The 56,865-nt window shown below is 65.6% G+C and carries 51 protein-coding genes and 3 pseudogenes (2 of these 54 only partly in view); 29 read left to right on the top strand and 25 right to left on the bottom strand.

The features are described 5' to 3' along the window. The 3 genes from BST28156_RS05660 to BST28156_RS05650 all read right to left on the bottom strand — a co-directional run. Window positions 1-316: the 5' portion of an RES family NAD+ phosphorylase gene (locus BST28156_RS05660; protein ID WP_012217785.1), read on the bottom strand. 161 nt of this gene lie to the left of the window's left edge; the window shows 316 of its 477 coding nt (coding positions 1-316); it begins with the start codon at window positions 314-316; the stop codon falls past the left edge of the window. After that, the gene (locus BST28156_RS05655) at window positions 313-768 is read right to left on the bottom strand and encodes an Xre family toxin-antitoxin system antitoxin (RefSeq protein ID WP_006399363.1); all 456 of its coding nucleotides are present in this window, start codon (window positions 766-768) and stop codon (window positions 313-315) included. The genes BST28156_RS05660 and BST28156_RS05655 overlap by 4 nt, the downstream gene beginning before the upstream one ends. A 523-nt stretch (window positions 769-1,291) precedes the next feature. Continuing rightward, window positions 1,292-1,861 carry an HD domain-containing protein gene (locus tag BST28156_RS05650; RefSeq protein ID WP_012217784.1) on the bottom strand — a complete coding sequence of 190 codons (570 nt, stop codon included), beginning with the start codon at window positions 1,859-1,861 and terminating at the stop codon, window positions 1,292-1,294. 212 nt (window positions 1,862-2,073) lie between these two features. On the opposite strand from BST28156_RS05650, the gene BST28156_RS05645 reads away from it, so the two are divergent. The 3 genes from BST28156_RS05645 to BST28156_RS05635 all read left to right on the top strand — a co-directional run bounded on the left by BST28156_RS05645 (window position 2,074) and on the right by BST28156_RS05635 (window position 4,847). After that, on the top strand, window positions 2,074-3,039 hold the full coding sequence (locus BST28156_RS05645) for a GlxA family transcriptional regulator (RefSeq protein WP_012464963.1): 966 nt from the start codon (window positions 2,074-2,076) through the stop codon (window positions 3,037-3,039). A 439-nt stretch (window positions 3,040-3,478) separates the two neighbouring features. Next, window positions 3,479-3,790: a DUF4148 domain-containing protein gene (locus BST28156_RS05640; protein ID WP_006399359.1), complete on the top strand. Its 312-nt coding sequence runs from the start codon at window positions 3,479-3,481 to the stop codon at window positions 3,788-3,790. A gap of 343 nt (window positions 3,791-4,133) precedes the next feature. Next, window positions 4,134-4,847 (top strand): dienelactone hydrolase family protein, encoded by a 714-nt coding sequence (locus BST28156_RS05635; RefSeq protein WP_012217782.1) that lies wholly within the window; start codon window positions 4,134-4,136, stop codon window positions 4,845-4,847. A 236-nt stretch (window positions 4,848-5,083) separates the two neighbouring features. Here BST28156_RS05635 and BST28156_RS05630 read toward each other — a convergent pair. Continuing rightward, window positions 5,084-6,036, bottom strand: a pseudogene (locus BST28156_RS05630) (LysR family transcriptional regulator). A gap of 258 nt (window positions 6,037-6,294) precedes the next feature. Beyond that, on the bottom strand, window positions 6,295-7,593 hold the full coding sequence (locus BST28156_RS05625; RefSeq protein ID WP_012217780.1) for an adenylosuccinate synthase: 1,299 nt from the start codon (window positions 7,591-7,593) through the stop codon (window positions 6,295-6,297). Window positions 7,594-7,736: 143 nt separating this feature from the next. On the opposite strand from BST28156_RS05625, the gene gcvA reads away from it, so the two are divergent. Next, window positions 7,737-8,642, top strand: coding sequence for a transcriptional regulator GcvA (gcvA, locus tag BST28156_RS05620; protein ID WP_060097115.1), 906 nt, complete (start codon window positions 7,737-7,739; stop codon window positions 8,640-8,642). Window positions 8,643-8,810: 168 nt separating this feature from the next. On the opposite strand, the gene BST28156_RS05615 is transcribed toward gcvA, so the two are convergent. Further along, a complete protein-coding gene (locus BST28156_RS05615; RefSeq protein ID WP_006399352.1) occupies window positions 8,811-9,119 on the bottom strand; it encodes a hypothetical protein in 309 nt (102 codons plus the stop codon). A 1,653-nt stretch (window positions 9,120-10,772) separates the two neighbouring features. Between BST28156_RS05615 and BST28156_RS05610 the strand changes: the two genes are divergently transcribed. Continuing rightward, window positions 10,773-12,089: a replication initiation protein gene (locus BST28156_RS05610; RefSeq protein ID WP_006405519.1), complete on the top strand. Its 1,317-nt coding sequence runs from the start codon at window positions 10,773-10,775 to the stop codon at window positions 12,087-12,089. A gap of 86 nt (window positions 12,090-12,175) precedes the next feature. On the opposite strand, the gene BST28156_RS05605 is transcribed toward BST28156_RS05610, so the two are convergent. The 3 genes from BST28156_RS05605 to BST28156_RS05595 form a co-directional block, all read right to left on the bottom strand. Then, a complete protein-coding gene (locus BST28156_RS05605; protein WP_012218460.1) occupies window positions 12,176-13,201 on the bottom strand; it encodes a ParB/RepB/Spo0J family partition protein in 1,026 nt (341 codons plus the stop codon). Continuing rightward, on the bottom strand, window positions 13,194-13,889 hold the full coding sequence (locus tag BST28156_RS05600) for an AAA family ATPase (RefSeq protein ID WP_006399349.1): 696 nt from the start codon (window positions 13,887-13,889) through the stop codon (window positions 13,194-13,196). Before BST28156_RS05600 ends, BST28156_RS05605 begins: the two co-directional genes overlap by 8 nt. A 1,257-nt stretch (window positions 13,890-15,146) precedes the next feature. Beyond that, window positions 15,147-16,271 carry an MBL fold metallo-hydrolase gene (locus BST28156_RS05595; RefSeq protein ID WP_012218459.1) on the bottom strand — a complete coding sequence of 375 codons (1,125 nt, stop codon included), beginning with the start codon at window positions 16,269-16,271 and terminating at the stop codon, window positions 15,147-15,149. Between the two features lie 81 nt (window positions 16,272-16,352). Between BST28156_RS05595 and BST28156_RS05590 the strand changes: the two genes are divergently transcribed. Next, entirely contained in the window at window positions 16,353-16,991 is a 639-nt protein-coding gene (locus BST28156_RS05590; RefSeq protein WP_012218458.1) for a TetR/AcrR family transcriptional regulator, read from the top strand. A gap of 125 nt (window positions 16,992-17,116) precedes the next feature. Then, entirely contained in the window at window positions 17,117-17,608 is a 492-nt protein-coding gene (locus BST28156_RS05585) for a flavodoxin family protein (protein WP_012464824.1), read from the top strand. Window positions 17,609-17,639: 31 nt separating this feature from the next. On the opposite strand, the gene BST28156_RS05580 is transcribed toward BST28156_RS05585, so the two are convergent. Beyond that, complete coding sequence (locus BST28156_RS05580) at window positions 17,640-18,224, bottom strand: DUF2889 domain-containing protein (protein WP_012218456.1); 585 nt, start codon at window positions 18,222-18,224, stop codon at window positions 17,640-17,642. Window positions 18,225-18,912: 688 nt separating this feature from the next. Between BST28156_RS05580 and BST28156_RS05575 the strand changes: the two genes are divergently transcribed. After that, window positions 18,913-19,569 (top strand): ProQ/FinO family protein, encoded by a 657-nt coding sequence (locus BST28156_RS05575; protein WP_012464825.1) that lies wholly within the window; start codon window positions 18,913-18,915, stop codon window positions 19,567-19,569. Window positions 19,570-20,126: 557 nt separating this feature from the next. Here BST28156_RS05575 and BST28156_RS05570 read toward each other — a convergent pair. From BST28156_RS05570 to BST28156_RS05535, 8 genes are all read right to left on the bottom strand, one after another. After that, window positions 20,127-20,498, bottom strand: coding sequence for a bleomycin resistance protein (locus tag BST28156_RS05570; protein ID WP_012218454.1), 372 nt, complete (start codon window positions 20,496-20,498; stop codon window positions 20,127-20,129). A gap of 66 nt (window positions 20,499-20,564) precedes the next feature. After that, window positions 20,565-21,173, bottom strand: a complete 609-nt coding sequence (locus BST28156_RS05565) for a nitrogen fixation protein NifQ (protein ID WP_012218453.1) — start codon at window positions 21,171-21,173, stop codon at window positions 20,565-20,567. Then, window positions 21,170-21,595, bottom strand: coding sequence for a TOBE domain-containing protein (locus BST28156_RS05560; RefSeq protein WP_012218452.1), 426 nt, complete (start codon window positions 21,593-21,595; stop codon window positions 21,170-21,172). The genes BST28156_RS05565 and BST28156_RS05560 overlap by 4 nt, the downstream gene beginning before the upstream one ends. A gap of 109 nt (window positions 21,596-21,704) precedes the next feature. Then, window positions 21,705-23,213, bottom strand: coding sequence for an efflux transporter outer membrane subunit (locus BST28156_RS05555; RefSeq protein ID WP_012218451.1), 1,509 nt, complete (start codon window positions 23,211-23,213; stop codon window positions 21,705-21,707). Next, on the bottom strand, window positions 23,210-24,175 hold the full coding sequence (locus tag BST28156_RS05550) for an efflux RND transporter periplasmic adaptor subunit (RefSeq protein WP_012464826.1): 966 nt from the start codon (window positions 24,173-24,175) through the stop codon (window positions 23,210-23,212). The genes BST28156_RS05555 and BST28156_RS05550 overlap by 4 nt, the downstream gene beginning before the upstream one ends. A gap of 7 nt (window positions 24,176-24,182) precedes the next feature. Beyond that, entirely contained in the window at window positions 24,183-24,395 is a 213-nt protein-coding gene (locus BST28156_RS05545; protein WP_006399335.1) for a DUF1656 domain-containing protein, read from the bottom strand. Between the two features lie 34 nt (window positions 24,396-24,429). Then, window positions 24,430-26,562, bottom strand: a complete 2,133-nt coding sequence (locus BST28156_RS05540; RefSeq protein WP_012218449.1) for an FUSC family protein — start codon at window positions 26,560-26,562, stop codon at window positions 24,430-24,432. Further along, entirely contained in the window at window positions 26,559-27,038 is a 480-nt protein-coding gene (locus tag BST28156_RS05535; RefSeq protein ID WP_006399333.1) for a MarR family winged helix-turn-helix transcriptional regulator, read from the bottom strand. Before BST28156_RS05535 ends, BST28156_RS05540 begins: the two co-directional genes overlap by 4 nt. A 403-nt stretch (window positions 27,039-27,441) precedes the next feature. Here BST28156_RS05535 and ehuR point away from each other — a divergent pair, with 403 nt between their 5' ends. The 11 genes and pseudogenes from ehuR (at window position 27,442) to BST28156_RS05485 (ending at window position 37,854) form a co-directional block, all read left to right on the top strand. Beyond that, window positions 27,442-28,854 (top strand): MocR-like ectoine utilization transcription factor EhuR, encoded by a 1,413-nt coding sequence (ehuR, locus tag BST28156_RS05530; RefSeq protein ID WP_012218448.1) that lies wholly within the window; start codon window positions 27,442-27,444, stop codon window positions 28,852-28,854. Between the two features lie 117 nt (window positions 28,855-28,971). Beyond that, window positions 28,972-29,943: a hydroxyectoine utilization dehydratase EutB gene (eutB, locus tag BST28156_RS05525; RefSeq protein ID WP_012218447.1), complete on the top strand. Its 972-nt coding sequence runs from the start codon at window positions 28,972-28,974 to the stop codon at window positions 29,941-29,943. 1 nt (window position 29,944) lies between these two features. Then, on the top strand, window positions 29,945-30,949 hold the full coding sequence (locus BST28156_RS05520) for a cyclodeaminase (protein WP_012218446.1): 1,005 nt from the start codon (window positions 29,945-29,947) through the stop codon (window positions 30,947-30,949). Between the two features lie 10 nt (window positions 30,950-30,959). Further along, the gene (doeA, locus tag BST28156_RS05515; RefSeq protein ID WP_012218445.1) at window positions 30,960-32,168 is read left to right on the top strand and encodes an ectoine hydrolase DoeA; all 1,209 of its coding nucleotides are present in this window, start codon (window positions 30,960-30,962) and stop codon (window positions 32,166-32,168) included. A gap of 4 nt (window positions 32,169-32,172) precedes the next feature. After that, window positions 32,173-33,213, top strand: coding sequence for a N(2)-acetyl-L-2,4-diaminobutanoate deacetylase DoeB (doeB, locus tag BST28156_RS05510; protein WP_012218444.1), 1,041 nt, complete (start codon window positions 32,173-32,175; stop codon window positions 33,211-33,213). Window positions 33,214-33,225: 12 nt separating this feature from the next. Beyond that, the gene (locus BST28156_RS05505; RefSeq protein WP_012464827.1) at window positions 33,226-33,696 is read left to right on the top strand and encodes an Lrp/AsnC family transcriptional regulator; all 471 of its coding nucleotides are present in this window, start codon (window positions 33,226-33,228) and stop codon (window positions 33,694-33,696) included. A gap of 123 nt (window positions 33,697-33,819) precedes the next feature. Beyond that, a complete protein-coding gene (locus BST28156_RS05500) occupies window positions 33,820-35,298 on the top strand; it encodes an NAD-dependent succinate-semialdehyde dehydrogenase (protein WP_060097117.1) in 1,479 nt (492 codons plus the stop codon). A 20-nt stretch (window positions 35,299-35,318) separates the two neighbouring features. Beyond that, window positions 35,319-36,713 (top strand): aspartate aminotransferase family protein, encoded by a 1,395-nt coding sequence (locus BST28156_RS05495; RefSeq protein ID WP_012218442.1) that lies wholly within the window; start codon window positions 35,319-35,321, stop codon window positions 36,711-36,713. A gap of 312 nt (window positions 36,714-37,025) precedes the next feature. Continuing rightward, window positions 37,026-37,136: pseudogene (locus BST28156_RS34650) on the top strand (VapC toxin family PIN domain ribonuclease); the annotation flags it as partial. A gap of 136 nt (window positions 37,137-37,272) precedes the next feature. Next, on the top strand, window positions 37,273-37,557 hold the full coding sequence (locus BST28156_RS05490) for a hypothetical protein (RefSeq protein ID WP_123876435.1): 285 nt from the start codon (window positions 37,273-37,275) through the stop codon (window positions 37,555-37,557). Between the two features lie 6 nt (window positions 37,558-37,563). Further along, entirely contained in the window at window positions 37,564-37,854 is a 291-nt protein-coding gene (locus BST28156_RS05485; RefSeq protein ID WP_105758761.1) for a hypothetical protein, read from the top strand. 502 nt (window positions 37,855-38,356) lie between these two features. On the opposite strand, the pseudogene BST28156_RS05480 reads toward BST28156_RS05485, so the two are convergent. The 4 genes and pseudogenes from BST28156_RS05480 to BST28156_RS05465 form a co-directional block, all read right to left on the bottom strand. Beyond that, a pseudogene (locus BST28156_RS05480) lies at window positions 38,357-39,739 on the bottom strand (MFS transporter). A gap of 170 nt (window positions 39,740-39,909) precedes the next feature. Beyond that, window positions 39,910-41,610 carry a dihydroxyacetone kinase family protein gene (locus BST28156_RS05475; protein WP_012464828.1) on the bottom strand — a complete coding sequence of 567 codons (1,701 nt, stop codon included), beginning with the start codon at window positions 41,608-41,610 and terminating at the stop codon, window positions 39,910-39,912. 243 nt (window positions 41,611-41,853) lie between these two features. After that, window positions 41,854-42,981 carry a sigma-54 interaction domain-containing protein gene (locus BST28156_RS05470; protein ID WP_012464829.1) on the bottom strand — a complete coding sequence of 376 codons (1,128 nt, stop codon included), beginning with the start codon at window positions 42,979-42,981 and terminating at the stop codon, window positions 41,854-41,856. After that, entirely contained in the window at window positions 42,978-43,187 is a 210-nt protein-coding gene (locus BST28156_RS05465) for a hypothetical protein (RefSeq protein WP_038442378.1), read from the bottom strand. Before BST28156_RS05465 ends, BST28156_RS05470 begins: the two co-directional genes overlap by 4 nt. Before the next feature lie 88 nt (window positions 43,188-43,275). Between BST28156_RS05465 and BST28156_RS05460 the strand changes: the two genes are divergently transcribed. The 10 genes from BST28156_RS05460 (at window position 43,276) to BST28156_RS05415 (ending at window position 53,441) form a co-directional block, all read left to right on the top strand. Further along, on the top strand, window positions 43,276-44,229 hold the full coding sequence (locus BST28156_RS05460; protein WP_006405482.1) for a LysR family transcriptional regulator: 954 nt from the start codon (window positions 43,276-43,278) through the stop codon (window positions 44,227-44,229). Between the two features lie 63 nt (window positions 44,230-44,292). Next, complete coding sequence (gene tcuA / locus BST28156_RS05455) at window positions 44,293-45,702, top strand: FAD-dependent tricarballylate dehydrogenase TcuA (protein ID WP_012218439.1); 1,410 nt, start codon at window positions 44,293-44,295, stop codon at window positions 45,700-45,702. Further along, window positions 45,689-46,903 carry a tricarballylate utilization 4Fe-4S protein TcuB gene (tcuB, locus tag BST28156_RS05450; RefSeq protein WP_012464830.1) on the top strand — a complete coding sequence of 405 codons (1,215 nt, stop codon included), beginning with the start codon at window positions 45,689-45,691 and terminating at the stop codon, window positions 46,901-46,903. The genes tcuA and tcuB overlap by 14 nt, the downstream gene beginning before the upstream one ends. A gap of 54 nt (window positions 46,904-46,957) precedes the next feature. Further along, on the top strand, window positions 46,958-48,280 hold the full coding sequence (locus BST28156_RS05445; protein ID WP_006399305.1) for an MFS transporter: 1,323 nt from the start codon (window positions 46,958-46,960) through the stop codon (window positions 48,278-48,280). A 230-nt stretch (window positions 48,281-48,510) separates the two neighbouring features. Then, the gene (locus tag BST28156_RS05440; RefSeq protein WP_006399301.1) at window positions 48,511-49,461 is read left to right on the top strand and encodes a ketopantoate reductase family protein; all 951 of its coding nucleotides are present in this window, start codon (window positions 48,511-48,513) and stop codon (window positions 49,459-49,461) included. Next, window positions 49,458-49,850 (top strand): VOC family protein, encoded by a 393-nt coding sequence (locus BST28156_RS05435; protein WP_006399300.1) that lies wholly within the window; start codon window positions 49,458-49,460, stop codon window positions 49,848-49,850. The genes BST28156_RS05440 and BST28156_RS05435 overlap by 4 nt, the downstream gene beginning before the upstream one ends. 2 nt (window positions 49,851-49,852) lie before the next feature. Further along, entirely contained in the window at window positions 49,853-50,314 is a 462-nt protein-coding gene (locus BST28156_RS05430) for a MaoC family dehydratase (protein ID WP_012218436.1), read from the top strand. Further along, entirely contained in the window at window positions 50,314-51,534 is a 1,221-nt protein-coding gene (locus BST28156_RS05425) for a CaiB/BaiF CoA transferase family protein (protein ID WP_012218435.1), read from the top strand. Before BST28156_RS05430 ends, BST28156_RS05425 begins: the two co-directional genes overlap by 1 nt. After that, window positions 51,534-52,394 carry a shikimate dehydrogenase gene (gene aroE, locus BST28156_RS05420; protein ID WP_012218434.1) on the top strand — a complete coding sequence of 287 codons (861 nt, stop codon included), beginning with the start codon at window positions 51,534-51,536 and terminating at the stop codon, window positions 52,392-52,394. Before BST28156_RS05425 ends, aroE begins: the two co-directional genes overlap by 1 nt. 141 nt (window positions 52,395-52,535) lie before the next feature. Further along, window positions 52,536-53,441, top strand: a complete 906-nt coding sequence (locus BST28156_RS05415; protein ID WP_006405472.1) for a LysR family transcriptional regulator — start codon at window positions 52,536-52,538, stop codon at window positions 53,439-53,441. Window positions 53,442-53,717: 276 nt separating this feature from the next. Here BST28156_RS05415 and BST28156_RS05410 read toward each other — a convergent pair whose 3' ends face one another. The 3 genes from BST28156_RS05410 to BST28156_RS05400 form a co-directional block, all read right to left on the bottom strand. Beyond that, window positions 53,718-54,107, bottom strand: coding sequence for a carboxymuconolactone decarboxylase family protein (locus BST28156_RS05410; protein ID WP_006399295.1), 390 nt, complete (start codon window positions 54,105-54,107; stop codon window positions 53,718-53,720). Between the two features lie 15 nt (window positions 54,108-54,122). Further along, the gene (locus BST28156_RS05405; protein ID WP_006414465.1) at window positions 54,123-55,535 is read right to left on the bottom strand and encodes a purine-cytosine permease family protein; all 1,413 of its coding nucleotides are present in this window, start codon (window positions 55,533-55,535) and stop codon (window positions 54,123-54,125) included. Window positions 55,536-55,633: 98 nt separating this feature from the next. Continuing rightward, window positions 55,634-56,865 carry the 3' portion of an aldehyde dehydrogenase gene (locus BST28156_RS05400; protein ID WP_012218433.1) on the bottom strand. Its footprint extends 238 nt past the window's final position, so 1,232 of the gene's 1,470 nt are visible here — the last part of the coding sequence; its start codon lies beyond the right edge, outside the window; the stop codon is at window positions 55,634-55,636.

Here is a 56,865-nt window from a genome sequence, read left to right as displayed (position 1 = left end):
GCCGCGTATGCAGCCATTCGGTGCCGGCGCTGCGCGTCCAGTCGACGTTCGTCTGCCAGTCGGCCGGCGCATCGGCCTCCACGATTTCGGCGATGTCGACCGATTCGGCCGCCTCGACGCGAAGCAGCTGGTATCCGCTCGGCAACTGCGCGACTGTCGCGATTTCGAAATGAACGAGCGTCTCGAGCAAGGCGAGCGCCGGATGTTCGGCGAGATAGACGACCGGTTGCCCGGCGAAGTGCCAGCGCCCGCCGGCACGCAATCCGCCGATCCCTCTCAGGTCGGCGTAATTGCTGATTCGCCACAGCGTCGTCAAGCGAAATACCCTTCGTCGATTTGCGTCAGCGCCTCTTCGACCAGCCGCGCGCCGTGTTCGGTGCTCGCCATGTCGAGCGATGTGCGCCCGCCGAAGCGTTGCAGGCCGCGGCGCAGCCATGCCATCGCCTTGTCCTGATCGCCGAAGGTGGCCGTCGCCTGCGCGACAATCCGCGCGAGCCGGATCGCCTTGTCGGATTCCTCCGGCGACAGGCGCTCGTGCGCCTGCCGGCGATGGCTCAGCGTGCGCCGCGGAATGATGAACGCCAGTTCGTCCGACTTCAGGCCGCGCTCGGACAGACGGTCGATCACCGAGACATCGACGCGCGCGCTCGCCAGTTCGGCGAGATCCGCGCCCGAGCGCACGGGAATCGCGAGCAGTTGCTCGAGAATCGTGAATTCGGCCTGGCGTGGATGGGCGACGCCCGAGGGGTGAAAAGCGATGGTGCTCATGAGCTGAGTCTCCGGCAATTTGCCCGTTCATTATAGGCGTTTTGCCGGAGGTTGGCAGGTTGAGGGTGGAGATGCAGTTTTTGGGAGGGCGGATCGGCTGGAGGCGCAGTGGGAGTGCGAATCGGAGATTCGCCTTGGAGGGCCGTGGGTGTTTTTCAGTATATAAAGTTACGTTGCAGCGGATCGGGTTGTCACGTAACAACTTATTAAGGTCGAAGCGGCGAAGGTCTGGCATGGATCAGCGTTCAAGCTACCGCGCGCTGCCGTCGCGTGTTCATTCCAGTGGAGGACTAGCGAGCCTGTTATGCGTCGGGCCGCGCCGTCTGCGCCCCATTTTTTAAAGCAGGACGTTGCGCCCGTTACGGCGCACGGGGCGATGCAAACAGGTTCGGCCCTTCGCGACCTCCGCCGGCATTCGGCGGAGACCGCAGCCACCGAATCCGCTGCGGCGGACGACGGCCATACCCGCCCGGCCCGCCTGCGCGCCACTCCCCGAATCAGCCCGCCCACGCCGACGACCGAATCACACGTCCGCCTTCACGTTGCCGAACGTCGTGTGCGGCTTATGTTTGATCCCGTCGTAGAACGCCTGAATGATGTCCTCCTTGAAGTGCGGCGTGCGCGGATGCGCATGAACGACAGCCTCGCGCTCGATATCCGTGAATTCGGAATACGCGAGGCCGAGCACATCCATTTCGACGCCGGCCGTCACCAGCGCGATCACCGGATGCATGTGCTGCGGAATGCCCGGCGTCGTATGCAGCGCGATCGACGTCCACACGAGGTCGATGTCCTGTTGAGCAATGCCCTTGCTCTTCAGAAAATCGCGCGCCGCATTGGCGCCGTCCACCTCAAAGCGCTCGCACGCACTGCTGTGCCGGTGCGTCAGCCCCATGTCGTGAAACATGCATGCGCAGTAGAGCAGCTCCGGATCGTACTTCAGCGCCTGGCGGCGACCGGCGAGCGCCGCGAAGTAGTACACGCGACTCGAATGGTGGAACAGCAGCGGGGACTCGGTATCGCGGACGAGTTCGGTGATCTCGCGCGCCAGTTGGCTATCGGGAATCGTGATGCCGGCAACGTTCACAGTCATGATCGACCTCCATTGAAGATACGTCGATTCTGCGCATCGCGATCGCTGTCTCCAATAGACGTGTTACGCCAAATCCTGCCATTTTGCGCGATCGGCTGACACGGCCGGCAAAGCGTGTCCGAGTCGGCCCGCAGCGCCGCTTCAGCCCCGCCCGGCGCGGCTCGCGCACGTCTATACTGCAACGCGTCGCGTTGTCAGACATGCCATCGTTCATGCCGAAAGTCGTGGGTGTTTTTGCCGTTCCGGGTGTTCAGTTGCTCGACGTTTCCGCGCCGCTCGACGTCTTCGCGCAGGCGAACGTCGAATGCGGAAAAGCGTTCTACACGCTGCGCGTGATCGCGTGCGAATCGGGGCCGATCCGCAGCTCTTCCGGCGCGCAACTGTTGGCCGACTGGGTCGCGCCGAACGTCCCCGAGCGCATCGATACGCTGCTCGTCGCCGGCGCGCCGGGCGCAGGGCGCATCGCGCTACGCACCGACGTGCTTGCATGGCTGCGCTCCGCGGCCGTGCAAAGCCGGCGATACGGCTCGATCTGCACGGGTGCGTTCGTACTGGCGGAGACCGGCCTGTTGAAGGGCCGCTATCTGACGACGCACTGGGCCGCGGCCGAAGCGCTTGCCGAAGCACATCCGACGATCACCGTCGACGCCGACGCGCTATACGTGCGCGACGGCAAGCTGCGTACCGGCGCCGGCGTGACGGCCGGCCTCGATCTCGCGCTGGCGCTCGTCGAGGAGGATCTCGGACGCGACATCGCCCGACGCGTCGCGTCGCAACTCGTGATGTTCTTCAAGCGACCGGGCGGGCAACTGCAGTTCAGCCGTAAAGGCGAAGCGCGGCCGGCCGGCCGCTCGGTGCTGCAGGAAGTGCAGCGCTGGATCGCGGCCCATCCGGAACTCACGCACTCGGTCGCCGACCTGGCGAAGCACGCGGGCATGAGCCCGCGGCACTTCGCGCGGCTGTTCCGCGCGGAAGTCGGCATGACGCCGGCCGCGTGGGTCGAAGCGACGCGCATCGCGGCCGCGCGTCAGCTGCTCGAGAACGGCCGCGATACGCCGAAGCAGGTCGCAGCGAAATGCGGCTTCGCCAACGTCGATACGCTGCGGCGCTCGTTCGCAAAACACGTCGGTATCACGCCTGCCGAGTATCGGAAACGGCAGGCCATCGTGACCGAATAGCAGCCGCGTGGCGCGCGTCTTCGTCGGCGTTGTCTTTGATCCGGTGCGTCGCGTTGTTTCGCATCGCTTGGTGCCGGCGGAGTCGACCCGATGATGCTTCAGGGCTCGCGTCCATACAGCCGATGACGGCACAACACGTTGTGTTGACAACCTTTTCTCGTTTCACTCGACAAGCACTTTTCGATGCCCGGGCGCGCGGACGCGCTGCTGCGCACGCGTCCGTTGCATTGCGCCGATTCGACCGTCGCGGCGCGTGCGCCGCCCACATCAGCCAATCTCCAGACAAATGGCGCGTGCCCCGCGATCCGCGAATCGTTTACTCAGCTGCAATAATGATTCGCCCGAACGCGTATTTCCGGTCCGTTACGCGATCGCTACGATGCAATCAACCGCTGAACGCAACGAGCGAAGCGCGAAATCAACGAAACCGGAGGTCATCATGAAGTCGTTCATCTACGCTGCCGTCGCAGCCGCCGCACTGTCTGCGTCGTATGGCGCGTTTGCGCAATCGAACCCGTCGGGTCAACTGACGCGCGAGCAGGTGCGCGCCGAACTCGTCCAGCTCGAACAGGCCGGCTACAAGCCGGAAGTTTCCGACACGCAGTATCCGCGTGCGCTGCAGACCGCGCAGGAACGCGTGACGAACGCCGATGCAACCGGATACGGCGCGCAAGCTGCGCCGCGCATTCATGCCGGCCGCGTCGCCGCCGCCCGCCAGGACGGCCGCGATTCGATCTACTTCGGCCAGTAATGCCGCCCGCGTACTGCGGTACGCGCGCGCCGTGCCTCGCACCCCGCTCCCGTTCATCGGGGCGGGGTGTTGTTTTGTCGGCGCGTGCCCATCGATGCAGGCGTGCATGCCAACGCGCGTACCGTGACACGCAGCGACACGATGCGCCCCGCTCCCCCGCCGCTCGGCCTACCGTCATGAACGCCGGCACCCCGCATTTGCGCATAGAATGGCCGCGTGGTCGGCGCCGGCCGCAGCGAACGCGAGCGTAATCTCGAACCGCCGGGCAAGCCCCGATCGTCCTCGCGTTCGCCGGCCGACTCCGATGCCGCATCAATGGCATTTTTCGAAAAGGAGCGGTTTCATGTCTCAAACATCCGGTTCCATGATCACGTTTCGCCGCCCGGACGGCCAGGAGCTGCAAGGCTACCTCGCGACGCCGGAGAAGACCGACGGCGCGCCCGCGGTCGTCGTCATTCAGGAATGGTGGGGCTTGAACGACCAGATCCGCGGTGTCGCGGATCGCCTCGCGCGCTGCGGTTACTTCGCGCTCGTGCCCGATCTCTATCGCGGCAAATCGACCGTCGAGGAAGAAGAAGCGCACCATCTGATGACGGGGCTCGATTTCGGCGATGCCGCGTCGCAGGACATTCCCGGCGCCGTCCAGTACCTGAAGACGCGCGCCGAGCGCGTCGCCGTGACGGGCTTCTGCATGGGCGGTGCGCTCACGCTGCTGTCGCTGCAATTCGCGGACGCCGACGCCGGCGTCACCTGGTACGGCTTCCCTCCGCTCGACTATCTCGATCCGTCGAAGATCAAGGTGCCGGTGATGGGTCATTGGGGCACGCAGGACGCGTTCTTCACGATCGACCAGGTCGACGCGCTCGAAAAGAAGCTGACCGACGCCAAGGTCGACATCGAATTCCACCGGTATCTGGCGCATCACGCATTCGCCAACGAAACGGCCGTCGGGCCCGGCCGCATCGCGGGCACGCAGTTCGATCCGGTGTGGTCGCAGTTCGCGTGGGATCGAACGCTGACGTTCTTCGGCCGCACGCTCTGGCAAAAGGCGGCCTGACCGGCCGTTAAAGAGGCGAGCGCAACGCTCGCCGCTCGATCGATCTATCGCTCTTGCCGGCACGGCCGCATGCAGCGGCGCGGCCGGCAACATGCGCACCGATCGCGAAACGGATGACGTGGTGCGCCGCTCGGCGGACTGCGAAGCTCGCGAGCATCGCGCGCCGCTTCCGCAAGCGGCGCGCAGCCGATGCCAAGGATTCCGTATCAATGATGGCCGCACGTGCGGCCCAACTGTCACGCGTTCGCGCGCGCATCCTGCGCCGCACAGAGTGCGGCCTCGTCGGCCGCGAGCATTTCCGGCACGCACTCGCGCAGAAAATCGACGAACGTCCTGATCTTCGCATCGAGATACTGACGCGAGGCATAGAGCGTATAGACGGTCAGCTTCTGCAGCCGGTATTCGGGCAACACGCGCACGAGCGCGCCGCTCGCGAATGCCGGCAAGGCCGTCGACATCGGCAATGCGCCGATGCCGAGCCCGGCGCGCAGCCCCGCGCCCAGCGCGTCGGCGATGTTCACCTGAAAGTCGGGCAACGGCAGTTCGAACGTCTCGCGGCCGTTGGGCCCGTCGAGATGCCAGCGATCGCGCGGAAAGATCGGCGTGACGATCTGCAGGCAGGCGTGCCCTTCCAGATCGCTCACGGTACGCGGCGTGCCGCGCTCTTTCAGATAGGCAGGCGACGCGCACAGCACGCTATGCATTTCGCCGAGCCGCTGCGAAACGAGGCCGGAGTCGGGCAGTTCGGCCGTGCTCAGCTGCAGCGACACGTCGTAGCCTTCGTCGATGATGTCGGGCACGTGCTGCGACAGCGTCAGTTCCACCGCGACCGACGGATAACGCTGTCGATAGCGAACGACCGCAGGCACGACGTACGCCTGCCCGAAACTCGTCGTCGCGTGCACGTGCAATCGCCCCGACGGCTTTGCCTGCGCGTCGGCCGCCTCGGCTTCGGCTTCGTCGATATACGCGAGAATCCGCTGGCAACGGTCGAGGTAGCGCTGGCCTGCGTCCGTCAGCGCAATGCGGCGGGTGCTGCGATTCAGCAGACGCGTGCGCAGATGCGTTTCCAGCTGCGCGACCGAGCGCGATGCGTAGGCTGTCGTAATGTCCAGCCGCTGGGCGGCGCTCGTAAAGCTGCCCTCCTCGCGACCCGGACAAAAATGCGCATCATCTGTAACGTGTCCATCGCCATGTCCCCGGGATTGAAACCGCGCCGTGCCGCGGCGTCGCCGCGTGTCTCCGTCGTCGAGAGCCGCTACGACTGCGGCCGGTCCGGCGCGAATTGTGCGGAACAGTACAGCAGCGTCGATAGCGTGTCCAGTTCGCCGTGCGCTGTCTCCTGCGGTGCCCGCAGCGCGGCGGGAGAACGCATTCCGCAAGGCGTGCGAGCGGGCATATCGCGCCGCCCGACGTCATGCCGGGACGGGACCATATGCCGTTTCCCTTAGACGCGCGGCGCCGGGTCGAACGGATCGCGCAACACGATCGTGTCGTCCCGTTCCGCGCCGGTCGTGATCATCGACACGGGAACGCCCGCGACCGCTTCGACGCGCGCGATGAACGCCTGCGCTGCATGCGGCAACGCTGCACGCTCGCGCACGCCTTTCACGCTGCGTTGCCAGCCGTCGAACCGCTCGTACACGGGCCGCGCACGCGCTTGGGCCTCGAGACTCGCGGGCAGATGCTCGACGCGCGCGCCGTCCAGTTCATAGCCGACGCAGAGCTCGATCGAGTCGAAGCCGTCGAGCACGTCGAGTTTGGTCAGCGCCAGCGAATCGATACCGGACACCCTGACGGGCTGACGCAACTGTGCGGCATCGAGCCAGCCGCAACGCCGCGGGCGCCCGGTGTTCACGCCGAATTCCTGTCCACGCGTGCGCAGCGCTTCGCCGGTTGCGTCGGTCAGCTCGGTCAGGAACGGGCCGCCGCCCACGCGCGTCGCGTAGGCCTTCGTGACGCCGAGCACGTGCCCGAGCTTCGACGCGCCGAGCCCGGTCCCGGCCGCCGCCGCGGAGGCTACGGTTGCCGACGACGTCACAAACGGATACGTGCCCCAGTCGATGTCGAGCATCACGGCCTGCGAGCCTTCGAACAGGATGTGCTCGCCGCGGTCGGTCGCGTCGTTCAGGTCGGCCCACACCGGCCGCACGAACGGGAGGATCTTCGGCGCGATGTCCATCAGCCTGTCGAACATCGCATCGCGCGAGCAGACCTCGAGGCCGAGGCCACGGAACCATGCGTTGTGATAGTCGACCAGCGCCTCGAGCTTGTCGGCGAGGCGGCCAGGTTCGGCAAGATCGCCGACGCGCAGCCCGCGGCGGCCGACCTTGTCCTCGTACGCCGGCCCGATTCCGCGCAGCGTCGTGCCGATCGGCTCGCGGCGCAGCCGCTCCTGAGCCTCATCGAGCGCGCGGTGAATCGGCAGCACGAGCGTCGCGTTTTCGGCGATCGACAGGTTGTCTGGCGTCACCTGCAGCCCGAGCTCCGCCATTCGCCCGATTTCCGCGAGCAGCGCTTCCGGATCGAGCACGACGCCGTTGCCGATCACGCCGCGCTTGCCGCGCACGATGCCGCTCGGCAGCAGCGCGAGCTTGTACGTCTTCCCGCCGACGACGAGCGTGTGACCGGCGTTGTGGCCGCCGTTATAGCGCGCGACGACATCGGCGCGTGCCGCCAGCCAATCCACGATCCGCCCCTTGCCTTCGTCGCCCCATTGGGCGCCTACCACGACCACATTCGCCACGCTCGATTCTCCATGTGAGAAATTCAGACACTCGCGTCGGCCGATGCGGCCGCTCGTGTGGCATAGTCGCAAAGCGTCTCTCGACGATCAAACGATTAAATCTGAGCGATCTCGTCAGAAAAACTCACACGAACCCGAAAAGCATGGCACGTCGACTTCCGCCGCTGAACTCACTATGCGCGTTCGAAGCCGCCGCGCGACTGGGCAGCTTCACGCTCGCCGCCGACGAACGGTGCGTCACGCACGGCGCGATCAGCCGGCATGTACAGCAGCTGGAGACCTGGCTCGGCAAGCCGCTGTTCGAACGTCTGAATCGACGCGTCGTGCTGACGGATGCAGGGCGCGCGTATCTTGCGGAAGTCGGCGCGTCGTTCGATCGCATCGCGCTCGCGACTGCGCAGCAGTTCGGGCAAGCCCAGCAGCGCGTGCTGCGCGTCAATGCGCCCGCAACGTTTTCGTTACGCTGGCTGGTGCCGAAACTGTCGTCGTTTCAGGTCGCCCATCCGACGATCGAGGTGCGGCTGTCGACGTCGAACGAGCCGATCGACAAGCTGCGCGACAGCGCCGATCTGATCATCCGCGGCGGCCCGCAGACGATCGACGGTTACGTCGCCGACGAATTCCTGTCCGAAGTCCGCTTGCCGGTGTGCGCGCCGAAGCTGCTCGAGCGCACGCCGCTGCGCACGCCGGCCGATCTGGCGAACTTCACGCTGCTGCATGCCGCCACGTATCCCGGCATGTGGCCGGAATGGCTCGCTGCGGCCGGCTGCCCGAATCTCGTGCCTCGGCATGCGCTGACGCTCGAACATTTCTATCTGACGCTGCAGGGCGCGCTCGACGGACTCGGCGTGGCAATGGGGCCGATCGCGCTCGTCGCCGACGACATTGCCGAAGGCCGGCTCGTGCAGCCGTTCAGCGGCCCGGCGTTGCCGGCGTGGCGGTATTTCATCTACGTGCCGGCCACGCGGATCGACGATGAAGCGGTACGCGCGTTCAGGGACTGGCTGAAGCTGGCGGGATGTGCGGAGAATTCGAACGGTCTGCGCTGATCGGCGTGTGAGGCGCCTGCCGGATGCGCATGCCGGGGAAGCTGGCGTAGAGCGGGAGGTCGAAGCGGGATGTGTCGTCGCCGATGGAAAGCGACTCGTGGAGCGCCGCAGTCATCGCTGCGGCAGGCAAGCCGCGAGGACATCCGCGGCTTGCGAACCGGTCGGCGCTTACTGGCCCGAACCGGCGGCCTTCTTCTCGGCGTTCTGGAGGTTCTGCGGATAATTCGGATCGTTGGCGGCCGGCTTGTAGCCAGCGTCCTCGAGTTTCTTCAGCTCGGCCGTATTCTTCGTGCGCGCGGCCTTGCGTTCGGCTTTGCGTTTGGCACGTGCCGCCTTGCGCGCTTCCTGCTTGGCAGCCTTGGCGTCCTGCGCGGCCGGTGCGCTCGCATCCGTCTGCGCAAACACGGGCGCCGTCGAGCCAAGCAGGAACGCAGCCGCAGTCGCGGCCAGCATCAGTTTTTTCGTCTGGATTCGCATCGCTGAACTCTCTTGTGTAATGGGTCACGGACAGACAGCACATCGAGATACCACCCCTGCTCCCCGATCGGTGGAGAGACCGGTCGGGGCCTGTGCATCATAACCGCGTTACGCGGCGGCCGGGTTGACGTTGCGATGGTGGCTTGGGGATACGTTTATGGGAGATATCTGGCCGAGCTGGGCTAGTCCGGGTGAAGCTGTTGGCCGATTTGCGGTTCGATCGGGTTTGGGAGCGGAACCGTTGTGGCGATCTGAAGGATCTTGTGAGGTGCCAAGCGCGACACTGCTACTCGCAGCGGTTCAGCAAGGGGCCGGCGAGCGGGTTGTCCACAGCGCCGCGGCTCGGCTAGGACAAGTCTGCTTGCCATAAGTCGGCTCGACAGCGATTCAACCGCGTGAATGGCCGTCGGCCCCACAGCTGTTTCAGTGCGGCGCCTGCGTCGATTGCGTGCGGAGTGACACGACTGCGCTGCCTGGATGCTCCCATAGACGGGAACCTATACGGTCCGATCGCCGTTTTGCGGGCGGTTTTCTCCCATAGGTTTCTACGTTTGCAGTTTGTGAGTAGGTACTCACATGCGAGGTCACGTTGGACGCGTAAGTCCTTGTCAGGGAAAGGAATTCTTGCGTCGCTCAGCTCCGGTGAGCACCACTGTGACGGTCACCTTGAACCACGTCGGCATCGTTGGGTAGCGGTTTATGGGGTAGGTCTTTCTGCAAAAGCACACGTGTGTTTACATCTTTAGAAAGCAACGTTTACTTCTTTAACTACTTTTAGCAGCCTCACAGCCTTGTCCAGTAAGGGTTTGAAGGGGGATCGGTACCCATTTATGGGAGCACAGGTAGAAGATCGTGGGGGGTGAGGTCTGTGGATTTGGGGGATTGGGTACCAGCCTGTGGGGAACCGGGGATGTGGATATGGGAAGAGCGTACCCGTCTATGGGATTTCAGACCGGAAATGGCTTGGGTAGCCATCTATGGGATCGCCTTCAGGTAGCCGTTTATGGTGCGTTGCCGGGAAATGCCGAATGTCGGGAGGCACTGCGTTCCTGTTTGGGTAGCCGTTTATGGTATCGGCGAAAGGTAGTCGTTTATGGGCATCAGTTCGGCGCTCGGGATGGTATCCAAGGTCGTACGCGCGGCGTGGTCTCCCATAAACAGGTGCCTCAGACGAGAAAGGTAACCTTTTATGGGAACGCGGTAAGGTAGCCGTTTATGGGGCGCTTTCGCGCGGCCGCTGCGCCGATCGTGCGAAACCTCTCCCTGTCGATGTGTTTGAAGGTATCCGTTTATGGGATTTTGAAAAGGTAGCCGGCTATGGGAGAAAATCGCGACCGTGCTGCACGGCACCACGAAATGCCGGTTCCGTTCCGGTTCAGCCGGATGAGTTCCCATGGAAGGCTACCTTCGATTCGGCAAGAGCCATGCCGGGCGCGGGTGTTCGGGCATCAAAGGTAGCCGTTTTTGGGACGTATTTTGGCCGAAAGGTATATGCCTATGGGGCGACGCGCCGATCGACACATAAAAAATTTCCCTTTTGCGTCGACGGCTTAGCGTCCGTTGTGCAAGTGACGCTGGAACAGGGGCGTTGCTCGCCGCCGCGAAAAGGTATAAAGTCCGCCCTCAATACGGTCACCTTATCCGGACACCACGATGCCGCGCAAGCCCGCAAGCAAAGGCTCCGACAAACAGGTTTCGCTGTTTCAGACACCCGAGCCTCCCGACTTGCTGCGCAAGGCGGTCCAGGCGATTCACATCGCGCCCAAGTCGGGGAAGATCGGACTGCAGCAGCGCAAGATGTTCAGTTCGCTCATCAAGAACGCGCTTCGACAGGAAGCGTTCGAGCCCGGCCGCACGAGCTTCTCGATTTCGATTGCCGCGCTTTCGCACGAGAGCGGGCTGAACAGCAACAACACGAAGTACGTGAAGGATACGGTCAACTCGCTGATCAGCACCGTCGTCAACTGGGACTATCTTGCCGCCGACCGGTCGACCGTGTGGAAGGCGTCGGGCTTGCTCGCGGGCGCGGAGCTCGAGCAATCGGTGCTGAAGTACAGCTTCTCCGATCAGATTCGCAGCGAGCTGCTCAACCCCGAGATCTATGCGTTGATCGATATGCGCATCGCGCGCGAGTTTCGTCGATCGCATTCGCTCGCGCTGTGGGAAAACACCGTGCGCTACGAAGGGATCGGCATCACCGCCAAGATCCCGCTGCCGAAGTTCCGCGATCTCATTCTCGGTCAGGACAAGGCATCGCAGTCGTACAAGGAGTACAAGCTGTTCAAGAGCAAGGTCCTGGTGCCGTGCATTCAGGAGGTGAACGAAGTATCGGACCACACGCTCGAGCTGATCGAACACAAGTCGGGCCGCAGTGTCGAGGCCGTGCAGTTCAAGGTGACGCGCAAGCCGAGCGCGGATACGGTCGAGGAAGGCGACGTCAAGAACGAAGCGCTCGTCGATGAGGTCGCGAAGTTCGGCATCCCGCGTTCCGAAGCGCGCCGGCTCATTACGCAATACGGCGTACAGCGGATCAAGGCGGCGATCGCCTATACGCTCAATCGGACTACGAAAAAGAACGCCGCGCCGATCGACAACGTGGCCGCGTATTTCCGCAAAGCGTTGACGCATGGCTACACGCTGTCCGACGGACAAGGCGCCGAGACCGGCGCAGCAGTCCAGGAATCCGCGCAAAGCAAGCAGGAGCAGATTCGCGACAAGTATCTGGCCGCGAAGGTCGAGGAAGCCGGCGCGTATTTCCGCGAGCTCGAGATCGACGATCAGACCAAGCTGATCGAACGCTACAACGAGACCGTTGCCGGGTCGAAGGACCTGACGCTGTCGCCGAAGAAGAAGGCAAGCAAGCTCGCACAAACGAGCTTCTTCCGCTGGCTCGCGCTCGACACCTGGGGCGAGCCGACCTCGGACGATCTGCTCGAGTTCCTGCTCAAGAGCAGCCTCGCCACCAACTGAACGAGACCTCGCGGATCCACGTGGACGTGCGTCGGATCGGCCGCACGTGGCGTGCGGCGCGGACGCGAGGTCTGCGTTGTTTCGTTTTACTGCTGTGCCGCCGCCAGTGCGGCGACGTATTCGTCGATGACGGCCTTGAGCTTGTCGGCGAGCGCTTCCTGATGGGTTGCGTCCACGCCCTTCAGTTGCAGGTCGAGACGCCCGTCGGGATAGGTCTTCAACTGGCCGATCGCGCGTGACTCGAGCGCGAAATCGTGACGGACGCTATAGCGCGTACGTCCAGCCTTCCTGGTGTCGTCGCTCTGCGCGCGCAGGAAGTTCTCGAGGTCGCGCACCGACTTCTTGCGATCGATGACGGCCGTCAGCAGACGGTCGGCGGTCGCCTCGCCCAGGCGCTCGAAGATCAGCTTCAGGAAATACGCTGCCTGCAGGCCGACGACGTCGCTCGCCGCCGCCATGCGCTCGAGCAGCGTATTCGGCAGCGCGTTCAGCGACAGCGTCTTGCTGATCGATGCCTTGTCCTTGCCAATCTTTTCCGCGAGCGTGTTCTGGTCGGGGAAGACCTTCTCGTCGAGCAGGCGCTTCCATGCCACTGCGTCGTCGAAGATCGTCTGGCGTTCGTGATCGTGGTTGGCGCGATACGCGATCGTATAGAGCTGCTCCGGCGTGTGATCGGTGCGGAACGTCGCGTTGATCGTTTCGTCGCCGTTGATGCTCGTGGCGCGCAAGCGGCGTTGACCGTCGATCACGACGAGCTTGCCCGGAAACTCCGGCAGCCGCGTGACCTTGATCGGCTCGATCTGCCCTTCTCGCTTCAACGTCAACGCGAGTTCGTGCAGGCTCGATTCGGAGTAGAAGACGCGCGGGTTGAACGGGTTCGGAATGCAGTCCTTGACCGCGACGCGTTGCGGAGCGCCGAGATCCAGCGCATCGGGTGGCGTGACGCCGGGTGCGGCAGCCACCGCGGCGTCGACGCCGGTTTTCGCCGCCGAGGACGGCTCGGGTATGCGCGTTTCGAGCGCTGCGTTTTCTTGCGCGAGCCCGCGCAGCAGGCCCGCCGCGAGATGCAGATTGCCGGTCGGCTTTTTCTCTTTGGTTGTGTCCTTAGCCATGAGCGGCTCCCGTTGCGCGCGTCGATGCGATGTATTGGGCCATTTCGGTCACGAGCTTTTCGATCTCGGCACGAGCCTCTTTCAGCCCCTTCAGATACCGGTTGTGATGGTGAATCGTCGTGCCGAGCGCGAACGTTTGGCGATAGACCTCGCGTTGCGCGATCTGGCTGTCGAGCAGATGTTCCCCTATTTCTTCTGCCCTTAGAATTTTTAAAATTTCTTCACGCATTTTAGTTTTTCCATTGACGCTATTCAGCATTAATGCGGAAGAGAGATTGGGATTGCGAACGGCGCGCATCGACTCGATCATCCGGATCATGGCGACGGTGCTGTACAGGTCGGCCGGAGACGGCGACAGCGGCACCAGGCAAAAATCGGCCACTTCGAGCACGGAGGCAATGCGTGGGTCCTCGAGGTTGCCGGGACAGTCGACGACGATGACGTCGAAGTTTGCATCCTGTTTTTTTATTTCGGCACCGATGCCGCGCCCGGCAGGCGCCAGCGACAGGACTGTCATCGGAAGCGTGTTCTCGCCGCTCGTTACCCAGCGGACGGAAGTGCCTTGAGGGTCGGCGTCGATCAGCGCCACTTTGTTCCCGCCGGCTTCGAATGCCGCCGCGATATTGACGGAGATGGTCGTCTTCCCCGTCCCACCTTTTTGATTGCTAACGGCGATTTTGAAGGCCATTAAATTCTCCACGGAGTTTTGCGTAATATATTCAGCGAGACGCTGATTGTCCAGACAAACGCTTTCAGAACGTCCGATTTTTTTACGAAATGTGCTTGTCACGTGACAAGTCGGTCGAATGGCTGGGTGGCTCGAATAACCACTCTGGGCAGAAAAACGGTGGGGTGGCGATTCCGGGGCACGCCGGGTCTGCGGGTATCTTAAATTGCGCGGCGCGCGAACGCGGTGTTATGGAAGCGCGACCGTAGGGCGGGCGGTTGTTACGTGACAAACGGGATGCCCGGAGCGACGTACCTCCACGACGCTAGCGCAGGGGAACGGCGCTGAGTTAGGCGCCTTTTCGATAAATTGGGCGCCCGTTGCGCTTGTCGCGGCCCCTGGTTCGCGGTTGTTACGTGACAACTACGGGCGACGCTCAGTGGGCTGCCGGGGTCTGCCGCCTTGAATGAACGTCCCTTTTGCTGCTTCGTCTCCTCGACGATCGTATCAGTAGGTTCCTGATGCCTACGACGCTCCGTAACTGTAGAAGTGCGTAGGCACGGCGGCGGGAGCCGAGTTGTCACGTGACAACGACGTGGGCCGTTGGATATCGCTTCGGGCGGCTCGAAAGAAGAGAGGACGCTACGTTCGCCGCGGAAAGCCCGCCGTTGGAATCGGGCCGGGCGGCATCGGGCTCAACTGCAAGCCAGCCGGGTTAGCAGCCGTCGCATCGTGCATTGATATGTCCCTAATAATGGGTGCCGGAAACCCCGCCTTGCATCGCAACGCTCTTGATTACACGTCGGACGCTGACGATCTCCGCCAATGTGCTCGAGTGGCCCGAGCGTAGTGACGTGAAAACCGCCCTCCGCAGGCTTTGAGCGCGACCGTGAAACAATCGCGAAAAACTGACGCGCCGCCGGCATCCTTTTGGCACAAGGGTTTACGCCGGATTGCTCAAGCTGTTTCACGGAAAATACACCGCGTCGGGGCGGGAAACGGGGGCGGATGACGGCTCACGCCTCATGACAGTACTCCGCGAGCTTCTCACGAACGAAGCCGTATTGATTGATACGTGTTCGGCCGTGATCGATACGAATCGCCCGTGCACGAGATTCATTGCCGAGTCTGATGCCCGAAACGGCGGTCATGCCGCGCGCTGATCCCGGCCGGTTGTCACGTGACAACGCGTGTGCAAACCGACGCAACGCACGGTTTGGACGAGGGCCACGGGACGACCGCATCGCCGATATTCGCAAGGCGATATCGCCCGTAAACTTACCTCTCGGCTTCCGCCGGACACAACCGCCAGCGGCGCGCCTTCCTTCCGGACGCGCTTTTCTCCTCAGGCACGGCCCGCCACCATTGCTCGCCGCGATGCGGTGCATCGAGATCGAGACGTTCGCCCATCCGCGGCGTCGACAGCGCAACACCTCGCGCCACGGCGAGCGCCGTCACCCTTTCGAACGGATCTTGCCAACGATGCATGGCAAGGTCGAATGTTCCGTTGTGTATCGGTAGGAGTTGTCGTCCGCGTAGATCGATATGAGCCTGAACCGTTTCTTCCGGCTGCATATGCACGTACGGCCACTGCGCGTCGTATGCGCCAGTCTCGATCAATGTCACATCGAACGGCCCCAAGCGATCGCCGATTGCCTTGAAGCCATCGAAGTAACCGGTGTCCCCGCTGAAGAACACACGAAGATCGTCGTCGACGATGACCCATGACGCCCAAAGCGTGCTGTCGCCATCGAACAGACTCCTGCCGGAGAAATGCTGCGCGGGCGTGGCCGTCACCGATAGCCCATCGATCTCGACGCTTTGCCACCGATCGAGCTGGTGCACTTTCGTTGCATCGACACCCCATTCGATCAAGCGGTCGCCGACGCCCAGCGGCGTGACGAATACGCCGGTCGTTGAAGCGAGCGCGAGCACCGTTTCACGATCGAGGTGATCGTAGTGATCGTGCGACAGGATCACTCCACGCAGCGGAGGCAAATCCTCGAGCGCGATCGGCGTAGGGTGGAACCGCTTCGGACCGAGCGTGCGGAACGGCGATGCGCGCTCCGAAAAGAGGGGATCGGTCAACCACCATTCGCCGCGCAACTTGATGAGCAGTGTCGAATGCCCAAGGCGGTACAGGCTGCGGTCCGGCGCTTCGTCGAGTTCGGATACGGTCAACCGATCGACGGGCAGTGCCGCGGCGGGCATCGTGCCTTGTGGTTTATTGACGAGCATGTTCCATGCGATCCGAAGCATCTTCCCGAATCCGTCGGCTGGCCGCGGCCTCACGTTGGCGAAGCGCGCGCCGTTATGCTGCGTTGAACGGCGACCATACGCGCGACTGCGCTTCCCGGCCGTGAGGCCCAGCGCGCGCTGCACAAAGGTAAAAGGTGAGGCCATGTTGGATTCGTCCGAAAAAGTACACTCAGCAGTGTAGTTTCTTATTCGGGAAAGTAAACTGCGCGGTGTAAAATTTTTCGAATGAACATCACCTCGTCTCCACAGCGCCTCACCGACCGCAAACGTGCTGCCATTGTCGATGCGGCGATCGAGGAGTTTCTCGCTTCCGGTTACGACGCAACGAGCATGGATCGAATCGCCGCTCACGCCGGCGTATCGAAGCGCACGATCTACAATCATTTTCCGAGCAAGGACGCGCTGTTTGTCGCGATCCTGCAGAAACTGTGGAACGCGACGCAGGGCGACGGCACACCTGCATATCGCGACGATGTCCCGTTGCGCGAGCAACTCGTCGCGCTGTTGAATCGCAAACTAAAGTTATTGAACGACGAGTCGTTCCTGGCGCTTGCGCGTGTCGCGATCGGCGCGGCGATGCATTCGCCGGACCGCGCACGCGACATGGTCGCGCGCCTCGGCGAGCGCGAAGAAGATGTCACCGTATGGATCCGCGAAGCGTCCGCCGCCGGACGTTTGGTTGTATCCGACCCCGTATTTGCCGCGCAACAGTTGCATGGCATCGTGAAGGCGTTTGCGTTCTGGCCGCAATTGACGATGGGCCAGCCGCCGCTCGACTCGCAGGATCGACGAAAGGTCGCCGAATCGGCGGCCGACATGTTTCTCGCGCGCTACTCGCGCGCCGACGGCAAGGACGCACGGTGAAATCGTGAGATTGAGCGCACTTCCCGCGTGGTGCGATGAGCCCGGAATCGCTGAAGCCTGCCGCGCTTATCGACACCGACATGCATATCACCAGTACAGACGCATCGGAGCGTGAGGACCGATCGATGAAAACGCTACTGATCGTCTATCACACGATGACCGGCGGGACGCGTCAGATGGCCGAGGCGGCGGCCGCGGCTGCACGCGACGAATCGGGTGTCGACGTCCGGCTGCAGCGCGCGGATGCGACTACGCCCGAGCACGTATTGAGCGCCGACGCGTACCTCTTCGCGACGCCGGAAAATCTTGCGGCGATGTCCGGCGTCATGAAGGATTTCTTCGATCGCTGTTATTACCCCGTCCTCGATCGCGTGAACGGCCGGCCGTATGCGGCGATGATCTGCGCGGGCAGCGATGGTCAGAACGCGCTACGCCAGATCGACCGGATCGCGACCGGCTGGCGACTCAACAGCGTGGCGCCGGGCCTGATCGTATGCACGCATGCGCAGACACCGGAGCGCATCCTTGCGCCGAAGACCATCGACGCCGACGATCTGGCGCGCTGCGCGGAACTCGGCGCCGCGCTCGCGGCAGGACTGGCGCTCGGCATCTTTTGATTCGTGATGCCGTGGCCGGACGCGCGCTCGACTAATCTCCCGTCTTCGCCGCTTCCGGTCGATGATGTTCTGGCCACAGACGCTTCACGAGATCGCGCGAAGCGCCGTAGGCATAGCAACTGTCGATTTTCACCGGCTTGCCGTCGCCGTTGTACTCGTTCAGCGACGACGGGCGAAATCCGACCATCGTCTGATACGCGGCCGTCGCGAGCGGCGTAAGGATCTCCTTCAAATGCGTGCAGGTGTCGCACGATGGCAGGCGCTTGCGAACCTCGCTGTTCCACCCGGCACCGATGCGCAGGCCGACCAGCGCCTGCAGCGAATCGCCGCCGCCGGGACATTGCGCGTACGGATGCGATTTGATGAAAGTGGAAACCGCGCGAACGATCATGTCGCCATCGAAGACGAGCGTGACGCCCAGATCGTGAATCGGCGCATGTGCGGCGATCATCCGCGCGTCGCCGGGCGGCGTAAAGTCGACAGGCTTTCGGTCGGTCAGACACGCCGTCACTTCGAACAAGCCGTCGCTGCGTCGATAACCGCGCATGTCGATCTGCCGATGATGAATTTCCTCGCGCGTGACGTCTTGCCGCGCGGTGTCGTCGGGGGAAACCATGGATCTGCTCCGTTGCGCAACCGGGTTTGCATAGGCAATGTGTATGCGGCTGGGCACGCGATAACGTGAACGCACAACAGCCGGACGCTGCACGACATACTACGCACTTTCGTGCTTTTCGGCAGCGATGCGACTCGGGACGAAAAGGATGCATACGCAACCAAATAGACCGGGGGCATCGACGCGCGTTTCGCTCCGTCCGTTCATCGCACGGCTGAGGCGGCGGGATATAGGTGACAAGATTCGCGCGATCTTGCGCAACGCGATTCCGAACACCTCTTCGCACCGTACCTCATCTCGCGATCCGGGAATCGTTCCTTCCCGCTGCGCAGCATGCCGGCGCACCGGAAATCATCGTGCCCCATTGCTTCTGACATCCCGTCCATTTTCGTTACCCAGCACGGCCGCTTTCCCGCGGTCACCGACCCGTCGGTCGCAGTCCGCGTCCGCGCATTCCGGCCGTTCCGGACCAGTGAGTCAGCCGTCATCCGCGCGTACCGGTATACTTCCACTCCTGCCTTGTCCGGCATCTTGGCCGGTGCCTGAAACAGTGGCGTGCGCGATGCGGTTTCGTCGCGATCCGCGTCGGCGGCAGATGCTGCAGTCGATGCGGCGAAGCGCGTGGTCCGACGTCGATACGCGCGATGGCCGCGCGAATCACGCCTTACACTCCTGGTGGATTGAATTTATGGGTTTTGAACAACTTGCCGAATTGCGGGCGCAGCTCGCAGCGAAGGCCAAGCAGGAACGGAACGCGAAGCGGCCGGCAACGCGTCCGGACACCGGCGCGAAGCCGTCCGGCGATCGTCCGCCTCGCGGGGCCAAATCGGGTGCCGGCACCAAAGCAGCGACGAGCGCGAAGGCCGCGCCGGCAAAGCCGTCGGCGCCGGTCGACCCTGTGATCGTCGCGATCGGAAAGCTGCAACGGCGTTTCCCGCGCGCGTTCCCGAAGAATCCGGCACCGAAGGTGCCGCTGAAGGTCGGCATCTGGGAAGACCTCGCCCGCGAAGCACAGACGCTCGGTCTGAGCGAAGCGGAGCTGCGCGACGCGATGTCGACGTGGTGTCGCGGCAACCGTTACTGGTCGTGCCTCGTTGAAGATGCGGTTCGCGTCGATCTGCAGGGCAACGAAGCAGGGCGCGTGACGCGCGACGATGCGGCGCGCGCGCGACACCTGAAGTCGCGGCGTCCCGGCAAGGGTGCTGCGAAGCCGGCGAAGGGCGCGCAGCAGCCGAAGGCCGACGCGCAGACGGACGCCGCCGTGCAGCAGCCGGCCGCCGCGGACACGCAACCGTCGGTCGAATCGGCGCCGCAAGTCGAACAGCAAGCGGCTGGTAACGAGTAAAGTCGGATACGTCGCCGCGCCATCGCGCGGCGACGTCCGTCGGCGGCAGGCATGCAGCTGACCTGTCGCGTCGTTTTGAGTTGCGCCGCGGTAAACACCGAGGTGGCAAAAACGTCAGCGCGCGAGCAGCGGCGTGGACGCTTGCAAAGCTTATCGACGCGTAGCATTTCGCGTTCCCGAGCGAAGTCCGCACACGATTCACGCGAAGTGCAACTGAGAAAATTCGTCATCCTGATCGAGCGACGACGCATGCCCGTCGACGTGAAGGAACGGAGTCGATCCCGTTGCGCTGCCGATGCTCCGTGTTCGAGACCACATCCTGCGCCGACATCGCCATCGTCCACGGTCCCTTTCGACGCGAGGCTCACGCGAAATGATGCAATACCTTCGTCCATCTCTCGATGAGTGACGCGACGCCTGATAAACAAGACGCGCACGCTTATCAGTGGGACGCAATCTTCACTGACCGACGCACCGGGCGAAACCACCATAACCGACAGCATCCGCGCACTGTACACGGCGACGGCACACCGTTTGCCCCACAAGCGCCCAACGGCCTACATTCCCCCGCCGTTCTGAACCAGCCGAATCAACGTTCCATCCAGATCAACCAGCGCACCGACCGTACCCCCCCACGCCTCCCGCTTCGGCCGATGCGCGCGAGGCCATCCGGTCGTCGTCTCCGGTATGCCGGCCGCGATCACTTCATCGAAGAACGCGTCGACATCGTCGAGGCGAAAACAGCAGCTGAACCAGCTTTCAGCCGGATCGAGATCGGGATGCCGAAAGAACTCGAGTAACAGATCGCGTCGCCGCAGAATCATCCAGTCTTCATCGCGCCAGGTTGCGACAAACCCGAACTTGGCGTAGAAGCGCGACGTCGCGTCGAAATCGCGCGAGGGCAGATTGGGGCTGGCAATATCCGTCATGGCGAGATGCTCCGAGTAGCGGCACAGCGAACCGAGGCGACGCAGCCGCGCAACCGTCGCGACCGACTATCGCTGCGGAGGAAAGCAAACAGGAAAGTCCTCGCAGCCGGGACATCCAGGCGCGGGCCCCGGCGGCAAGCCGAGCGATGCAGCGGCTTCCTGCGCCAGGAATTTCTTCCAGCGCAGCTGACCGACGTTGCGCGCCGCGACCGCCGGAAAATAGCGATCGAGCATCGCCGCGACCGCGTCGCGGCCGTCGAGCCCGAGGTCGCGCCACAGATGATCGCCGCGCAGACACCCATGCGCGACGATCGAAGCGACGCAGTCGGCGTCGTCGACGGCCACTGCAGCGCCGATATCGCGCATCAGCAGTGCATGCAAGGTCGCGACGAACTTGGCATGTGCGGGCGGCAAGGAGCGAACGATAAAAGGCGCTGCCAATTCCGCGGCGACGTCGCCGGACAACGCCGGAAAATGTCGCGCGAGCAGCCGCGTCAATTGCGCGTGCGACAGACCGAGCAGCGCGAGCTCGTTGCGGCGCGCGCGCGCCGCGACGAGCACGGCGAACAGTCTCGCGTCCGGATTGCGCTGATCGACCGCGCCCGACAGCAGCGACCGCAACGTCTCGGCGCCCGCCGCACACGCGCTCGCGTCAACCGGCTTCGAATCCTTCATTCGATGCCGACGATCACGCTCGATGCCTTGAACATCGCCGTCGCGGCGCTGCCGCTCGTGAGTCCGAGGCGTTCGACGCTATCGTTCGTGACGATCGCGATGATCTCGGTGCCGCCTGCCGTCCTGATGGCGACTTCCGAATTCACGGCGCCCTTCGCGACCGACGCGACGGTGCCCGCGATGCAGTTGCGTGCCGAGACCTTGCTGGCATCGACATCGACCATCACGATGACCGACGACGCCTTCACGAGCGCGAACGCTTTCGTGCCGGTCGACAGGCCGAGCGACGCGGCGCTGCCGTGCGTGATGACCGCGACGATCTCGAGACCGTCCGGCGTGCGCAGCGTGATTTCGTCGTTGACGGCGCCCGTTTTGACGGCGCTGATCTGACCGGTGAATTGATTGCGGGCACTGGTTCGCATGGCGAGTCTCCGGGGACGGGCCGCATCGTGCGCGGCAAATGGACAACGAAAGTGCGGTCGAGTTTACCGCCGATGCGACCGGCGTGCGGCATTCGCCTGCACGACACGCTTATCGCGCGTTATTCGCCGCGCCGTCCGCCGCCGCCGGCCGAGCCGACGACGTTTCCTGCTGCGACGCAGCGGGCATCGCATCACCTTCCCATCCGCCGCCGAGCGCGAGAAACAATCTCACCTGATCGGCCGCGACCTGTCCTTCGGCGGCCGCAACCTGCGCGTGCACGCTCGTCAGCGTGCGCGTCGCGTCGAGATCGGCGATGAACGACTCGCGTCCGGCGCGATAGAGCCGATGCGTTTCGTCGGCCGAGCTGCGCGCCGACTCGTACGCGGTACGCAGTTCGTCCGCACGCTGTACGTCGGCCGCATACGCGGCGACGCTCGACTGCGTTTCGCGCAGCGCATTCAGTACGACGCCGTCGAAATGCGCGAGGGCACCGCCGGTCGCGGCTTCGGCTTCGCGCACACGCGCGCGCTGTCCGTTGACCGGAAAGGTCCAGCTGATCAGCGGGCCGAACGACCAGCGATTCGTCGTCGACGAGAAGAGATCGGCGGCGACGCCGACCGAACCCGCCGACGCGCCGATGCTGATCGACGGATACAGCGCGGCGGTCGCGACGCCGATGCGCGCCGTTGCAGCCGCAAGTTGACGTTCGGCCTCGCGCACGTCGGGACGGCGGCGCAGCAGTGCGGCGCCGTCGCCGATCGGAATCGGGCGGCGCAGCTTCGGCAGCCGCGCGCATTCGGTGACGGCCTTCGGCAAGTCGGCCGGCGCGCGCGCGAGCAGCGCAGCGAGCTGGTACTGCGCGATCTTGCGGCGGCTTTCGAAGCGCGGGATGTCGGCGGCGAGCGTGCGGACCTGCGTGACGCCGCGCGTCACCTCGGTCTGATTGCCGCGCCCGACGTCACGCAGCCGCTGCGAGAGCGCGACACGCTGCCGCTGCAGCGCGACCGACTGCTTCGCGATCTCGAGTTCCTCACCGGCCGAACACGCTTCGACGTAAGCGCGCACGACGTCGGCGACGACCGTGATGCGCGCGAGATCGGCGGCGGCCTGTACGGCCTCGCTGTCTGCGCGCGCCGCTTCGACGCCGCGCCGCAGCTTGCCGAACAGATCGATCTCGTACGACACGTTGATGCCGACCGACCCTTCGTTGACGACCGGCAGCTTGTTCTCGAGCAGATACTGCTCGGCCGATTCCTGCGCGCGTTGCACCGCGGCTTCGGTGCGGCCCGAGAAGCCGCCCTGCTGGTTCGCGACCTCGAGCGCCGCACGCGATCGCGCGAGATTGGCCGCCGCGACGCGCAGGTCGGTATTCGACGTCAGCGCGCTGCGCACGAGGTCGTTGAGCGCCGGATCGTCGTACAGCTGCCACCAGTTGCCGGGCACCGCGTCGTGCGAAACGAGCGTCCCGTTCGCATCGTCGAGCGCGTGATTGGCGAGCGGTGCGTTCACGTACGCCTGCTGCGGCAGCGTGTAGTCGGGGCCGACCGACTTGCATGCGCCGAGCGCGAACGCGAGCGGCGCGAGCGTCGCCGCGACGCGAAGACCGGGCCGCTTCATTGCGACGCTCCCGCCGCGCTGGCGGCCGTGCCGGACGCGGGAGGTGCGACCGGCGCGGCCGGCGCGGCCGGCTGCGCGCGATCGCGGCGCTGCGTATCGGGCGCACGCACGGCGACAGTCGCGGTGCGCCCGGCGATCATGCGGAAATCGTCCGGCACTTCGTCGAGCGCGACGCGCACCGGCACGCGCTGCGCGAGCCGCACCCAGCTGAAGGCGGGATTCACGTTCGGCAGCAGGTTCGACCCTTGCGTGCGGTCGCGATCCTCGATCGCCGCGACGATGCTCTGCACGTGACCGCGCAGCGAGTGCGGTTCGCCCATCACGAAGATGTCGACGGGCTGACCGATATGGATGCCGCGCAGCTTGGTTTCCTCGAAATAGCCGTCGACGCGGAATGAGTTGCGATCGACGACCGACAGCACGGCACGGCCGGCCGGCACGTATTCGCCGACGCGCGGTGCGCGATCGTTCAGATAGCCGTCGACGGGGCTCACGACGGTCGTGCGCTGCAGGTTCAGCTTCGCGGTGTCGAGCGACACCTGCGCATCCTGCACGGCCGCTTCGCCTTGCTCGACGCGCGTGCGGCTCTCCTCGACCTGCTCGCTCGCGACGAGATTGCCGAGCTGCAGGTTGCGCGCATATTCGCGCTTCGCTTGCGCGAGCGTCGCGCGGCGCTGGGCGAGCGTCGCTTCGGCGAGCCGTTCCGCGAGCGCGTAGCGCGCGCGGTCGATCACGAACAACACCTGTCCACGCGTGACGGCCTGGTTGTCGGCGACTTCGACGGACGTGATCAGCCCCGACACGTCGGGCGCGACCTGGATCACATCGGCGCGCACGTGCCCGTCGCGCGTCCATGGCGAGAACATGTAGTAGTCGATCACGCGCCATAGCACGAGCGCGGCGACGACGACGACGATCAGGGTGAGCAGGACCTGTCCTGCCGAGAGCCAGGGTTTTTTCACGTTCACGTTAGGTAGCCACGAAATGGTGGGACACGATCACGACGGCGGCGAATACGAACACGTAAATGCCGAGATCGAAGATCGAACGGTGCCAGACGAGGCGGTAGAAGCCGATGCGATCGAGCACGGTGCGCACGGCGACGTTGATCAGGTAGGCGATCAGCATCAGCACGAGCGGAGCGGGCACGAACACGCCGAGAATGTCGATTTCGCCGATCATGGTCGCGGTCGGAAAGTCGGGTAGGGAAGCGGCATCATGCCTGCGCTCCGTCGGGCGTTTGCGGCGCGCGCGTGGACGCGGCCGGATACAGCGACAGACGCAGGCCGACGAGCGCATGCAGCGCGTCGCGCAGCCGGCGATGCATGACCGGGATCGCGTGACCGGCCGGCGGCGCATCGCCGGGCGCGGGTGCCGCGCCGGGCAGATTGCGGCCGACCACGCGCCGCAGCGCATCGTCGATCGATTCGAGCAGCGCGGGCGGTACCGGCTGACGCGCGTTCGCCGCCGCGCAGCGCGCGTAGTGGTCGGTTACGCCGGCGAGCACGCGATCGATCGCGTCGGACAGATCGCCGGACAATTTGCGCCGCAGCCGGCGCAGATCGAGCGCGTTCAGCGCGATGCGCAGATCGCGGAAGCTCTCGATCGACGGATGACGGTGATCGTCGGACGCGCCGAGACGCGGCAGCAGTTGCGTCACGCGATCGAGCATGCGCGCCGCATGGTTGCGCTGGTCCTCGAGCGGTTGCGTCGAGGCCGAGCGTGCGACGTCCTCCCAGCCCGAGCGCAGCAGCCGCCGCACCGCGAGCTCGGCGCCGAACGGCCGCGTCGCGCGTGTCCACACGTAGGCGAACAGCAGCCCCGCGACGCCCGCGAGGTTGCTGTTCAGAAACACGAAGAAGTCGGCGTCGTAGGCGCCCTGGATGCTGACGAACGTCGCCGTGTTCACCGCGACGAGCATCGTGACCATGTTGAACTGCGGTCGCGGCAGCAGCGTGCCGATCAGGATGAACGGGCCCGCGAACATCAGCACGAGCATCGGGAAATCGTGCACGTGCGGCAGCACGACGAAGAGGTAAAGCCCCGCGAACACGACGCTCGCGGCCGTCGCGAGGAAGAACCGGAACACCATCGGCGCCGGTTCGTCGAGCGCCGCGAAGAAGCTGCACGCGACGGCCACGAGCGTGACGGCGCCGGCACCGTCGTGCCAGCCCGATTCGATCCACAGCCAGCATGCGAACACGATTGCGCCGACGACGGTCAGCGTCGAGAACAGCATCATGCCGCGATCGAAGAAGCGCTCGGTGCCGCCGAGCCGCCAGTGCCGGTAGCGCGGCTGCCACACGCCCGATTCGTTCGCGATCAGCGCGCGCAGCGAACGGCAGTCCTGCCAGATGTCGATCACCTGGCGCAGCCGCCATAGCGCGTTCGACAGCAGCGCGCCGTCCCAGCTCGCGAGTGCCTCATCGGTCGGCTGCAGCGCGGCGATGCCGGCGCGCAGGCGGTCCGCGACCGGATCGTCGGCCATGTCGCCGTCGGTGCCGGGCTTGATCGTGGGCAGCGGTGCGTCGAACCATGCCGCGGCGTCGGCGAGCAAGGCATCGAGTGCGGGCGGCCGCACGTGCAGGTCGCGCATCAGCGCGATGAGCGGATCGGCAAGCGACGACATCAGCGGCAGGAACAGCTGCATTCGCCCAGCGAGCGCCTGCGCGCGCGACAGCACGCGCGGATGCGCATGGTCGTAGCTGAGCTGGCTCAGCAGGAATTCGAGGCCCGTGATCGTGGTCGCGAGCCGCTGCCGGCAGGCGCTCAATGCCTTGCCGGCGATACGGCCGGACAGCGTTTCGCGCCCGTAGAACGCGGCATCCCTGAACCATGCGTCGGTGCGCTCGATCAGCGTCGGCGCGAGCCGGTTCGGAAACACCGTGCTGCCGACGACGCTCGCGCAGACGATCCCGAGCACGATCTCTTCGGTGCGCGCGATCGCGACGTCGAACACGCTGGCCGGGTTCGTCACGGTCGGCAGCGCGACGAGCGGCATCGTGTAGCCGGCAAGCATGAACACGTAGCTGCGTGCGGTGCGGTCGGAGATCGCGAGGTAGAGCAGCGTGCCGCACCACGTCGCGACGATGACGCTGAACAGGAGCGGCGTCTCGACGAACGGCGGCACGAAGAAGATCGCCGCGGCCGCGCCGAGTGCGGTGCCGAGCGCGCGATACAGCGCCTTCGAGCGCGTCGCGCCGACGAACGGGTTCGACACGATGTAGACGCTCGCCATCGCCCAGTATGGACGCGGCAGCTGGAAGTACAGGCCGAGATACAGCGCCAGCATCGATGCGGCGAACGTCTTGCCCGAGAACAGCCAGTCGCGAAGGCTCGGGTAGGTCATGACGCGGAACCGGCGGAGTGCGGCGCGCGCGGCGCCGATGCATGCGCGTCGGCGCCATTGAATGCGGTCAGCACGCGCAGCGTCGCTTCGAGGTCGCTGCGCGAGATCCCCTTGAGCACCTGCGCGCGCAGCACGCGCAGATCTTCCTCCATCTTCTCGGTGACGGCGCGGCCCTCGGCCGTCAGCGAGATCGTTTTCGCGCGGCGATCGTGCGGGTCTTCGTCGCGGCGCGCGAGGCCGGCCGCGCAGAGCTGATCCAGCAGACGCACGAGCGACGGGCCTTCGATGCCGACGTACTCGGCGAGCGTGCCCTGACGCACGCCTTCGCCGAGGCGACCGGCAATCAGCAGCGGCGTCGCGCACGCTTCGGACACGTTGTACGCAGTGAGCATGCTGTCGCTCGCGCGGCGCCACTTGCGCGCGCTGAGCACCAGCAGGCTGCTGACGGCGAGGCGGAGATCGTGCAGATTCGTCATGGGCGAGATGATAGGGCAAAACCATTCGATAGCAAACTATCGTTCGGTGTCACCCGGCTGTCACGTCGTCGTGCGGTTCGGCCGCCCGCAACGACGAATCTAGGCCGCGCGCGACGCACGGTCAAGCGGCGCGATGCCGAGCGTGTGCTTCGTCCGGTCCGGTGCGCTCGCTATTGAATGGTCTGACGTCAACCGTTCCGCGACACGGCGCTCGGGCACGGCGCGGGCACCGCGCGGGCGGAGGCCGGACTGTCATCTTTTCGTAAGACATGCGTAGCGGGCACGCGAAGTGCACGCCGCGGTATACCCGCAGCGTCCTGCTTTCGCACGCGATTGCACTAGGACAATATTTTTCGGGTGTCTTTCTGAGCGACCATGCGGAAGCAACGACGGAGACATCGAGATGGGACGGACCGAGGTATCGACACGCTGGCACGACGCGATCGGCGCCGTGCATGGCATCGAGTCGAAATACAAGCGGCTCGTGAAGGCGATCGCCGCCGACATCGAGAGCGGCGTGCTCGCGCCGGGCGCACGGCTCGCGCCGCAGCGCGACGTCGCGGCCAGTCTCGGCGTCAGCGTGCAGACCGTGACCAACGCGTACAAGGAGCTCGAAAGGCAGGGCCTGATCCGCTGCGAGGTCGGGCGCGGCAGCTTCGTCGCCGCGCGCGTGACGGAGTCGATGTCGAATTACATGCTCGATACGGCCGAACGCGAGCTCGTCGATTTCTCGATCGCGCGCATCGTGCATACGCCGGAGCACGACGCGGCATGGCGGGCCGTCTGCGCGGAGCTGGCCGGCACCGAGGATCAGCCGTGGATCCGCTCGTTCCGGCCGATCGCCGGCCTCGACGCGCATCGCGAAGCCGGCGCCGCATGGCTCGCGTCGCTGAACATGCCCGTGCACCCGGAATCGTTGCTGATCACGAACGGTGCCGCGCACGGCATCTTTCTCGCGCTCGCGTCGATCGTCGGCCCGGGCGACACCGTCCTTTGCGAAAGCCTGACCGATCATGGCGTGATCGGCTCGGCGAACGTGCTCGGGTTTACGCTGAAGGGGCTCGAGATGGACGAGCACGGGATCCGCCCCGAACACTTCGAGGAAATGTGCGACGGCGAGCGGATCAGCGCGCTCGTCTGCACGCCGACGCTCAACAATCCGACCGTCTCGATGATGTCCGATTCCCGACGCCGCTCGATCGCGCGGATTGCGGCGCGCTACGGCGTGTACGTGATCGAGGACGACGTGTACGGCCCGCTTCCCGCCAAAACCGCCACGCCGATCGCGAGCATGATTCCCGAGCTCGGTTTCTACTGCACGAGCATGACGAAATCGGTGCTGACGGGGTTGCGCACCGGCTACCTGGCCATGCCGCGGCGGCTCGCGCTGCGCGTGGAGAGCGTGCTGCGCGTGAGCAGCTGGATGGCGACGTCGCCTATCGCCGAGATCGCGACGCGCTGGATCGCGGACGGCACCGCGCGCCGGCTCGTCGAGCTGCAGCGGCAGCGGCTCGCGGTGCGGCAGGAGATGGTGAAGGCCGCGCTTGGCCCATATCTGCTCGGCGCGCATCCGAACGCGCTGTCGGCGTGGCTGCGCGTGCCCGACTACTGGCAGGCCGATCGCCTCGTGCGCGAATTGCGCACGCGCAAGATCGCGGTCACGTCGCCCGATCCGTTTCTCGTCGGCGGTACCGAGCGGCCGAACGCGGTGCGCGTGTGCATCGGCGCGGAAACCACCGACGCCGCGTGCAATGCGGCGCTCGAGACGATGGCCGGCGTGTTCGAGCAATATCCGCACGTGCACGATTTCCACTGACTTTCCGCTGCAGCGATGCGGCGCCGCACACGAGCGCCGCACAATGTACCAGGACATTCGAAAGCGCAATTTGGAACATTAGACTGGATCGCACCACATCAATGAGGCGTGCGTTCCATGTCCTTCCTGTCGCTGTCCGACGTCTACCGCGCGCGCCAACGCATCGCCGGGCGCACGTGCGTCACGCCGCTCGTCGCGTCCGCTGCGCTGTCCGCGCGCGCCGGCGTCCCCGTTCACCTGAAGCTCGAAACGCTGCAACCGACGGGCAGCTTCAAGATCCGCGGCGCGACCAACGTGCTCGCGGAACTCGCGGCGCAGCGCGTGACGCGCGTCGTGACCGCATCGACCGGCAATCACGGGCGCGCGGTCGCTCATGCGGCGCGCGCGCTCGGCCTTGAAGCGGCCGTCTGCATGTCGTCGCTCGTGCCGGCGAACAAGGTCGATGCGGTGGCCGCGCTCGGCGCGCGCGTCGTGATCGTCGGGGACAGCCAGGACGACGCGCAGGCGGAGGCGCGACGGCTCGCACGCGACGAAGGCTATGCGTACGTGCCGCCGTTCGACGATCCGCGCATCATCGCGGGCCAGGCGACGATCGGCGTCGAGATTCTCGAAGCGTTGCCCGATGCGGGCACGCTCATCGTCCCGCTGTCCGGCGGCGGGCTGTTCAGCGGCGTCGCATTTGCCGCGAAAGCGATCCGGCCGTCGATTGCGGTGATCGGCGTGTCGATGGCGCGCGGCGCAGCCATGCATGCGAGCCTCGCCGCCGGTCGTCCCGTCGACGTCGAAGAACAGCCGACGCTCGCCGATTCGCTCGGCGGCGGCATCGGTCTCGACAACCGCTACACGTTCGACCTCACGCGCGCGCTGGCCGACGACGTCGTGCTGCTCGACGAGCGCTCGATCGCACGCGGCATCGCGCACGCGTATCGCGAAGAGCGGCTCGTCGTCGAGGGCGCGGGCGCGGTCGGCATCGCCGCGCTGCTCGACGAAGCCGTTCCGCGCAGCCGGCGCGACGGGCCCATCGTCGTCGTCGTGAGCGGCGCGAACATCGACATGGCCGCGCATCGCCGGCTGATTGCGGAGAACTGACATGGCGCATCCCATCACGCTGCTCGGCCAGGCCCAACTGCGCACGCTGGTGCCGCTCGATCGCGACGCGATCGATCAGGTCGAAGCCGCGTTTGTGTCGCTCGCGACGGAGCCCGTCGCGATGCCGCCGATCCTCAATCTCGCGCTGCCTGCGCGTCACGGCGAAGTCGATGTGAAGACCGCCTACTTGCCGCGCTTCGACAGCTTCGCGATCAAGATCAGCCCCGGCTTCTTCGACAACCCGTCGCTCGGCCTGCCGAGCCTGAACGGGCTGATGCTCGTGCTGTCCGCGCGTACCGGTCTGACCGAGGCCGTGCTGCTCGACAACGGTTATCTGACCGCCGTGCGCACCGCCGCCGCGGGCGCGGTGGCCGCGCGTCATCTCGCGCGCGCCGATGCGCGGCGCGTGGCCGTGATCGGCGCCGGCGAACAGGCGCGGTTGCAGCTCGACGCATTGCGGCTCGTGCGCGACGTCGCGCATGTGACGGTCTGGGCGCGCGATGCCGCACGCGCGGCGCAATTCGCTGCCGACGTGCGCAGCGCGCATGGCATCGAGGCGAGCGTCGCGCGATCGGTGCATGCGGCGCTCGCCGATGCCGACATCGCGGTCACCACGACGCCGAGCCGCGAGCCGCTCGTGCATGCCGAGGATCTGCATCCGGGGCTGCACGTGACGGCGATGGGCTCCGATGCCGAATACAAGACCGAACTCGCGCCGTCGGTATTCGCGGCCGCACGCTACGTCTGCGACCGCTTGCAGCAGACGCGTGTGGTCGGCGAGCTGCGGCATGCGATCGAGGCCGGCGCCGTTGCGGCCGACGCGGTCTTTCCCGAACTCGGCGAAGTGATTGCCGGCCGTTGCGCCGGCCGCACGCATCGCGACGAGATCACGATCTGCGACCTGACCGGAACCGGCGCGCAGGACACCGCCATTGCCGTTCTCGCGCTGCAGCGCGCCCGCGCCGCGGGCGCCGGAACGATTTTTCACAACGACCTCACGACCTGAGAGGAGACAGATGTCTGCAGTCATCGAAACCTACGAAGCTGCGCCGCGTCTTGCGTTCGCGCGCAGCGAATACGCTGCGCGCATCGCGAAGACGCGCGCGGCGATGGAGCGGGCCGGCATCGACCTGCTGATCGTCACGGACCCGACCAACATGGGCTGGCTGACCGGCTACGACGGCTGGTCGTTCTACGTACACCAGTGCGTGCTGCTGCCGATGGACGGCGAACCCGTCTGGTTCGGCCGCGGCCAGGACGCGAACGGCGCGAAGCGCACCGTGTTCATGGCGCACGACGACATCGTCGGCTATCCCGATCATTACGTGCAGTCGCCGCATCGCCATCCGATGGACTATCTGTCGACCGAAGTGATTGCGGCGCGCGGCTGGGGCGCATTGCGCATCGGCGTCGAGCTCGACAACTACTACTTCAGCGCGGCCGCGTACGCGTCGCTGCAGAAGCACCTGCCCGCCGCGCGCTGGGTCGACGCGACGGCGCTCGTGAACTGGCAGCGCGCCGTGAAGTCGCCGCGCGAGATCGAATACATGCGCGTGGCCGCGCGCATCGTCGAACGGATGCATGCGCATATCGTCGAGACGATCGAGCCCGGCATGAAGAAGAGCGACCTCGTCGCGCAGATCTACGCGACCGGCATCGGCGGCGCGGACGGCTTCGGCGGCGACTATCCGGCGATCGTGCCGCTGCTGCCGACCGGCGCCGACGCAGCCGCGCCGCATCTGACCTGGGACGACACGACGTTCGAGCGCGGCGCCGGCACGTTCTTCGAGATCGCCGGCTGCTACCGCCGCTATCACTGTCCGCTGTCGCGCACGGTCTATCTCGGCAAGCCGCCGGCGCACTTCATCGAGGCCGAGCGCGCGGTGGTCGAAGGGATCGAGGCAGGGCTCGCGGCCGCGAAGCCCGGCAACGTCTGCGAGGACATCGCGAACGCGTTCTTCGCGGTGCTGCGCCGCGCGGGCATCGAGAAGGACAGCCGTTGCGGCTATCCGATCGGCGCGAGCTATCCGCCCGACTGGGGCGAGCGCACGATGAGCCTGCGACCGGGCGACCGCACGGTGCTCGAACCGGGCATGACGTTCCACTTCATGCCGGGGCTGTGGCTCGACGACTGGGGGCTCGAGATCACCGAAAGCATCCTGATCACCGAAACCGGTGTCGAGACGTTCTGCAACACGCCGCGCAAGCTGTTCGTGAAGGAGTAGACCGATGCGTGCTTCACCGATTGTGCCGACCGTCGACTTCGACGCGGACGGCGAACAGCACGGCTTCCTCAAGCTGCCGTACTCGCGCGACGACTCCGCGTGGGGCGCGGTGATGATTCCGGTGACCGTCGTGAAGCGCGGCGACGGGCCGACCGTGCTGCTGACGGGCGGCAATCACGGCGACGAGTACGAAGGGCCGGTCGCGCTCGCCAAGCTCGCCGGTTCGCTGAAGGCGTCCGACGTGACGGGCCGCGTGATCATCGTGCCGTTCATGAACTATCCGGCGTTTCGTGCCGGGCGCCGTACGTCGCCGATCGATGCGGGCAACCTGAACCGCAGTTTTCCGGGGCGGCCCGACGGCACCGTGACCGAGAAGATCGCCGATTACTTTCAGCGGCACCTGTTGCCGCTCGCGACGCACGTGCTCGACATCCACGCGGGCGGGCGCACGCTCGACTTCGTGCCGTTCGCGGCGATTCACGTGCTCGACGATCGCGAGCAGGAAGCGCGCTGCGAGCGTGCGATGCGCGCGTTCGGCGCGCCGTATTCGATGCGCATGCTCGAACTCGACAGCGTCGGGCTGTACGACACGGCGGCCGAAGCGGCCGGCAAGGTGTTCGTGTCGACCGAACTCGGCGGCGGCGGCACGTCGACCGCGGCGAGCGTCGCGATCGCCGAGCGCGGCGTGCGCGGGTTTCTCGAGCATGCCGGCGTGCTCGCGACGCATCCGAACGAAGACGACGGCGTCGCCCGCACGGCGCCGCGTACGACGACGCTGCTCGACATGCCCGACGGCGCATGCTTCACGACGAGCGAGCATCGCGGGCTGCTCGAGATGTGTTGCGACCTCGGTAGCGAAGTCGAGGCCGGCGACGTGCTCGCGCGCGTGCACGACATCGACCGCACCGGCGTCGCACCGGTCGAATACGTCGCAAAGCGGCGCGGGCTGCTGGCCGCGCGGCATTTCCCCGGCCTCGTGCAGGCCGGCGACACGATCGCGGTGGTCGCCGACATCGTCGAGCGCAACATTCCGGTCGCTGCATAGGATGCGCACGCCGTGATCAAGCTCGACCGATACGATCTCGCGATCCTGCGCATTCTCGAACGCGACGGGCGCATCACGAAATCGAAGCTCGCGGAAGCCGTGAACCTGTCGATCTCGCCCGCGTGGGAGCGCGTGCGCAAGCTCGAGGAAAGCGGCGTGATTCGCGGCTATCGGGCCGACGTCGACTGGGTCGGCGCGTTCTCGGGCAGCCGCATCGTCGTCGAGGTGACGCTGTCGCGTCATACCGCACCCGACATGCGGCGTTTCGAGGAACGCGTGAGCGCGGCGCCCGAGGTCGCGCAATGCTACGCGACGGGCGGCGGCGTCGACTACGTGCTGCATGTGGTCGCGCGCGACATCGATCAGTACCAGCGCTTCATCGATGCGCTGCTGATGGAAGACCTCGGCATCGAGCGCTACTTCACGTACATCGTGACGAAGGTCGTGAAGTGCGAATCCGGCGGCGCGCCGGACTGGCAATGAAAACTTCGCGCCGGCGCGCGGCAATACCGAAAAAACCGCAAGCGCCGGCCGCATAAACCGAAATTTCCGGAGCCGGCGGCACGACAGAATGAAGCTCGTGCCCAACCAACGAGGAGACACAGCATGCTGCCCGGACACCCCGTTCTGTTCAAGTCGATGTGCTATGTCGACGGTCGCTGGATTCACAGCGACAGTGCCGCGACGGTCGCCGTCGTGAATCCGGCCGATCAGGCCGTCATCGGCCACGTGCCGATGCTCGAGCGTGCGCAGATCGTCGCGGCGATCGATGCCGCGCAGCGTGCATACGAAACGTGGCGCTGGACGCCGCAGGCCGTGCGCAGTGCGGCGCTGCTGCGCTGGCACGCGTTGATCCTGCGCCACCTCGACGACCTCGCCGCACTGCTCTCGCTCGAGCAGGGCAAACCGCTCGCCGAGGCGCGCGGCGAGATCCGCTACGCGGCAAGCTTCGTCGAATGGTTTGCGAACGAGCCGAAGCGCGTCGCAGGCCGCACGATACCGACGCATATCGACGGCGCGCAGCTCGGCACCGTGATGGAGCCGGTCGGCGTCGCCGCGCTGATCACGCCGTGGAACTTCCCGGCCGCGATGATCACGCGCAAGGCCGCAGCGGCGATCGCGGTCGGCTGTACGACGGTCGTGAAGCCCGCGCACGAGACGCCGTTCTCCGCGCTTGCACTGGCGCAGCTGGCCGACGAAGCCGGCTTCCCGGCCGGCGTGTTCAACGTCGTGCTCGGCGAGCCGCAGATGGCGATGGAAACGCTGGTCGGCGATGCGCGCGTGCGATCGGTGAGCTTCACCGGCTCGACGCGTGTCGGCCGTCTCGTGACCGAAACGGTCGCGCGTGCGGGCATCCGCAAGGTCGCGCTCGAACTCGGCGGCAACGCGCCGTTCATCGTGACCGAGGACGCCGATCTCGACCAGGCGGTGCGAATCGCGGTCGCTGCGAAGTTTCAGACGTCGGGGCAGGACTGCTGCGCGGCGAACCGGATCTTCGTCGCGCGCCCGCTCTATGATGCATTCGTCACACGCTATGCGGATGCCGTGCGCGAACTGAAGACCGGCCCGGCATTCGAGCCGGACGTCGATGTCGGGCCGCTGATGCATCAGGCGGCGTTCGATGCCACGGTCGCGCGTGTCGACGACGCGCGTGCACGCGGCGCGCGCATCGTGGCCGGCGGCCGCCCGCATGCGCTCGGCGGCTGGTTCTACGAACCGACGGTGATCGCGGACGCCGGGCCCGGCATGCGTGTCTACGACGAGGAAAACTTCGCGCCGATCTCGGCCGTATGCGCATTCGACACGCTCGATGAAGTCGTCGCGAAGGCGAACGACACCGAGTACGGGCTCGCCGCGTACGTGTGCGCGACGCGCATCGACACGATTTTCCAGCTCGTGCGCCGGCTCGATTTCGCGATGGTGTCCGTCAACGGCGTGAAATTCACCGGTGCGCCGATTCCGTTCGGCGGCATGAAGGCGTCGGGCCTCGGCCGCGAAGGCGGGATCGAAGGCTTCGAACCGTTCACCGAAACCAAGTACTTCTGCCTCGGCAACCTCGGCCTGCCCGTCGCGGCGGCGGCCTGATCATTCAAAAGGAGTTCATCATGACCCAATCCATCGACGCGCTGCTGCGCGAGGACCGTGCCCACTTCATGCATCCGTCGACGCACGCGTACGACCACGAAACCGGCGCGCTGCCCGGCAAGATCGTGCGCGGCGGCCAGGGCATCCGCATCGAGGACCATCAGGGCAAGCGCTATATCGACGCGTTCGCCGGCCTGTACTGCGTGAACATCGGCTACGGCCGCACGGAAGTGGCCGACGTGATGTACGAGCAGGCGAAGCAGCTCGCGTACTACCACACGTATGTCGGGCATTCGTCCGACGCGATCATCGAACTGTCGTCGCGCATCATCGACTGGGCGCCGGCCGGCATGAAGAAGGTCTATTACGGGATGTCCGGTTCCGATGCGAACGAGACGCAGGTCAAGATCGTCTGGTACTACAACAACGTGCTCGGCCGTCCGAACAAGAAGAAGATCATCTCGCGCGAACGCGGCTATCACGGTTCGGGCATCGTGACGGGCAGCCTCACGGGCCTGCCGAGCTTCCATCAGCATTTCGATCTGCCGATCGACCGCGTGAAGCACACCGTTTGTCCGCACTGGTACCGGAAGGCGCCGGTCGGGATGAGCGAAACGCAGTTCGTCGCGTACTGCGTGGACGAGCTCGAGAAGCTGATCGCGCGCGAGGGCGCCGACACGATCGCCGCGTTCATCGCGGAACCGGTGATGGGTACGGGCGGCATCATCGAACCGCCGACCGGCTACTGGCCGGCGATTCAAGCGCTGCTGCGCAAGCACGACATTCTGTTGATCTCGGACGAGGTCGTCTGCGGGTTCGGGCGCCTCGGCTCGAAGATGGGCGCGCAGCACTTCGGCATCGAGCCGGATCTGATCACCGTCGCGAAGGGGCTGACGAGTGCCTATGCGCCGCTGTCGGGCGTGATCGTCGGCGAAAAGGTGTGGGACGTGATCGCGCGCGGCTCGCAGGAGCACGGGCCGATGGGCCACGGCTGGACGTATTCGGGGCATCCGGTCTGTGCGGCCGCCGCGCTCGCGAACCTCGCGATTCTCGAACGCGAAAACCTCGTCGGCAATGCGGCCGAAGTCGGCGCGTATTTCGGCGCGAAGCTGCGCGACGCGTTCGGTGCGCATCCGCTCGTCGGCGAAGTGCGCAGTGTGGGGATGCTCGCGGCGCTCGAGTTCATGGCCGACAAGGACGCGCGTACGCCGTTCGATCCCGCACTGAAGATCGGCGCGCAGGTGTCGGCCGCCGCGTTGCAGCGCGGTGTGATCGCGCGCGCGATGCCGCACGGCGACATTCTCGGTTTTGCGCCGCCGCTCGTGATGACGCGTGCGGAGGCCGACGAGATCGTCGCGATCGTGCGGGAAGCCGTCGATGAGGTCGCGGAGCGGAATCTCGCCGTGGCCGGGTAAGCGCGCGATTCGGCCGTTTGCGTTCTCGCTGCGGCAGCGCATAACGGGCGCCGTCGTACGAAAGTACGGCGGCGTTTTTTTATCTTCAGAAGTGCGGTGATTTACGTCAATTGAACGCGTCTGAAGTGCGTAGGGTGTTAGCGGTTGCCGCCGGGCAATCTCGCAGCTCGCGACGGTCTGATAGCACGTGCATTTTTCGCCCGGCATGCTCTCATTGACAGCGTGCAACATGCGCAGTGAATCATGGGCAAGTCTTCGGGTTCGAAATGTGGATGAAGCGCTCGTCCAACGCGTGCGCGAGCGAGCGGCGGCGATAAGCTGATCGGAGCCACTGCACTGATCCATGATCTGATAGTGGTAACGCGAAACGTCAACGACTTTGTCGGCACAGGCGCTCGCATGCAGCACCCCTTCACGGCCTAGTGAAAGGGTGCTGCATGCGCATTAGGCCCCGTAGCGGCCGGGAGCCGCATGTCGACCCGAGTACAATGACGACGGAGTAATCCTTGAGACCCGGGCGACGGAACGGCGATAGGTAAAAGAGAGCGACGAATTGAGCTTGGTCGACGAACTGAAGTCACGAATACGTGGCGATTACGGCCGGTGGGTTTTGGTCGAATTGTATTCCGGCCGGTGGGCCGCTATTTGGTATGCCTGCCGTGACGACGAAGGATACTGCCGACTCATACTCAGCGAAGAATTTTTTGATGCAGAAAATCCGAGCTTTGCAACGCCTCACGAAGCACTCGCCAAGATCATTCAGGAATATGAGGATGAGGCTTCGGAGGTCGGTCCGTGGGTCTTGAGCGATGAAGTTCACGGGAAGGACCTGCAGCGAGCATGAGACGATATGATGAAACATCAATCGGCTATGCGTCGCTCGGAACCTGTGGCCAAGAAAATGCTCGCGAGGGCAAGCAAAGACCATTTGTTCGTGCAGGTCGACGGTGCGCTTCTGGATGCGACCATGACGATTACAACCGTACCGTCGGACGAGGTCGGTGCATCTCATCGGAAGTATCACTATGACTTGTCCGATGGACGGTCACTCGCCTACGGATATTCCAAGCGAGAGGCGCTAGACAGGCTTTGTGAAGTGGCGAAAGAGCACGGCTGGGCAGTCTACCAGCGATTGGCATAGGAAAACGCCCCAAGCATCACGGCTCTTTGCCGGCTGTTTGCTCTAATTGTTCCGACCGGTTGCGAGATGGCAAGTGAAGTGATGGACAGCGCATCCGATTCACTCGGAAGGCATATTTGCCGAGGAGGGCGATTGACGCCGCACATGTGCCAGCGCGCCTCACGTTTGTTGGCGACGATGACAAAACTACGAAGACCTAATGTTTCCACATCGACCGATTTACGCGGAACACACCGGACGCGTTGCCCAGCGCAGTGAATACGCAAGGCGCATCGGCGTTGCAAGAAATTGCATCGCTTTCGCATGCAAATAATTTGAGCGTTATGCGAGCGCGAGCGTCGGCAAGCTCCAAACTCGCGTCGGTGAGCTGGTGAACCTGAGCGACCTCGCCGGAGCACGACACCCCCCAAGACAATGCCGCCCGCGATGACCCCGGAAACGACGAACCCGGCCGCAGCCGGGTCCGGTTCGTCTCACCGACGCGCACTCGCGTCGCCGCAGCTCAACGTGCCTGCCCCGGCACCGTATCGCCGCGCAACGAACATCCGCGCGTCTCGATCACGGCGATCAACGCCACCAGGCCGACCGCGCACGCGGCCATCACGTAATAGGCGGGAACCAGCGCATTGCCGGTTCGCGCGATCAGCCAGTCGTTGACGATCGGCGCGGTGCCGCCGAACAGCGACGTCGACACGTTGTAGGCGATCGCCATGCCCGCATAGCGGACGTGCGTCGGGAACATCGCCGGAAACATCGCGGAAATCGTCGCGAGTTGCGGCACGTAGAGCACGCCGAGCACCGCGAAGCCGATGAACGCGCCGAGCACGCCATGCGTCATCAGCGTAAACATCGGCACGGCGGCGACGAACAGCCCGACGAGCGAGATCCACCACATCGTCTTGCGGCCGACGCGATCCGACAGCCAGCCCGCGAACGGCAGCAGCAGCATCATCGCGAGCATCCCGATCAGCGGAATCAGCAGCGACATGTTCTCGCTGACGCCGAGCTACTTGTGCATGTACGTCGGCATATAGGCGAGCAGCACGTAGTTGACGACGTTCAGCGCGACGACGAGCCCGCCGAGCAGCAGCAGCGGCGTCGCATAGCGCACCAGCAGCCGGCCGATCGGCATCGCGGCCGGCGCGGCCTGTTCGCGGCGGTGCGCCTGCTCCTCGAGCTCGCGAAACACCGGCGTTTCTTCCAGACGCGAGCGCAAATAGAAGCCGACGAGACCGAGCGGCGCCGCGACGAGGAACGGCAGGCGCCAGCCCCACGCATGCATTGCCGTGTCGCCGAGCAGCAGCGCGAAGCCGAGCATCAGCAGCGCGCCGAGCGAGAAGCCGGCCAGCGTCGCGAATTCGAGAAAGCTGCCGCACAGCCCGCGCCGCGAGTCGGGCGCGTATTCGGCGATGAACGTCGCTGCGCCGCCGTATTCGCCGCCGGTCGAAAAACCCTGCACCATGCGCAGCAGGATCAGCGCGGCCGGCGCGAGCCAACCGGCCGTCGCGTAGGTCGGCAGCAGGCCGACGAGCAGCGTCGCACCCGACATCGTGAGCACGGTCAGCGCAAGCACGCGCTTGCGGCCGAGCCGGTCGCCGAGCGGGCCCCAGAACAGGCCGCCGAGCGGGCGGATCAGGAACGAAATCGCAAACGTGCCGAGCGCGAACAGCGTCGCACTGGCCGTGTTGCCGGGAAACAGCGCAGCGGAAATATACGCGAGTCCGTACGCGTATATCCCGTAATCGAACCATTCGGTCGCGTTACCGAGCGCGGCGGCCGCGATCGCGACGCGCGGCAGGCTGTGCGGCTCGTCGCCGCGATGGGAAACCGTATCGTCCGGGACGGACGGCGCGGAGACGGAAGTCCACGATGGCACGTATCGCATAAGGGATCCTCGTTGGCAGCATGCGCCCGGGCGGGCGCCGACGAGGTTCAAAGTAATCCCGCCAATTTGCCATGCCCGATGTCATAGGACGATGTCGGGATTGGGGTTTTCCCCGTGCCGAAGACCCGCGCGGGCCGCTCGCCGGCGGCCCGCGGCAATGACGCGCCGCGTTATCGGACGTGCGGCAGCAGTGCGCGCAGCCAGTACGCGACGGCGATGGCGCCGCCGTCGGGCGTGCCGATCGCGCGTTCGCCGAGATAGCTCGCACGGCCCGCGCGCGGCGTCATGCGCGCGGTGTCCTGCGCACCGCGCTCGGCGGCGTCGACGGCGGCCGCCCACGCGCCGGCGCTGTCGCGACCGTCGTCGAGTGCACGGTCGAACGCGGCGGCGGCCGGCACCAGCGCGTCGAGCATCGTTCTGTCACCGGCACGGGCGCCGCCGAGTTCGGCGATCGCATCGGCTGCGCTGCGCAATGCCGCGGCCCAGTCGCGTGCCGACGGCTGCGCGAGGCCGGCCAGGCGCCGCGATGCGCGCAGCAGCGCGGTCGCGTAGAAGGGGCCCGAGCTGCCCGCGATCGCACGGCGCAGCGCGGCGCCGAGCGCGGCGAGCGCACCGGCCGGCGTCGCATACGCGGTTTCCGGCAACGCGAGCATCGCGTCCGCGGCACGACGCATGCTCGCGCCGAGGTCGCCGTCGCCGGCGGCGGCATCGAGCTCGGTCAGCGTTGCTTCGTGGTCGATCAGCGTGTGCGCGACCGCGTGCAGCGCCGGGCGCAGCCGCTCGGCCCACACGCGGCCCGCCGCGTCGAGCGGCGGCGGCGACGGTTCCTGCGGCGCCGCGGCGGCGATGCGGATCTGTGCGTTGACGGCGCCGCCGCCGGGCCACGCGCGCGCTTGCGTCGGTGCGTCGAGCAGCGCCGCCCGCTCGTCGTCGAGCCGCAGCACCGAGATCGAACAGCCGGGCATGTTCAGCGCCGACAGGAACGTACCGGCCCACGCGCGCTCGACCGCGATGCCGCGACGGCTCAGGTTCTCGTAGGCGGCGCGCAGCACGATCGCAAGCTCCATGTCGGGCGTCGCGCCGAGACCGTTGACGAGCAGCGCGACGCGTTCGCCGCGATCGAGCACGAGGTCGGCGACGATCCCGGACAGCAGCGTATCGGCGAGCGCGTCGGCCGGCAGCGGCGCCGTGCGTTCGACGCCTTTTTCGCCATGAATGCCGAGACCGAGCTCGATTTCGTCGTCGGCGAGGCTGAATCCGGACTGGTCGGCGCCCGGCAGCGTACAGCCGTCGAGCGCGACGCCCATCGTGCCGAGATCGGCGGCCGCATCGCGCGCGATCGCCGCGACGCGCGGCAGCGACAGCCCGCGCGCGGCCGCCGCGCCCGCGAGCTTGTGGATCAGCACGGTGCCCGCGATGCCGCGCCGCTGTCCGCGCTCGACGCGGCCGCGCAGCGATACGTCGTCCGCGACGATCACGGTCTCGACCGGAATGCCTTCTGCGCGCGCGAGTTCGGCTGCCAGACCGAAGTTGAGCCGGTCGCCGGTGTAGTTCTTCACGACGAGCAGCGCGCCGTTCGGGCCGGCCGTCGCGCGGATCGCGGCGAGCACCGCGTCGGTGGACGGCGACGTGAACACTTCGCCGCACACGGCCGCACTGAGCATTCCGTCGCCGACATAGCCGCCGTGCGCAGGCTCGTGCCCGCTGCCGCCGCCCGACAGCACCGCAACCGTGCGCTGCGACGGTTCGGGCAGCGGGCGGCGGACGAGCACGTGCTCGTCGCCGAGCATCGCGAGATGCGGCGACTGTCGCGCAATGCCTTCGAGCATTTCACGCACGACGTCGGACGGACGGTTCACGAGTTTTTTCATGGCGACGGTTTCCGGGCAGATGAAAGCCCGCGGGCCGAACCGATCCGGCGCCTCGGGCTGTCGGGTTGCGGGAATGCGCGCGCCGTGGCGGCGGTGGCGTGGAGCAGTGCCATGGATCTCGCCGGTGCGCGCTTCGGTGCCACGATACATCAGGTCGGCACGCCGCTCCACGGGCGGCGTGCGCTCGCGGCCCGAGCGCCGGCCGCGAGCGGATGGGCCCGGTCGTCAGGCACCGAAGCGCGCTTACTTCAACGCGGCGATCTCGTTTGCGCGGATCAGTCTCGCGCGCAGCACGTTGCGGCTGATGCCGAGCAAGCGCGCGGCCTGAAGCTGATTGCGGTGACTGAACTCGAACGCGACACGCATCACGGTATCTTCGATGCGTTCGTACAGTCGGCCGTGACCTTCGTCGAACAGCGCGCGCAGCGCGGCTTCGAGTGCGGCCTGCGCGCCCGCAGACGGTTCGCCTCGATGCGGTGCCGCAGCGGCCGTGCCGGCCGAGGCGATCGTCAGGTCGGCGTGCTGCAGCATCTCGTGCCGGCTCACGAGCAACGCATGATGGATGACGTTTTCCAGCTCGCGAACGTTGCCGGGCCAGTCGTACGATTCGAGCGCGCGTGCGGCGCGCGCGTCGATGCTGCGCGGCCCGTAGCCGAGACGGCGGCGGTAGTCGTCGACGAAATGGCGCGCGAGCGGCAGGATGTCGGCCGGCCGCTCGCGCAGCGGCGGCACCGCGAGCTGCACGACGGCGAGCCGGTAGAAGAGGTCGCCGCGGAAATGGCCGGCCGCAACCGCCTGCTGCAGATCGACGTTCGTCGCAGCGACGACGCGCACGTCGATCGGAATGCCGGCCCGCGCGCCGACGCGCACGACTTCGCGCTCCTGCAGCACGCGCAATAGCTTGACCTGCATCGGCAGCGGCAGGTCGCCGATTTCGTCGAGAAACAGCGTGCCGCCGTCGGCGGTTTCGAACCAGCCGGCCTTCGCGCCGAACGCGCCGGTAAACGCGCCTTTCTCGTGACCGAACAATTCGCTTTCGACGAGCGTCGTCGACAACGCGCCGCAGTTCACCGCGACGAACGGGCCGTCGCGACGACGGCTCGCCTGGTGCAGGCGACGCGCGACGAGCTCCTTGCCGGTGCCCGTTTCGCCGACGATCAGCACGTTCGCGTCGCTCGGTGCGACCGCGCGGATTCGCTCGAGCAGCGCGTGCGAGCGCGGATCGGCGAATACGGCGGCGTTCGCGCGGATCGACGAAGCGGACGCCGGCGCGCCTGCGTACGATCGCTCGGCGGTAGCGGAATCGGCGTCGCCGTCGGCGGCGGCGAGGTCCGCACCGCTCGGCCACGAGTCGGAGAGAAAACGGTTCATGAATCGAAACGCGTCGTTGAACGGAAGGGCGCAGGCCAGCACGCATTGCTGCCGCGGTGCTGCCTGAGCAGCAAAGTGTCGATCGATTCGCGCCGCGCGGGAAACATCGATTTCTGATAAGCAAAGTCGCGAGCTTGCGCAGCGGCGCGGGCGTGCCGATGCGGTTCGAAGCGTTGCCCTTGCGGCTGCGGCGCTTGCAGCGTCAAGTCCCTCAGCAAAGTCCGCCGCGCGACGCGAAAGACCGTCGTCGACGTTCTGTCAGAATACGCGCGTCATCCTCTGTCCGATCGCGGAATGGAACTCAGACAACTACGCTATTTTCTCAGCGTCGTCGAACACGGCAGCATGGGCAAGGCCGCGCTGGAGCTCGGCGTGGTGACCTCGGCGCTGAGTCAGCAGATCAGCCGTCTCGAAGGCGAACTGTCCACACGGCTGCTGCAGCGCACGTCGGGCGGCGTCATTCCGACCGACGCAGGGCTGGCGTTCTGGCGTCAGGCGCAACTCGCGCTGCGTCATATCGACGATGCGGCGCTCGCCGCGCGTTCGGCGCGTCTGTCGGGCCATGTCAGCGTCGGCATGGCGCCGAGCACGGCGAGCGTGCTCGGCGTGGCGTTCATGCAGGCGATGCGCGCGCGCTATCCCGATGTGCGGCTCCATCTCGTCGAAAGTCTGTCCGGTCACCTCGCATCGATGCTGAGTGCGCGCCAGATCGATCTCGCCGTGCTGTTTCGCGAAGAGTCCGCGCAACGCTGGAGCGTGCAGCCGCTGCTCGACGAGCGGCTGTTCCTGATCGGCGCGGCCGATCTCGACGGGATGCCGACACGCGGATCGATCCGGCTGACCGACCTCGGCAAGCTGCCGCTCATTCTCCCCAGCGGTACGCACGGGCTGCGGTCGCTGCTTTCATCGGCGTTCAAGCGCGCCGAATACGAGCCGAACATCGTCGCCGAAGTCGACGGCCTCGCGCTGCTGATGGACATCGTCCGCACCGGCATCGGGGCGACCATCCAGCCGGGCGCAGCACTCGCCAGGCGCGAGAACGCGACGCTGACGAGCGTGCCCGTCGCGGAGAAATACGCGCGGCGGCCCAACCTGATCGCGAGCATTTCCGATGACGAACTGTCGCCGGCCGGGCTCGCTGCGCGCGTGGTCCTTGCCGATGTCGCGCGTCAGCTCGTGCACGAAGGCCGCTGGCCCGGTGCACGGTTGCGGGAAACCGACTCTTCACAAAAAGTGAAGACCCGTTGACGGCCGCCTGATAGCGCAGCGGGCACGAGATCCCTACGATTTGTCCGAAAGGAGACAAGTCTGATGGTCGATGTGCTCGTAATCGGAGGAGGGAATGCCGCGCTCTGTGCGGCGTTGATGGCGCGCGAAGCGGGCGCGTCGGTCCTGCTTCTCGAAGCCGCTCCGCGCGAATGGCGCGGCGGCAACTCGCAACACACGCGCAATCTGCGCTGCATGCACGATGCGCCGCAAGACGTGCTCGTCGATGCCTATCCGGAAGAGGAATTCTGGCAGGACCTGCTGAAGGTGACCGGCGGCATCACGAACGAACATCTGGCGCGGCTGACGATCCGCGCGTCGTCGTCGTGCCGGCCGTGGATGCAGAAGCACGGCGTGCGCTTCCAGCCGCCGCTGTCCGGTGCGCTTCACGTCGCACGCACGAACGCGTTCTTCATGGGCGGCGGCAAGGCGCTCGTCAACGCGTATTACCGCAGCGCCGAAGCGCTCGGCGTCGACATCCGGTACGACACGCCGGTCGATGCGATCGAGCTCGACGGCAGCCGTTTCGTCGCGGCGCGCAGCGGCAGCCGGCGTTTCGAGGCGCATGCCTGCGTCCTCGCCGCGGGCGGCTTCGAATCGAACCGCGAATGGCTGCGCGACGCGTGGGGGCAGAACGCGCGCGGCGAATGGCCGGCCGACAACTTCCTGATTCGCGGCACACGCTTCAACCAGGGCGTGCTCCTCAAGCATATGCGCGACGCCGGCGCGGACATGATCGGCGATCCGTCGCAGTCGCACTGCGTCGCCATCGATGCGCGCGCGCCGTTGTATGACGGCGGCATCTGTACGCGCATCGACTGCGTGTCGCTCGGCATCGTCGTGAATCGCGACGCCGAGCGCTTCTACGACGAAGGCGAGGATTTCTGGCCGAAGCGCTATGCGATCTGGGGGCGGCTCGTTGCGCAGCAGCCCGAGCAGATCGGCTATTCGATCATCGATTCGAAAGCGATCGGCCGCTTCATGCCGCCGGTGTTTCCCGGCGAAAAGGCGGACACGCTGCCGGAACTCGCCCGCAAGCTCGGCCTGCCCGAACGGCGCTTCGTCGACACGCTGACGCGCTACAACGACGCGTGCCGCGTCGGCACGTTCGATCACACGGCGCTCGACGACTGCCACACCGAAGGCCTCACGCCGCCGAAGACGCACTGGGCGCGCCGCATCGATACGCCGCCGTTCTACGGGTATGCGTTGCGGCCGGGCATTACGTTCACCTATCTCGGCCTGAAGACGAACGAGCGCGCGCAGGTCCACTTCGGCGGCGAAGCCAGCGACAACCTGTTCGTCGCCGGCGAAATGATGGCCGGCAACGTGCTCGGCAAGGGCTATACGGCCGGTGTCGGCATGTCGATCGGCACGGCCTTCGGGCGCATCGCCGGGACGCAGGCTGCACGCGCGGCACTCAAGACAACGGAGGCAGGCAGTGCAGCAGTCTGACGCACTCGCGACCGAACGCACGCACAGGGCGTCGCCGGTCGATACCAAAAAAACTTCGCACGGCGGCGCGGCACGCGTGATCCCGATCGTGCCGATGAGCGCGAGCGAAACGGAAGTGGCGCGCCAGATGCAGATCTGCAACGCATGCCGCTATTGCGAAGGCTTTTGCGCGGTGTTCCCCGCGATGACGCGCCGGCTCGAATTCGGCAAGGCGGACGTCAACTATCTCGCGAATCTCTGCCACAACTGCGGTGCGTGCTATCACGCGTGCCAATACGCGCCACCGCATGAATTCGCCGTGAACGTGCCGAAAGCGATGGCCGAAGTCCGGCTCGATACGTACACCGAGTACGCGTTTCCTGCGGCGTTCGGCGCGCTGTACAAACGCAACGGTCTGACGCTGTCGGTTGCGCTCGCGGCCGGGCTCGCGCTGTTTCTGCTGCTCGGCACCGCATGGCACGGCGGCCTGTCGCGCGACGTCGCGCCTGCGAACTTCTACGCGGTCTTTCCGCATACGCTGCTCGCCGCGATGTTCGGCAGCGTATTCCTGTTCGCCATGGTCGCGCTCGGCGTGGGCGTCACGCGCTTCTGGCGCGACGTGTCGGCGGGAACGACACGCGCGAGCGCACCGGCGGTGGCGGAAGCCGCGAAGAACGCGCTGACGCTCAAGTACCTGGACGGCGGCCACGGCGAGGGCTGCAACGAACGGGACGATGCGTTCACGCTGGCCCGGCGCCGCTTCCATCACCTGACGTTCTACGGCTTCATGTTGTGCTTCGCGGCAACGGCGGTCGCCACGCTCTATCACTACGCGTTTGGTCTGGAAGCGCCGTATCCGTTTTTCAGCGTGCCGGTGCTGCTCGGAACGGCGGGCGGCGTCGGACTGATCGCGGGGCCGGCAGGGCTGCTTTGGCTGAACCTGACACGCGCGCCGGAGCGCGGCGATCCGCGTCAGCGTCCGATGGACCGCGGCTTCATCGCGCTGCTGTTGCTGACCAGTGCATCCGGTCTCGCGTTGCTCGCCGGCCGTACGACTGCCGCGATGCCGTCGCTGCTTGCAGTCCATCTCGGCATCGTGATCGCGCTGTTCGCAACGCTGCCTTACGGCAAGTTCGCGCACGGCATTTTCCGCTCGGCCGCCTTGCTCAAATCGTCGATCGAGAAGCGGCAACGCAACGCGTCGAGCGTCGGCGCCGACTAGCGTCACGGGCGCCGCCGGCGCCCATCACCACAAACACAACAGGCAGGAGACACCATGAGCCGTACCGAACCGATCGCCGCGACGTCCGGCGTTTCGCCGATGACGCGGGCCGCCGCCGTGTTGCGCGTGACCAGCGGCAATTTCATCGAACAGTTCGATTTCTTTTTGTTCGGTTTCTATGCGACATCGATCTCGAAGATCTTTTTTCCGTCGGACAGCGAGTTCGCGTCGCTGATGCTCACGTTCGCGGTGTTCGGCGCCGGGTTCCTGATGCGTCCGCTCGGCGCGATCTTTCTCGGCGCGTATATCGACAAGGTCGGGCGGCGCACCGGCCTGATCGTCACGCTTTCGATCATGGCGAGCGGCACCATCCTGATCGCGTGCGTGCCGGGCTACGCGAGCATCGGCCTGCTCGCGCCGGCGCTGGTGTTGCTCGGACGGCTGTTGCAAGGCTTCTCCGCGGGGGCGGAGCTCGGCGGCGTGTCGGTCTATCTCGCGGAAATGGCCACGCCCGGCAACAAGGGTTTTTATACGAGCTGGCAATCGGCGAGCCAGCAGGTCGCGATCGTGATGGCGGCGGCCATCGGTTACGGGCTGAACCAGTGGCTGTCGGCGCAGCAGATTGGCGCATGGGGCTGGCGCGTGCCGTTTTTCATCGGCTGTGCGATCGTGCCGTTTCTGTTCTTGCTGCGGCGCTCGCTGCAGGAGACCGCGGCGTTCGAAGCGCGGCGGCACCATCCGCAGGCACGCGAGATCTTCGCGATGCTGCTCGGCAACTGGCGGATCGTCATCGGCGGCATGCTGCTGACGGCGATGACGACCACGACGTTCTATCTCATCACCGTCTATACGCCGACCTTCGGCAGGTCGGTGCTGAAGCTGTCCACGTCGGACAGCCTGATGGTGACGCTGCTCGTGGCCGCGTCGAATTTCATCTGGCTGCCGATCGGCGGCGCGATCTCGGACCGCATCGGCCGCAAGCCGCTGCTCGTCGCGATTTCCGTGCTTGCGATCTTCACGGCCTATCCGGCGCTGTTCTGGCTCGCCGATGCGCCGAGCTTCGCGCGCATGCTGATCGTGCTGCTGTGGTTCTCGTTCTTCTTCGGCATGTATAACGGCGCGATGGTCGCCGCGCTGACGGAAGTGATGCCGGTCGAAGTACGCGTCGCCGGGTTCTCGCTCGCGTTCAGTCTGGCGACCGCCTTGTTCGGCGGGTTTACGCCGGCCGTGTCGACATATCTGATTCAGGCGCTGCATGACAAGGCCGCGCCGGGCTACTGGCTGAGTTTCGCCGCGCTGTGCGGGCTCGGCGCGACGCTCGCGCTGTACCGGCGGCGCGCGGACAGTGGCGTGTCGGCTGCTTCGTCGGCGGGATAGGCAGTGCGGCGCCACGTTCGAACATGCGGCAAGCCCGGCTTCGCGCCGGGCTTTTTGCTTTTTGGGCGGTGCGGCGGTGCGCGCCAGCGGCTCGCAAAACGGCATGCGCGCTACGGCAGCGTGACGCCCGTGTCGACCCAATATTGCAATACGCAATGGCGCTATTGAATCCATTGCATTGCCGACATGTGTCACGCGCCGTATCGTGGTCTCCATTCAAGGAGACGTGGATGAAAATCGCATTTTTGGGCGCCGGCGCGCTGGGTTGCGCCATCGGCGCCACGCTGACCGAAGCCGGTCACGAGACATGGCTCGTCGACCGGTTTGCCGCGCACGTCGCGGCGATGTCGCGCGACGGGCTGCAGGTCGACGACGAGCGCGGCACGCGGCGCGTCAAGGTTCGCGCGACGATGGATCCCGCCGAAGTCGGCACGGTCGATCTCGTGATCGTACTGGTCAAGTCGTTCCATACCGATGCGGCGATGCGCGGCGCGCTCGCGCTCGTCGGGCCGGAAACCGTCGTTCTGTCGCTGCAAAACGGCCTCGGTCACGAAGACGTGCTCGCCGAAATCGTCGGACGAGAACGCGTGCTCGCGGGCAAGACCTACGTGGGCGGCGTATTGCGCGCGCCGGGCCATATTCAGAGCGGTGTCACGGGCAAGCTCACGATCGTCGGCGAACTCGACGGCCGCATCACGGCCCGCGTGCAAGCGGTCGCGGACGCGTTCAACGGTGCCGGTTTGACCACGCGCGTCAGCGACAACATCCTCGGCACGATGTGGGACAAGCTGCTGATCAATGTCGCGACCGGCGCGATCACCGGCATCACGCGCCTGACCTACGGTCAGCTTTACGACGAGCCCGTCCTCAAGGCGACGTCGCTTGCGGCGATCGAAGAAGCGATGGCCGCGGCCAGAGCCGCCGGTGTCAGGCTGTCCATTGCCGCAGCGGAAGACGCGTGGAACATGGCGGCCGAAGGCCTTCCGGCCGCGTTCAAGACGTCGATGCTGCAAAGCCTCGAGAAAGCGTCGATCACCGAGATCGACTTCATCAACGGCGCCGTGGTGCGCTGGGGCGAACGGCTCGGCGTGCCGACGCCCGTCAATGCGACGCTCGTCGCCTGCATCAAGGGGATTGAACGCGCCATGATCGATCGCCAGAAAGAGGAGGTCTCGGCATGAGCGCCCCGAAAGCCTATCTCGAGCACGTCGCCATCCGGGTGAAGGACATCCATTGGCATATCCGCTTCTTCGAGGACGTGCTGGGCATGACCATGCGCGAAGTCGACGGCAGCCGGGAAGCGCCGCGTCAATACTGGACGCTCGGCGGTCTGCAATTCATCAGCGAGCCGCATTACGACGGACCGGAGGGCCGGCTCGCGCACCTCGGCGTGATGTGCGAAGACCTCGACGCGGCCATCGCGGCGGCGCAGGCATTCGGCGTGACCGAAATGCCGCAGGGACGCAACTGGCTGCGCCTGCCCGACGGACTCGCGATCGAACTCATTCAGGCGAAGCCGGCCACGTGCGTCGCACAGGCGCTGGCGATCAATCCGCGCGCGGAGGCGTGAGCATGAGCCGCATCATCGAAAAATACTGGGACGATGCGCAGGAAGGCGACGAATGCATCAGCCCGACTTACACGGTCACGCAACAACGCATTCTCGCCTATGCCGATCTCACGGGCGATCACACGCCCGTGCACGTCGATGAGGATTACGCGAACGCGAGCCACTTCGGCTGCATCGTCGCGCATGGCTTGTTCGGCTTGTCCATTGCGGACGGCCTCAAGACGCAAAGCGACTATCGCTTCGTGCCCGGCATGTCGCTCGGCTGGACCTGGGATTTCTTGCTGCCGATCAAGGTGAACGACGTACTGCGCGTCAAGTTCCGCGTCGGCGCGATGCGCGCCAGCAAGAGCAAGCCCGACTGGGGCATCGTCGTTCTGCCGTCGGAACTGATCAACCAGGACGGCCAGGTCGTCCAGCGCGGCGAGCATCGTCTGATGATTCCGCGTCGTCCGGGAGCGTACTGATGCAGGCCCGTCCCCTCGAAGGCATTCGCGTCGTCGATTACAGCCACTTTCTTGCCGGTCCGTATGTCGGCCGCTGCCTCGCCGCGCTCGGCGCAGAAGTCATCAAGGTCGAGCGCCCCGGCGGCGGCGATGCCGGGCGCCGGCACGCGACGATTCTGGACGACCAGCAAAGCGCCTACTTTCTGCAGCTCAACATGGGCAAGCGCGGTGTCAGCGTCGACATGAAAGATCCGCGCGGCAAGGCGTTCATGCAACGCCTGTGCGACTCGGCCGACGTGTTCATCGAGAACTATCGTCCCGGCGCACTCGACAAGCTCGGTCTCGGTTATGCGGCGTTGTCGGCGCGCAATCCGCGGCTCGTCTACTGCTCGATCTCGGCGTACGGCCACACGGGGCCCGACGCGCATCGTGCGGGCTTCGGCCTGATCGCCGAAGCGAAGAGCGGCATCATGCAGATGATCGGCAATCCGGGCGAGCCGCCGCCGCTCATGCGCATTTCGCTCGGCGACATGTACACCGGCATTCATGCGGTCGCCGCGATCAACGCGGCGCTGTTCGGCCGCGTAACGAGCGGGCGCGGGCAGCATATCGACATGGCGCTGTACGACACGCTGGTATCGATGCACGAATATGCCGTCCAGTGCTACACGATGCAGGGCGTCGTTCCCGAGCAGACCGGCCACGACATGCCGACGTCGACGCTGTACGGCGTGTTCCGTGCCGCCGACGGCGATCTCGTCATCGCCGCGCAAGTCGACGATGCGTGGAAGCGGTTCGCGGCGGTCGTCGAGCAGCATGGCGGCCCCGCCGGTTTTGGAACCGATACGCGCTTTCACGACCCGAACGGCCGCAACGCCCATCGCGAGGCCATTCTTGCCGTGGTGAAGCCGTGGGTGGGCGGCCGCTCGGTGGCCGACGTTCTGGCGCTGCTGGACGAGGTCGACGTTCCCTGCGCGAAGGTGCAGCGCATCGACGAGGTCGTCAACGATCCGCAAATCGTCGCGCGCGGCATGGTGATCGAGCAGGCGCATCCGCGCTTCGGCACGCTGCGTCTGCCGAACCTGCCGTTCCGTTTTTCCGATTGCGATACGTCGATTCGCGAAGTCGGCCCCGATCTCGGTCAGCACAACGTCGAGGTCGCGCAATCGCTCGGCTTCAGTGCAGCGGAAATCGACGCGATGCAAACCGACGGTGTGCTGTTCTCGAAAAGGAGCGCGTGATGAGCGACCGGTATGCGGTAATCGGCAATCCGATCGGGCACACGAAGTCTCCGCTGATCCACCGTCTGTTCGCCGAGGAGACCGGGCAGGACATCGCCTATGTCGCGATGGAGGCGCCGCTGGAACCGGACGGCGCGTTCGCCGACACGGTTAGCGCCTTCATCGCGGCGGGCGGCAAGGGCATGAACGTCACCGCGCCCTTCAAGCTGGAAGCGTTTGCGATGGCCGACGAACGCAGCGAACGCGCGACGCTCGCGGGCGCCGTGAACGCGATGAAGTTCGAGAACGGTCGCGTCATCGCCGAGAACTTCGATGGCGTCGGCCTCGTGCGCGACATCGAAGTCAATCTGCATCAGCCAATGGCCGGCAAGCGCGTACTCATTCTCGGCGCAGGCGGCGCCGTGCGCGGCGCGTTGCTGCCGTTTATCGGCGCGCGCCCCGCCGAACTCGTCATCGTCAACCGACATCCGGACAAGGCGCAAGCGCTCGTCGAGCAAGCAGGCGCAGGCAGCGCGCTGCGTGCGTGCAGCTACGCGGACCTCGAATCGATGGGGCGCTTCGACCTTGTCGTCAACGCGACTTCGGCAAGCCTCACCGGACAACTGCCGCCGGTTCCGCCCAGCGTATTCAGCGCGAGCGGCAGCGCCTACGAGCTCGCCTACGGCAAGGGTTTGACGCCGTTCCTGCAGCTCGCGCGCAGCGCCGGTGTGCAGGGCATCGCGGATGGCGTCGGGATGCTGGTCGAGCAGGCGGCCGAAGCGTTCGCATGGTGGCGCGGCGTTCGACCGCAGACGCGTGCGCTGATCGATCGGCTCACCGTTCCGCTCGCGCGGCATGACGAGGATACTGCGCGCGAGTGAGCGCAACCGCCATTAGTGCGGTGTTCTTGCGATCCGGGAAGCAGGGCGTCGAGTCCTGTCCGCGGGCGTCCATTCGTCAGGCGTGCCGCATAGGCGCAACGAAATGACTACAATGGCGACATTGCGAAACACAATGAACCCATGGGCACTGCCGAGCTGCCGGATCTCAAGCTGCTTCAGCTTTTCGACTTGCTGTACGACGTGCGCAGCGTGACGCGGGCGGCGGAGCAGCTCGGGCAGAGCCAGCCGACGATCAGCATCTGGCTGGGGCGGCTGCGCGAACATTTGCAGGATCCGTTGTTCGTGCGTACGCCCGCCGGGATGACGCCGACGCCTCAGGCAGACGCGTTGATCGGCCCGTGCCGGGAAATCCTGGAGTCGCTGCGGCGGTTTTCGGCGTGGGAAATCTCGTTCGATCCGGCCACGGCCAAGCGGCGCTTCCGGATCTGCATGACGGATGCGAGTCACATCACGCTGCTGCCGAAGATGCTCGCGCATGTGCGCGCGCAGGCGCCGGGCATCCGGCTCGAAGCGGCGAGAATCGACGGGAACACGGAGCGCGCGCTGGAATCGGGCGAGGCGGATCTCGCGATCGGGTATGTGCCGTGGCTTGGCAGCGGCATGTACCAGCAACAGCTCTACATGCAGGATTGGGTTTGTCTCGCCAATCCCGATCATCCTCGCGTGCGCGCGAAGCTAACGCTCAAGCAATACCGCCGCGAAGGACACGTGATCATCGCGGCCGGCACGGGTGCGCAATTGCTGGAGCAGGCGCTGCTGCGCGAGAACATCGACCGCGACGTCGTGCTCGAGCTGCCGGGTATGCTCGGGCTCGGGTCGATCATCCAGTCGACCGATCTGATTGCGACGCTGCCGAGAAACATCGGGGAGACGCTCGCGCGCGTGAACGGGATCGCGGTTCATCCCTGTCCGTTTCCGGTCGACAAGTTTGCGGTGCGTCAGCATTGGCATGCGAAATACCACCACGAGGCCGGTAATCGCTGGTTGCGGTCGGTGGTGGCGGATTTGTTTCTGGATAGAAGTTAGCGATGCACGGCGCGCGCGGTTGAACGGCGGAATGGCCGGGCCGATGGATGACCGAATGGTAGCGCGCAGGTTGTGCTCTCGGTTTGCGTCGCGCCGAAGGAAGGTCGTCGGTATGGCGCGTCGAAGCTGCAACCGCAACGGTCGTCGGTTACGCCCGACGTCAAATGGAGAGAAGCGGGGGCAACGGTCGACACAGTGCCCCGAGCTGTAGGCCAACCACGGCTATTCAGTCCGTCGACACAGGCCGCGATGCCACCCGCTTCTCCGGCGCTGCGCTTATTTCAATACCCCTTCGGACACGAGCACCTCATGCGCTGCCTTGAACGCGCTGAGCCCGTGCGGAATGCCCGAATAAGCCGTCGCGTGCAGCAATGTCGCCTTGATTTCCTCGACGCTTACGCCGTTGTTGAGCGCCCCCTTCACGTGCAGCTTGAGTTCGTTCGTATGGCCGGCGGCAGTCAGCATCGCGAGGTTGAGCAGACTGCGCGTTTTCCGGTCGAGCGTGTCGTCGCCCCATGCCCATCCCCACGCCCATGCGGTGGTGGCGCGCTGGAACGCCATCATGAACGCGTCGGCCTTTTCCATCGACGCATCGACGTATTCGGGGCCGAGCACTTCACGGCGGATCGGCAAGCCTTTCTGAAACAGCGCCTCGTCTTCATTCATGATCGATCTCCATCGTTAATCCAGAGCGCCGGCGCCGGCCGGACACCGGCTTCGCGAACGCGAGTCGTCCCGCGACGCGAACAGGTAGCACACCAGCGCGGTGACGACGAGGCCGACCATCCATGAGACGTCGACGCCGCCCAGAATCGACGCCCACGGGCCGCGGAAGAAGCTTTCTTCCATGAACGGAACCTGCACCGCAATCCCGAACACGTAGATCGCGGTGGTCTTGGCGTTGAACGCGCCGTACATGCCGCCATTGCTGCTGATGATCTCCGCGACGCGGTAGTGCCGGTTGTTGACGAGATAGAAGTCGATCAGGTTGATCGCGATCCATGGCGCGAGCACGATGCGCAGCGCGAAGATCGCGTTCAGAAAGATCGCGATGAAGTTGCTCGACGCCCACAGGGCGATCGCGGTGGACGCCACCAGCAGCACCGCCGACACGGCGACGCGTACGTTGCGGCCCGGCACCCAGTGCGGGCGGAACGTCTGCGCGGCGGTGATGAACGACAGTACTGCGCCGTACAGGTTCATTCCGTTGTGGCCGATGATGTTGACGAGAAACAGCAGGATCAGCACGTAGCCGAACGCGCCGGTCTGCTCGCGGACGGCCTGCATCGCGTCGGTCGAATGTCCGGTGCTGACTGCCAGCACACCGAACAGGAACGCGAAGATCGTGCCTAGCGACGTGCCGAAGTAGGTATACGCAAACGTCTTCCCGAATCCGGCGGAGGTCGGCAGATAGCGAGAATAGTCGGACGTATAGGGCGCGAAGCTGATCTGCCAGATGGCGCACAGCCCGAACATCGCGAACCAGTTCGTGGCATCGAAATGCCCTCGCTCGAAGATCTGCGCGTCGAGCCCCGGCGCCATCAGCGCGATGCCGATCAGCAGCGCGCCGCCCATGAACCACGCACCGATCTTGTTGAAGCGATGAATGAAGTGGCAGCCGATCACGCCCACCAGCGTCGCAAGCACCGCGCCGACGACGGTCGCGGCGGGTACGGGTATCGCGGGCATGGCGGTGTGCAGCGTTTTGCCCGCGAGAATGATGTTCGATACGAAGAAGCCGAGGTAGATCAGCGTGGTGAACCCGACCACGAGCAGCGAGCCGTAGCGGCCGAACTGGGCGCGGCTCTGGATCATCTGCGGTACGCCGACGAGCGGCCCCTGCGCGGAAGTGAGCGCGTGAAAGATTGCGCCGAAGCATTGCCCGGCCACGATCGCGAGAATCGCGCTGACCAGGTCGAGATGAAACACCAGCACCGACGTGGCGCCCGAGATCACGGCCAGCGGTGCGACGTTCGTGCAGAACCACAGGGTGAAGAGGTCGGCCGGCTTGCCGTGGCGGGCCTCCGGCGGAACATATTCGATCGAGTTGCTTTCGATGGCGAGAACGCCGCCGTCGCTGTCCTGCTTTGTCATGCTGTCTCCATCGTTATTGCCGGACCAAACGGCGCCGCGCGGGCGCAGCCTGGTCTCCGTCGCTTATGAATCGATACGGCAGGTGAGCGGATCGCCGCTCAGCGCATCACGAACGGGTCGCCGATCGGATCGTCCGACGTGCGCAGCCATACGGACTTCGTGGTGGTGTATTCCAGTGCGGCGCTCAGCCCGCCTTCGCGGCCGTGTCCGGACAGGCCGAAGCCGCCGAACGGCACGAGCGGCGATACGGCCCGATACGTGTTGATCCACACGATGCCGGCGCGCACGCGCTTCGACACGCGGTGAGCCCGCGTGAGACTGGTCGTGAAGATGCCGGCCGCGAGGCCATACGCGGTGCCGTTCGCCTTGTCGATCGCTTCCTGCTCGGATTCGAACGTGTCGACCGATAGCACCGGCCCGAACAATTCGGTCGTGATGCTGTCGGCGTGCGCGACGCCGGTGCAGTCGAGGATCGTCGGCGCGTAGTAATACCCGTCGCGCTCCAGCTTCGTTCCGCCGGCGAGCACGGTCGCGCCCTGACGCACCGAGCGCTCGACGACCTTCTCGATGTGGCGAAGCTGTCGCTCGGTACACAACGGGCCGTATTCGGTCTCCCGCTCGCCGGGTGAGCCGATGCGAATCCGCGATACGCGTTCCACGAGCAGCGCGAGGAATCGATCCTTGACGGAAGCCTCGATCAGCAGGCGCGAACCCGCGACGCAGCTCTGGCCGCTGGCTGCGAAGATGGCCGCGACCTGCGCATTCACGGCGCTCTGGATGTCGGTATCGGCGAACACGATGAACGGCGACTTGCCGCCGAGTTCGAGCGACACCTTGGCGAGGTTGTCGGCCGTATTGCGCACGATGTGGCGCGCGGTCTCGGGGCCGCCGGTGAACGCGACCTTGTCCACATCGGGATGGCTGCTCAGCACCGCACCGCATTCCGGGCCGAAGCCGGTGACGACGTTGACGACACCGGGCGGGAAGCCGGCCTCGTGCACGATGCGCGCGAACTCGAGCAGCGGTCCCGGTGCTTCCTCGGATGCCTTCAGCACGACGGTGCAGCCCGCGGCGAGTGCGGGGCCGAGCTTGACCGCGGACAGGAACAGCTGGCTGTTCCACGGCACGATCGCGGCGACTACACCGACCGGCTGCCGCTCGAGCCATACCTGCATGTCGGGCTTGTCGACGGGGATGTTGCTGCCCTCGAGCTTGTCGGCGATGCCGGCGTAGTAGCGGTAATACTCGGCGACGTATGCGATCTGGCTCGACGTTTCGCGGATGATCTTGCCGGTGTCTTTCGTTTCGATTTCGGCGAGCCGCGGTGCAG

It is taken from the genome of Burkholderia pseudomultivorans, assembly GCF_902499075.1.
GTDB classification, from domain to species: domain Bacteria; phylum Pseudomonadota; class Gammaproteobacteria; order Burkholderiales; family Burkholderiaceae; genus Burkholderia; species Burkholderia pseudomultivorans.
Note: the sequence above shows the minus strand (reverse complement) of the source record. Positions and strands in the feature narration are given on the sequence as shown.

Coding starts and splice junctions, on each gene's coding strand:
- BST28156_RS05540 (WP_012218449.1), bottom strand. CDS start 26,562: ATGACCTACCCGAGCCTTCGCGACTGGCTGTTCTCGGGCAAGACGTTC.
- doeB (WP_012218444.1), top strand. CDS start 32,173: ATGCGTGCTTCACCGATTGTGCCGACCGTCGACTTCGACGCGGACGGC.
- BST28156_RS05410 (WP_006399295.1), bottom strand. CDS start 54,107: ATGAATGAAGACGAGGCGCTGTTTCAGAAAGGCTTGCCGATCCGCCGT.
- BST28156_RS05405 (WP_006414465.1), bottom strand. CDS start 55,535: ATGACAAAGCAGGACAGCGACGGCGGCGTTCTCGCCATCGAAAGCAAC.
- BST28156_RS05610 (WP_006405519.1), top strand. CDS start 10,773: ATGCCGCGCAAGCCCGCAAGCAAAGGCTCCGACAAACAGGTTTCGCTG.
- BST28156_RS05560 (WP_012218452.1), bottom strand. CDS start 21,595: ATGCGAACCAGTGCCCGCAATCAATTCACCGGTCAGATCAGCGCCGTC.
- BST28156_RS05570 (WP_012218454.1), bottom strand. CDS start 20,498: ATGACGGATATTGCCAGCCCCAATCTGCCCTCGCGCGATTTCGACGCG.
- BST28156_RS05595 (WP_012218459.1), bottom strand. CDS start 16,271: ATGGCCTCACCTTTTACCTTTGTGCAGCGCGCGCTGGGCCTCACGGCC.
- eutB (WP_012218447.1), top strand. CDS start 28,972: ATGTCCTTCCTGTCGCTGTCCGACGTCTACCGCGCGCGCCAACGCATC.
- aroE (WP_012218434.1), top strand. CDS start 51,534: ATGAGCGACCGGTATGCGGTAATCGGCAATCCGATCGGGCACACGAAG.
- BST28156_RS05650 (WP_012217784.1), bottom strand. CDS start 1,861: ATGACTGTGAACGTTGCCGGCATCACGATTCCCGATAGCCAACTGGCG.
- BST28156_RS05600 (WP_006399349.1), bottom strand. CDS start 13,889: ATGGCCTTCAAAATCGCCGTTAGCAATCAAAAAGGTGGGACGGGGAAG.
- BST28156_RS05495 (WP_012218442.1), top strand. CDS start 35,319: ATGACCCAATCCATCGACGCGCTGCTGCGCGAGGACCGTGCCCACTTC.
- BST28156_RS05645 (WP_012464963.1), top strand. CDS start 2,074: ATGCCGAAAGTCGTGGGTGTTTTTGCCGTTCCGGGTGTTCAGTTGCTC.
- BST28156_RS05545 (WP_006399335.1), bottom strand. CDS start 24,395: ATGATCGGCGAAATCGACATTCTCGGCGTGTTCGTGCCCGCTCCGCTC.
- BST28156_RS05535 (WP_006399333.1), bottom strand. CDS start 27,038: ATGACGAATCTGCACGATCTCCGCCTCGCCGTCAGCAGCCTGCTGGTG.
- BST28156_RS05635 (WP_012217782.1), top strand. CDS start 4,134: ATGTCTCAAACATCCGGTTCCATGATCACGTTTCGCCGCCCGGACGGC.
- BST28156_RS05615 (WP_006399352.1), bottom strand. CDS start 9,119: ATGCGAATCCAGACGAAAAAACTGATGCTGGCCGCGACTGCGGCTGCG.
- gcvA (WP_060097115.1), top strand. CDS start 7,737: ATGGCACGTCGACTTCCGCCGCTGAACTCACTATGCGCGTTCGAAGCC.
- BST28156_RS05445 (WP_006399305.1), top strand. CDS start 46,958: ATGAGCCGTACCGAACCGATCGCCGCGACGTCCGGCGTTTCGCCGATG.
- BST28156_RS05640 (WP_006399359.1), top strand. CDS start 3,479: ATGAAGTCGTTCATCTACGCTGCCGTCGCAGCCGCCGCACTGTCTGCG.
- BST28156_RS05520 (WP_012218446.1), top strand. CDS start 29,945: ATGGCGCATCCCATCACGCTGCTCGGCCAGGCCCAACTGCGCACGCTG.
- BST28156_RS05430 (WP_012218436.1), top strand. CDS start 49,853: ATGAGCCGCATCATCGAAAAATACTGGGACGATGCGCAGGAAGGCGAC.
- BST28156_RS05655 (WP_006399363.1), bottom strand. CDS start 768: ATGAGCACCATCGCTTTTCACCCCTCGGGCGTCGCCCATCCACGCCAG.
- BST28156_RS05435 (WP_006399300.1), top strand. CDS start 49,458: ATGAGCGCCCCGAAAGCCTATCTCGAGCACGTCGCCATCCGGGTGAAG.
- BST28156_RS05415 (WP_006405472.1), top strand. CDS start 52,536: ATGGGCACTGCCGAGCTGCCGGATCTCAAGCTGCTTCAGCTTTTCGAC.
- BST28156_RS05460 (WP_006405482.1), top strand. CDS start 43,276: ATGGAACTCAGACAACTACGCTATTTTCTCAGCGTCGTCGAACACGGC.
- BST28156_RS05590 (WP_012218458.1), top strand. CDS start 16,353: ATGAACATCACCTCGTCTCCACAGCGCCTCACCGACCGCAAACGTGCT.
- BST28156_RS05555 (WP_012218451.1), bottom strand. CDS start 23,213: ATGAAGCGGCCCGGTCTTCGCGTCGCGGCGACGCTCGCGCCGCTCGCG.
- ehuR (WP_012218448.1), top strand. CDS start 27,442: ATGGGACGGACCGAGGTATCGACACGCTGGCACGACGCGATCGGCGCC.
- BST28156_RS05500 (WP_060097117.1), top strand. CDS start 33,820: ATGCTGCCCGGACACCCCGTTCTGTTCAAGTCGATGTGCTATGTCGAC.
- doeA (WP_012218445.1), top strand. CDS start 30,960: ATGTCTGCAGTCATCGAAACCTACGAAGCTGCGCCGCGTCTTGCGTTC.
- BST28156_RS05470 (WP_012464829.1), bottom strand. CDS start 42,981: ATGAACCGTTTTCTCTCCGACTCGTGGCCGAGCGGTGCGGACCTCGCC.
- BST28156_RS05485 (WP_105758761.1), top strand. CDS start 37,564: ATGATGAAACATCAATCGGCTATGCGTCGCTCGGAACCTGTGGCCAAG.
- BST28156_RS05440 (WP_006399301.1), top strand. CDS start 48,511: ATGAAAATCGCATTTTTGGGCGCCGGCGCGCTGGGTTGCGCCATCGGC.
- BST28156_RS05580 (WP_012218456.1), bottom strand. CDS start 18,224: ATGGTTTCCCCCGACGACACCGCGCGGCAAGACGTCACGCGCGAGGAA.
- BST28156_RS05575 (WP_012464825.1), top strand. CDS start 18,913: ATGGGTTTTGAACAACTTGCCGAATTGCGGGCGCAGCTCGCAGCGAAG.
- tcuA (WP_012218439.1), top strand. CDS start 44,293: ATGGTCGATGTGCTCGTAATCGGAGGAGGGAATGCCGCGCTCTGTGCG.
- BST28156_RS05565 (WP_012218453.1), bottom strand. CDS start 21,173: ATGAAGGATTCGAAGCCGGTTGACGCGAGCGCGTGTGCGGCGGGCGCC.
- BST28156_RS05605 (WP_012218460.1), bottom strand. CDS start 13,201: ATGGCTAAGGACACAACCAAAGAGAAAAAGCCGACCGGCAATCTGCAT.
- BST28156_RS05475 (WP_012464828.1), bottom strand. CDS start 41,610: ATGAAAAAACTCGTGAACCGTCCGTCCGACGTCGTGCGTGAAATGCTC.
- BST28156_RS05585 (WP_012464824.1), top strand. CDS start 17,117: ATGAAAACGCTACTGATCGTCTATCACACGATGACCGGCGGGACGCGT.
- BST28156_RS05425 (WP_012218435.1), top strand. CDS start 50,314: ATGCAGGCCCGTCCCCTCGAAGGCATTCGCGTCGTCGATTACAGCCAC.